The organism is Candidatus Omnitrophota bacterium (genome assembly GCA_040755155.1).
Classification (GTDB): domain Bacteria; phylum Hinthialibacterota; class Hinthialibacteria; order Hinthialibacterales; family Hinthialibacteraceae; genus JBFMBP01.
Genome location: JBFMBP010000037.1, coordinates 57672 through 115342, shown reverse-complemented (window position 1 = coordinate 115342; position 57671 = coordinate 57672). Strand labels below are relative to the sequence as shown.

Annotated in this window: 38 protein-coding genes (1 of these 38 only partly in view); 16 read left to right on the top strand and 22 right to left on the bottom strand. The window is 50.6% G+C overall.

All coding sequences use genetic code 11. The features are described 5' to 3' along the window. Positions 1 to 20 precede the first annotated feature (20 nt). From AB1656_04690 to fba, 6 genes are all read right to left on the bottom strand, one after another. Positions 21 to 215: a type II toxin-antitoxin system HicA family toxin gene (locus AB1656_04690; protein MEW6234663.1), complete on the bottom strand. Its 195-nt coding sequence runs from the start codon at positions 213 to 215 to the stop codon at positions 21 to 23. Positions 216 to 244: 29 nt separating this feature from the next. Continuing rightward, a complete protein-coding gene (locus tag AB1656_04685) occupies positions 245 to 460 on the bottom strand; it encodes a type II toxin-antitoxin system HicB family antitoxin (GenBank protein ID MEW6234662.1) in 216 nt (71 codons plus the stop codon). Between the two features lie 73 nt (positions 461 to 533). Further along, a complete protein-coding gene (locus AB1656_04680; protein ID MEW6234661.1) occupies positions 534 to 752 on the bottom strand; it encodes a YgiT-type zinc finger protein in 219 nt (72 codons plus the stop codon). A gap of 208 nt (positions 753 to 960) precedes the next feature. Continuing rightward, entirely contained in the window at positions 961 to 1158 is a 198-nt protein-coding gene (locus tag AB1656_04675; protein ID MEW6234660.1) for a DUF2283 domain-containing protein, read from the bottom strand. 361 nt (positions 1159 to 1519) lie between these two features. Then, positions 1520 to 2536 (bottom strand): 4-hydroxythreonine-4-phosphate dehydrogenase PdxA, encoded by a 1017-nt coding sequence (gene pdxA / locus AB1656_04670; protein ID MEW6234659.1) that lies wholly within the window; start codon positions 2534 to 2536, stop codon positions 1520 to 1522. Positions 2537 to 3033: 497 nt separating this feature from the next. Beyond that, entirely contained in the window at positions 3034 to 4074 is a 1041-nt protein-coding gene (gene fba / locus AB1656_04665; protein MEW6234658.1) for a class II fructose-bisphosphate aldolase, read from the bottom strand. 173 nt (positions 4075 to 4247) lie between these two features. Between fba and AB1656_04660 the strand changes: the two genes are divergently transcribed. From AB1656_04660 to lysA, 3 genes are all read left to right on the top strand, one after another. After that, a complete protein-coding gene (locus tag AB1656_04660; protein MEW6234657.1) occupies positions 4248 to 4424 on the top strand; it encodes a hypothetical protein in 177 nt (58 codons plus the stop codon). A gap of 148 nt (positions 4425 to 4572) precedes the next feature. Further along, a complete protein-coding gene (locus tag AB1656_04655) occupies positions 4573 to 5829 on the top strand; it encodes a hypothetical protein (protein ID MEW6234656.1) in 1257 nt (418 codons plus the stop codon). 5 nt (positions 5830 to 5834) lie between these two features. Further along, positions 5835 to 7103 carry a diaminopimelate decarboxylase gene (gene lysA, locus AB1656_04650; GenBank protein MEW6234655.1) on the top strand — a complete coding sequence of 423 codons (1269 nt, stop codon included), beginning with the start codon at positions 5835 to 5837 and terminating at the stop codon, positions 7101 to 7103. Between the two features lie 131 nt (positions 7104 to 7234). On the opposite strand, the gene folD is transcribed toward lysA, so the two are convergent. After that, a complete protein-coding gene (gene folD / locus AB1656_04645; GenBank protein MEW6234654.1) occupies positions 7235 to 8107 on the bottom strand; it encodes a bifunctional methylenetetrahydrofolate dehydrogenase/methenyltetrahydrofolate cyclohydrolase FolD in 873 nt (290 codons plus the stop codon). Between the two features lie 286 nt (positions 8108 to 8393). On the opposite strand from folD, the gene AB1656_04640 reads away from it, so the two are divergent. Continuing rightward, positions 8394 to 9047, top strand: coding sequence for a TlpA disulfide reductase family protein (locus AB1656_04640; protein MEW6234653.1), 654 nt, complete (start codon positions 8394 to 8396; stop codon positions 9045 to 9047). Between the two features lie 52 nt (positions 9048 to 9099). Here the strand turns inward: AB1656_04640 and AB1656_04635 are convergent, their stop codons facing one another. From AB1656_04635 to AB1656_04625, 3 genes are all read right to left on the bottom strand, one after another. Beyond that, a complete protein-coding gene (locus tag AB1656_04635; GenBank protein ID MEW6234652.1) occupies positions 9100 to 11211 on the bottom strand; it encodes an O-antigen ligase family protein in 2112 nt (703 codons plus the stop codon). A gap of 90 nt (positions 11212 to 11301) precedes the next feature. Then, positions 11302 to 13041 (bottom strand): ATP-binding protein, encoded by a 1740-nt coding sequence (locus AB1656_04630; protein ID MEW6234651.1) that lies wholly within the window; start codon positions 13039 to 13041, stop codon positions 11302 to 11304. A gap of 91 nt (positions 13042 to 13132) precedes the next feature. Next, complete coding sequence (locus AB1656_04625; GenBank protein MEW6234650.1) at positions 13133 to 14035, bottom strand: YicC/YloC family endoribonuclease; 903 nt, start codon at positions 14033 to 14035, stop codon at positions 13133 to 13135. Positions 14036 to 14163: 128 nt separating this feature from the next. Here AB1656_04625 and mtnP point away from each other — a divergent pair, with 128 nt between their 5' ends. After that, complete coding sequence (gene mtnP / locus AB1656_04620; protein MEW6234649.1) at positions 14164 to 15024, top strand: S-methyl-5'-thioadenosine phosphorylase; 861 nt, start codon at positions 14164 to 14166, stop codon at positions 15022 to 15024. 18 nt (positions 15025 to 15042) lie between these two features. Here mtnP and AB1656_04615 read toward each other — a convergent pair whose 3' ends face one another. Both AB1656_04615 and AB1656_04610 read right to left on the bottom strand, forming a co-directional pair. Beyond that, the gene (locus AB1656_04615) at positions 15043 to 16512 is read right to left on the bottom strand and encodes a Fic family protein (protein ID MEW6234648.1); all 1470 of its coding nucleotides are present in this window, start codon (positions 16510 to 16512) and stop codon (positions 15043 to 15045) included. A 117-nt stretch (positions 16513 to 16629) separates the two neighbouring features. Further along, the gene (locus tag AB1656_04610) at positions 16630 to 18648 is read right to left on the bottom strand and encodes a sulfatase (GenBank protein ID MEW6234647.1); all 2019 of its coding nucleotides are present in this window, start codon (positions 18646 to 18648) and stop codon (positions 16630 to 16632) included. A gap of 307 nt (positions 18649 to 18955) precedes the next feature. Here AB1656_04610 and AB1656_04605 point away from each other — a divergent pair, with 307 nt between their 5' ends. The 4 genes from AB1656_04605 to AB1656_04590 all read left to right on the top strand — a co-directional run bounded on the left by AB1656_04605 (position 18956) and on the right by AB1656_04590 (position 24327). Beyond that, positions 18956 to 20083 carry a HAMP domain-containing sensor histidine kinase gene (locus AB1656_04605; GenBank protein ID MEW6234646.1) on the top strand — a complete coding sequence of 376 codons (1128 nt, stop codon included), beginning with the start codon at positions 18956 to 18958 and terminating at the stop codon, positions 20081 to 20083. 28 nt (positions 20084 to 20111) lie between these two features. Further along, on the top strand, positions 20112 to 22301 hold the full coding sequence (gene recQ, locus AB1656_04600) for a DNA helicase RecQ (GenBank protein ID MEW6234645.1): 2190 nt from the start codon (positions 20112 to 20114) through the stop codon (positions 22299 to 22301). A gap of 82 nt (positions 22302 to 22383) precedes the next feature. Next, complete coding sequence (locus tag AB1656_04595; GenBank protein MEW6234644.1) at positions 22384 to 23592, top strand: uroporphyrinogen decarboxylase family protein; 1209 nt, start codon at positions 22384 to 22386, stop codon at positions 23590 to 23592. A gap of 6 nt (positions 23593 to 23598) precedes the next feature. Beyond that, entirely contained in the window at positions 23599 to 24327 is a 729-nt protein-coding gene (locus tag AB1656_04590) for an RNA methyltransferase (protein MEW6234643.1), read from the top strand. A 107-nt stretch (positions 24328 to 24434) separates the two neighbouring features. On the opposite strand, the gene AB1656_04585 is transcribed toward AB1656_04590, so the two are convergent. From AB1656_04585 to AB1656_04565, 5 genes are all read right to left on the bottom strand, one after another. Then, on the bottom strand, positions 24435 to 24710 hold the full coding sequence (locus AB1656_04585) for a DUF6868 family protein (GenBank protein MEW6234642.1): 276 nt from the start codon (positions 24708 to 24710) through the stop codon (positions 24435 to 24437). 59 nt (positions 24711 to 24769) lie between these two features. Beyond that, positions 24770 to 25858: a hypothetical protein gene (locus AB1656_04580; GenBank protein ID MEW6234641.1), complete on the bottom strand. Its 1089-nt coding sequence runs from the start codon at positions 25856 to 25858 to the stop codon at positions 24770 to 24772. A gap of 126 nt (positions 25859 to 25984) precedes the next feature. Continuing rightward, entirely contained in the window at positions 25985 to 27370 is a 1386-nt protein-coding gene (locus tag AB1656_04575) for a hypothetical protein (GenBank protein ID MEW6234640.1), read from the bottom strand. A gap of 1010 nt (positions 27371 to 28380) precedes the next feature. After that, entirely contained in the window at positions 28381 to 29685 is a 1305-nt protein-coding gene (locus AB1656_04570) for a hypothetical protein (GenBank protein ID MEW6234639.1), read from the bottom strand. Beyond that, positions 29682 to 30446: a hypothetical protein gene (locus tag AB1656_04565; GenBank protein MEW6234638.1), complete on the bottom strand. Its 765-nt coding sequence runs from the start codon at positions 30444 to 30446 to the stop codon at positions 29682 to 29684. The genes AB1656_04570 and AB1656_04565 overlap by 4 nt, the downstream gene beginning before the upstream one ends. 239 nt (positions 30447 to 30685) lie before the next feature. Between AB1656_04565 and AB1656_04560 the strand changes: the two genes are divergently transcribed. The 5 genes from AB1656_04560 (at position 30686) to AB1656_04540 (ending at position 37488) form a co-directional block, all read left to right on the top strand. Further along, entirely contained in the window at positions 30686 to 33709 is a 3024-nt protein-coding gene (locus tag AB1656_04560) for an FG-GAP-like repeat-containing protein (protein ID MEW6234637.1), read from the top strand. A 432-nt stretch (positions 33710 to 34141) separates the two neighbouring features. Then, positions 34142 to 35611, top strand: a complete 1470-nt coding sequence (locus AB1656_04555) for a DUF4434 domain-containing protein (GenBank protein MEW6234636.1) — start codon at positions 34142 to 34144, stop codon at positions 35609 to 35611. Positions 35612 to 36123: 512 nt separating this feature from the next. Then, positions 36124 to 36504, top strand: coding sequence for a hypothetical protein (locus AB1656_04550; GenBank protein MEW6234635.1), 381 nt, complete (start codon positions 36124 to 36126; stop codon positions 36502 to 36504). Continuing rightward, positions 36486 to 36893: a hypothetical protein gene (locus AB1656_04545; GenBank protein ID MEW6234634.1), complete on the top strand. Its 408-nt coding sequence runs from the start codon at positions 36486 to 36488 to the stop codon at positions 36891 to 36893. The genes AB1656_04550 and AB1656_04545 overlap by 19 nt, the downstream gene beginning before the upstream one ends. A gap of 244 nt (positions 36894 to 37137) precedes the next feature. Continuing rightward, positions 37138 to 37488, top strand: coding sequence for a DUF1232 domain-containing protein (locus tag AB1656_04540; GenBank protein ID MEW6234633.1), 351 nt, complete (start codon positions 37138 to 37140; stop codon positions 37486 to 37488). 29 nt (positions 37489 to 37517) lie between these two features. Here the strand turns inward: AB1656_04540 and AB1656_04535 are convergent, their stop codons facing one another. Both AB1656_04535 and AB1656_04530 read right to left on the bottom strand, forming a co-directional pair. Continuing rightward, positions 37518 to 38189, bottom strand: a complete 672-nt coding sequence (locus AB1656_04535) for a hypothetical protein (protein MEW6234632.1) — start codon at positions 38187 to 38189, stop codon at positions 37518 to 37520. A 231-nt stretch (positions 38190 to 38420) separates the two neighbouring features. Beyond that, positions 38421 to 38708, bottom strand: a complete 288-nt coding sequence (locus tag AB1656_04530) for a hypothetical protein (protein ID MEW6234631.1) — start codon at positions 38706 to 38708, stop codon at positions 38421 to 38423. A gap of 427 nt (positions 38709 to 39135) precedes the next feature. Here AB1656_04530 and AB1656_04525 point away from each other — a divergent pair, with 427 nt between their 5' ends. Then, complete coding sequence (locus AB1656_04525; protein ID MEW6234630.1) at positions 39136 to 40581, top strand: hypothetical protein; 1446 nt, start codon at positions 39136 to 39138, stop codon at positions 40579 to 40581. Between the two features lie 322 nt (positions 40582 to 40903). Then, positions 40904 to 41851, top strand: coding sequence for an NAD-dependent epimerase/dehydratase family protein (locus tag AB1656_04520; protein ID MEW6234629.1), 948 nt, complete (start codon positions 40904 to 40906; stop codon positions 41849 to 41851). A 39-nt stretch (positions 41852 to 41890) separates the two neighbouring features. Here the strand turns inward: AB1656_04520 and ectB are convergent, their stop codons facing one another. The 3 genes in view from ectB to AB1656_04505 are tightly spaced (at most 46 nt apart) and all read right to left on the bottom strand, a layout consistent with a single transcriptional unit that may run on beyond the window. Beyond that, a complete protein-coding gene (ectB, locus tag AB1656_04515) occupies positions 41891 to 43174 on the bottom strand; it encodes a diaminobutyrate--2-oxoglutarate transaminase (protein ID MEW6234628.1) in 1284 nt (427 codons plus the stop codon). Positions 43175 to 43220: 46 nt separating this feature from the next. After that, complete coding sequence (locus AB1656_04510; GenBank protein ID MEW6234627.1) at positions 43221 to 46763, bottom strand: amino acid adenylation domain-containing protein; 3543 nt, start codon at positions 46761 to 46763, stop codon at positions 43221 to 43223. Beyond that, positions 46760 to 57671 carry the 3' portion of an amino acid adenylation domain-containing protein gene (locus AB1656_04505; protein ID MEW6234626.1) on the bottom strand. 1469 nt of this gene lie beyond the right edge of the window, so 10912 of the gene's 12381 nt are visible here — the last part of the coding sequence; its start codon lies beyond the right edge, outside the window; it ends in the stop codon at positions 46760 to 46762. The genes AB1656_04510 and AB1656_04505 overlap by 4 nt, the downstream gene beginning before the upstream one ends.

The window sequence follows — 57671 nt, the reverse complement described above, 5'->3', positions numbered from 1 at the left end:
CGAGTGGTTTCCTTTTTTACTCACTTCAAAATATCAATGAGCTGATCGGGTGATATTTCGATTTCCCGTAAAATTTCTCGCAATAAAGACCGTGGGATATCGCGTCCGGGGTGATTCGGAACCGATGTAGTTCGGCCATCCGGATGCCGATAGAAAACGTGACTTCCTTTTTGACGTGTGGGAACAAAATCCAATTCGCGCAATGCGCGATCCATTGTTCTGAGTTTGAGTATGGGCAACCGGCTCAAAAGGCGACTTCAATTTGTTGAAGGCCTACAAACTGGGGAATGTATTCGTCGCTTAATTCCTCCAGGCAGAGTTCGAGCACTTCTTTCAGGTTATGATTCAGCTCGTCCAATGTCGCTCCCTCGGTATGGGCGCCTGGAATGCCCGGCACGATTCCAATATATAATTTCGTTTCCTCGTCCCATTCTACATAGGCGGTAAAAGTACGTTTCATTGTTAATTTTCTCCATGCGTTAAAATCTCATTTATACGAAATAATATCAATCTCGCAGGATGGGTTTGTAAAATCATGAAACATATTCAAATACGTCCATCGTCATGGATTTTACCGGCTGCGCGTTTCCATGAATCAATTGGCGGATGTTTTCCGTGGTATCGCTGCTAAAAACAGGTTCGCCGCATCGGAGACAGATTCGAGCCGGGATATTTTCCACCAACGCCGGATGTTCTCCGATCATGAAAATTTCCTGCGCCGTCCCATCGCGGCATTCCGTCGATCCGCAAATATGGCATTGGAATATGATTATTTTTATGAGCCTCTTGCAAAACTATATTATTCCTCCCCCAAGCTTGGGGGAGGTTAGGAGGGTGTTGAGATAAGTCTAACAAAATCAACCCCCCTCTAACTCCCCCCAAGCTTGGGAGGAGAATTGAAAAGAAAATTATACCATTTTTGCAAGAACCTCTTATTTCAATAGAAACTTGCGCATTGCGCTATTCGCTAATAGCGAACTGAAATTCTTTGGTGTTTTGAACGACTTTCGACGCCCTTAAAATCTCAAGGCTGACAATTTCGTTATCATATCCCAAATCGGCGATGACGCCCGGACGCAATTCATCGCTTTCCTTTACCGGGACTTCTCGAAAGTAGATAGTCAGAGAGTCGGTTTCGCGATCATAAGTGACTTTCATGGTTATAAACCTTTTAATAGTATTCAATTCGGGATGTTTTATATACGGTAATAACCGTAATTTCCCGATCAGTCTCTTTGATAACGGCGCGAAGCAACATCTCCTATTGTAATAGTGTATCATAATATCGCCGCATAAGAATCATACGTTGTAAATCTCCTTCAACGCGATATTCCGGATGCTGGAGCGTCTTTTCTACTTCCGCCCTCTCGATGTCGCGATAGGCGATTTTTTGAAGGGCATGCGATGTCCAACGAATCTTTTACAATGCTTTTCCTTGCTTCAAATGAGATTATTGAAAAAAACAGAATTTATATTGAAAGAAATATTGTTTTTGATATTCAATGAATGGAATTATTTCTCATCCCGCCAGTTTAACCGCCGCGTCGATGGCGTCCAATAGCGAGCGTTCGGAAGCTTTGCCGGTTCCCGCCAGATCGAAGGCGGTGCCGTGATCGACGGAGGTTCGGATGATGGGCAAACCCAGCGTTACGTTCACGCCCGCGACGGTTTTCCATTCCTGGGTATGGGGATCGAAGGCGAAGTTAGACATTTTGAAGGGAATGTGCCCCTGGTCGTGGTACATGGCGACGACGCCGTCGAATTTGCCGCCCGCCAGCTGGGGATAGATGGAATCGGGCGGATAGGGGCCGTAGGCCGTTATCCCTTCCGCCGAGCATTGCGCGATGGCGGGGCGAATGGCGTCGATCTCTTCGCGTCCGAACAGGCCGCCTTCGCCCGCATGAGGATTGAGGGAGCAGACGGCGATGATGGGACGCTTGCCGTCGATGCGCGTCAGAGCTGCGTCGAACAGACGTATAACGCAGGCGACGCGCTCTTGGGTAATAAAAGAAGAAACGTCTTTTATGGCGACATGGCATGTAACGTGCGTAACGCGGAAGCGTCCCGATATTAACATAAGGCTGAAATCCTTGACGCCGGTTTCATCGGCTAGAATTTCCGTATGGCCGGCGTAATGATGTCCCGCCTGATTCAACGCTTCTTTATGCAAGGGAGCGGTAACGATGGCGTCGATTTGTTTCTCTTTCGCCCATTGGATGGCGCGCACCAGCCAGGCGTAAGCGCAATCGCCGCAAACGGCGTCCACTTGAGCCAAGGGAATCGCGTCGCACAGACGCTCCTCGTCGTTGAAAAGGGCGACTCCTGGCCAGGAGTCGGGAAGATTGCCGTTGCTCCACGTTTGATAGGGAAATGAGGTTTGGGCGAATTGAAAGGCGCGTTCGAGGACGCGCTTCGAACCCACAATCACCGGTTGGCAATGCAACAAAGTTTCGGAATGGCTCAAAGCTTTGGCGATGATTTCCGGTCCTACGCCGGCGGGATCGCCCATCGTTACGGCGAGGCGAGGCTTGATCATGAACATTTACCTATGGGAAAAATTTACAGACTGCATGTTAAGCGTGATAGTCATTTTTCCATAGATTCGCCTTTTTTGCAATTCCCCCCAAAAAATATAAACCAGGGCGGCAATGCTAAGGCATTTCGCATTTCCTTTCCATGTTTCTCTTCTGAAATTCCTCATGAATTGCAGGGTGGATAAAGCGAGGCTCACCCCGCCAATGTCTATGAGAAACATCAGTTTCTGCCTGATATAGGCTGCGAACTACTGGTGGGCGGTTCATCAGGAGATTCGCCCTCCCAGGATTCTCATACCAATCAAAAAGGGAGGGCGAAGATCCTGCTGAGCCGTATTGATGCCATGGTTCGCCAGGAGGTTCGCTTTCCCATCCTTTCCACAGCCATTGCCTCAAACTATAAGATATTTCATATTACCTATTGAACGCGAAATAAGAAAAAAAACGCAACAGGCCGCGCAGCAATAGGCGCGGCCTGTTTGTTGGAAAAAAAGGATAATTATTTCTTGTATTGGGCGGCCATATCGACCAAGGTAACCATTTTGATTTTGTCAGCGTAGCCAGCCTGGCCGAAAGCGATCATGCGGGCTTTGCAGACTTCCTGCATGGCTGCGCGCGCAGGTCCGAGGTATCCGCGCGGATCGAACTCGGCGTTGTTCTCCGCGAAGACTTTGCGGATGGCGCCGGTCATGGCAAGACGGTTGTCGGTGTCAACGTTGATCTTGCGGACGCCGTGCTTGATGCCGCGTTGGATTTCTTCCACCGGCACGCCGTAGGCTTTCTTGATGCCGCCGCCGTATTGGTTGATAAGGTCCACCAATGCTTCGGGAACGGAAGAGGAGCCGTGCATGACAAGATGGGTGTTGGGGAGTTTTTTGTGGATTTCCTCGATGCGGCTGATGGCTAGAATGTCGCCGGTGGGTTTACGGGTGAACTTGTAGGCGCCGTGGCTGGTGCCGATGGCGACGGCCAACGCGTCGACGCCGGTTTGGGCGACGAAATCGACGGCTTGGTCGGGATCGGTGAGCAGGCTCCCTTTGTCCAGTTTGCCTTCAAATCCATGACCGTCTTCTTTATCGCCTTTGCCGGTTTCCAGACTGCCCAAGCAGCCCAACTCGCCCTCGACGCTGACGCCTTTGGCGTGGGCCAGATCGACGACTTTCTTTGTGGTTTCGCAATTGTATTCGAATGTGGCTGGCGTCTTGCCGTCTTCTTTCAGCGAACCGTCCATCATGACGCTGGTGAAGCCGTATTCGATGGCGGATTGGCAGGTGGCGGGGCTGTTGCCGTGGTCTTGGTGCATGACGATAGGAATATTGGGATGCAGTTCCGCCGCTGCGATCATGAGATGACGAAGATAATTATCGTTAGTATACTTGCGGGCGCCCCGGCTGGCCTGAATGATGACCGGGGAATTGGTTTCCACCGCCGCCGCCATAATCGCTTGGATTTGCTCCATGTTGTTGACATTGAAAGCGGCGACGCCATAACCGTTTTCGGCGGCATGGTCTAGCATTACTCTCATAGGAATCAGAGGCATCGATATCTTGCTCCTTTGTCTAAAATTATTGTTATGAAAACAAACCCCGGTTCCTGTATAGGAGTAAGTCTCATTGGCTTGTTTTCATGGATTCAAGATTGAAAAATGTCCGTATTTGCGAAAAGAAACGTAAAAAAACGATTTCATTATTGAATCGATAATAAGAAAACAATATGATAGAAGCGGTCGCCGAGATTTGGGAGAGGGCGGCGAAACGGGCGCTAGGCGCCGCGATGAATCGCCCGGCAATCTCTACGATTAGTTATAAGTTTAACGATATGTTGAAAACTTGGGAATCCCTGCAACTGGATCAAAGGCGGATTCGCGGCGAACCGGCGAAAAACGCTTAGCCGGCGGAGGGGAAACGAGAAAAATGCGGTTTTGGCGGAGAAAATTGCAAACTACTTTGAAACCAAACGGTTATGAACCTTGCATGTTCGACGGGAATCCGTTATAAACAAAACATAATAGGGCGATAACGGACAATTGCTGGAGATCATGGATCAGAACGTCTGCGCAGAAATCATCGGGAAGCATGGAAAAGAGTGCTACTCTTTTTCCAATGAGCCGGTTTACGTCAGCGAAGAAGGCTATAAGCTCCTCATGCAGGATATGATCCGCGAGGCGCAGCGGCTGGCGGGTCTCTTATCGGTATACATGGACGAGATTACTTTCGGCCATTCGATCTCGCAAATCAAACTAATCGTCGTTTACGACGCTGAAACCTGCGACGAATACAATCTCAAATTCGACCAAGTGCTTAAAACCATCGGAACGCGAAACCTGGTGGACGAAGATTTTGTTTCCGTGGATCAGAAGCTGCTGGAAAACCTTCCCAAATTCGATTGTTTGCTTCAGCCTCAGTGGGTGATGGGCAAAAAATTGAATATTCAGTATCCCTCCACAGGTGAAATCCGCTTCTTCAATATTTCTCGCGTGCTCGATTTGCTCTGCAGTAGTTTTCTTCAGGATTTCTTTCTATGGGAGACGGAGAAAAACATCAATACCCGCGAGGCGTTGTGGAAGTTGAAACGCTTGCGGCGGTTGATCGACGTCGTGAAAGTGATTCTGAGAAAAGAGCAAACGCCCCGTTGGGACGTTTATATGGAGACCGTCTATAACATGTGCGACCGTTGGTTCGACATGGGCATCGAGCGCTACCGGATGCTGATGTGGACGGTGCGGGAAGGATTGTGCATTCTTTTCGATCTAATTTCTGAGCTCAATCTCTATTTCGACCGGGCGCGAGTCGTCAATTTAAAGTTGGACGAAAGCATCAACCAACCGCATGCGCTTATCGTTTCCGACCGGATCGCGACGCTTTTCGTCGATGAATGGTCTTCGGATAAGGCTTTGGATAAGATGATCTGGTGCAAGGAGAAGCTGGGACAATTCATTACCGTGCTGCCCGCTTCGTTTTCCTTGCAACTCTACGAATATACGAAAGGCCACAATGCTTTCAGCCGGTATATCAAATCCTGCTTTCTCACCGAGGGCATCGGCGGGAATATGGAGCGTTCCTACATATCCCTGGAGCGGGCCAAAATCCTCAATCATTACCTCAATTTCAATATTCAATTAGGCTTGTCGCTCGACGATGACGCCATCTTCCATTGCAATCTGCGCGACGGCTCCACCCTGGCCAAAGCGGCCAACATGATGAACATCCAGAAAAATAAGGTTCGCTTGAAACGCGTTCAACGGATTATTCGCGGCGAGGAAGAACCGGCTGGAGATCTCCTAGTAGAAGGTTAAATCGAATGACATCGGCTTACGAAACCCATTCCCGGTTTTTTCAATACCGGGGAAACGAACTATTTGTAGAAAACGTACTATTGCGTGAGATCGCCCAATCTTACGGAACGCCTACCTACGTTTATTCTCAAAACGCAATTCTGGATGCCTTCAACGGCTACCGGCGCGGTTTGGACGGTCTTCCCCATCTTGTCGCTTTCGCCGTGAAAGCCAATGGAAATCAGGCGATCCTGCATACGTTGGCCCAGGCGGGATCGGGAGCGGATTTGACCTCAGGCGGCGAATTGGCGTTGGCTCTGCGCTCCGGAATCCCCGCCGATCGCATGATCTATTCCGGCGTGGGAAAGACGGATGAGGAAATCCGAGAAGCGTTACGGGCGGGCATCCTGATGTTCAACGTGGAATCCGAACCGGAGCTGGAGACGATCGATCGCCTGGCGCAGGAAGTTCAAAAACGCGCACCGGTTTCTTTTCGAGTCAATCCCGACATCGACGCCAAGACGCATCCCAAAATCACTACCGGCTTGCGTGAACATAAATTCGGGATTTTTTGGGAATCCGCCGTCGAACTTTATCGAAAAGCCGCCAAGATGAAGGGCATTGAAATTATGGGTATCTCATCCCATATCGGCTCTTCCCTGCAAGACGCAACGCCGCTCTTGCAAGCGCTCGACCGGCTGCTGGAGTTGAAGAATGCCTTGCGCGGCGCGGGAATCGAGATATCGCGTCTCGATTTGGGGGGCGGATTGGGCATTCAATATCAAAGCGAAAATCCCGATCTTCCCGAAGAATACGCCGCCAAAGTCCGCGAAAAGATCCGCTCGTCCGGCGCGACGCTGATCCTGGAGCCGGGACGCTCCATCGTCGGCAACGCGGGAGTCATCGTATGCCGCGTGTTGTACGTCAAGCGGACGGCGGACCGGACGTTTATTATCGTCGACGCTGCCATGAACGATTTGGCGCGGCCTGCAATATATGGAGCTTATCATGAAATCGTTCCCGTTCGGCTTTCCGGAGAGGAACAGGAATTGGTGGATGTTGCGGGACCGATTTGCGAGTCGAGCGACGTGTTCGGCAAACAGCGCCCCTTACCCCCTTGCCAGCCCGGCGATTTATTGGCGATCTGCTCGGCGGGCGCTTACGGTTTTGCTATGGCATCGCGGTATAACGGAAGAGTAATGCCCGCCGAAGCGATGGCGGAGGGCGAACGTCATTGGCTGATCCGTCGGCGTGAAACCTACGAGGACCTGTTTCGGCATCAAATGGGGTTTTGAAAAGAATAAGAAATCGTAGGATGGATCGCGCCGTTTGATCCATCAATTACTCCGTTTCATGAATATCGATAGGTCAAAAAACGCGACCCATCCTACTTTTCATTTACTGACCACTGGTCACCGACTACTAATCACTGTTTTTCTTCCAACTGCATTCGCGCCGCTTTTAATGTGTTTTTCATCAGCATGGCGATGGTCATCGGTCCCGGTCCGCCGGGAGAGGGGCTTAAATATCCCGCTATTTCCTCCGCTTCGTCCCGGTCGACATCGCCGATTTGGACGATTTTCCCGTTCCGTTCCTCGAAACTAATGCCGACGTCGATCACCGCTGCGCCGGGTTTGATCCATTCTTTGCGGATCATCCGCGCCTGGCCGGTGGCGGCGACGAGGATATCCGCCGTACGGCATACGGCGGGCAAGTCTTGCGTGCGCGAATGGCAGACAGTGACGGTGGCGTGCTCCTTCAGCAGCAATTGAATCATCGGTTTGCCGACGATATGGCTGCGTCCCACGACGACCGCCTGTTTGCCTTTTATAGAGATATCGGCGCGCTTCAAAATCTCGATCACTCCCAGCGGCGTGCAGGGAACCAGGCAATCGCAGCCCAAAGAGAGACGTCCCACGTTGACGGGGTGGAGGCCATCCACGTCTTTGATTGGCAGGATGCGCTCTTGGATGGCAAGGACATCGATATGGGGAGGCAGCGGCAGTTGCGCCAGGATGCCGTGGATGGCGGGATCGGCGTTCAATTTATCGATCAAAGCGATCAACTCTTCCTGCGATAGTTCGTTGGGAAGATCGTACTGGATCGATTTCATTCCCGTCTCGATGCAGGCTTTGCCTTTGTTGCGTACGTAGACTTTGGAGGCGGGATTGTCGCCGACGAGAATCACAGCCAGCGCCGGTTGAATCGAGGTTTCTTCGATAAAAGCCTGGACTTCCATTTTGATTTCATTGCGGATGGTTTGAGCGAGATATTTTCCATCCAGAATTTGTGCGGCCATAACTCGTTTTCCTTGCCTTTATCGGCGGATAGCCCGCCGGATTTTCGATTGGAATGCGAAAGGGAACAGCGCCGTTTTCCGTTACTCCGCCATCTTCGCAACGTTTTTATTACGCTATGGAGAATATTTTTACTGTAGCATAGAAGAGATGAGCATCAACTCTCAAACGACGGCATTTATTGAGATATAATGAGCCGCCGTTATTCCCCCTTAACAATAATATTGCTTGATAGTTGTTTTTTTCTTCCAAATCATGGACAAAGCGCAGAGGATAAAAGGAAATAAAATGATGGCGAAAACATTTCGTTTGCTGACGATGATGGGTTTGTTGACGGCGGTTTTTTGGACGATGAACTGCGGCAATCAGCCGGAAACCATCGTTTCCAAGCCGACGGAGAGCCAATCCGCAGCCGTTGCTCCAGCGAATACTGAAGCCGTTGTTTCGACTCCAACTCCAGAACCGTTGGCGCTCGCTCCGGCGGGAATCGAGGCGGAAAAAAGCGTCGCTTCCGGCTTGGACAATATCGCGCTGGAGGATTTGAAGCGCTTCATTCAACGGCGCGCCAGTAAACCTTTGTTTTTACTAGTTTGGACCTCTGGCAGTTCTCCCTGTTTGGAATTGGCGGCATTGATCGCCGAACTCCATCAGAAATACCGCGACGAGCGTATCGATTTCCTGGCTTTGTCCATCGACGCCGTGAGCGAGACCGTCGGCAACGTTCCCACGGCGATCCGCGAACATAAGATTACGCTTCCCGTCAAAATTTTGACCGAGAAAGATGCAGATAAGATCGTCGCTTCTCTGGATTTGAGTTGGAATGGCGAGGTTCCTATGGTTTTTCTCTACGACGGCCAAGGAAAAATCGCCGAGAAATATTCCGCGCCGCAACCGAAAGAGACGTACGATAAAGCCATCCAGTCCCTTTTGAAGAAGAAATAACGATTTGTGGATGTTGCTTGGGGATTTCGGTAGAGCAGTATGGATTCGGAGATTACTCAAGGGTAGAAAAGACCTTGCCTTTACCACCCCGCATATCAACGTTCGATAGTGACGGCGCTGAGGCGGGATCGATTTCCGGCGACGCCGCTTCAATATTCGCTTGGTACGATTGGATACTTTTTAGAAAATTCTCCGTCTCTTTCCTTTCAAGAGGATTTTCGAAGGGTCTCTTTTCCTCCGCCTTCAGAGCGCGTTGGAAGGCTTCCTTCGCTTGATCGACGGCGCCAAGCGTTTTCAAGTAGCTGCGGCCCAGGATGGCGTAATATTCCGGCGCTGTGGGATCATCTTTGATGGCGGCTTGAATCCAGCTGATAGCCTCTTTGCCGCAATTTTCTACTAAACTATTTAGAACATCGGGGGGAATCGCTTTTTTATAATCGATAAAGTAATCGGCGCGTTTTAAAGCGGTGATGCTTAAGTTCATGGGTGTAGACGTGAAATTATGTTGAAGCCGGTCGAGTTGGAGATACGCCTCTCGCGCCTGTTGATAATCGAAAAATTTATAATAGCAAAGCGCCATCCACAGATACGGTTCGAAACGGTCGGGCGCCAGGCGGGCGGATTGATGCAATTTTATCAATGCTTCTTCCATCTTTTCACGGTTGAATTTCATGGTTTCATCTTGACTAGTTTTTTTAATCAAGTCGTGGCCGGAGCGCATCAGACAATCGCCCGCGTAATTCTCGATAGCTTCATGAAAGAGCAATACGACGGCAAAAGGAATTGCCAATAACCATATCCGCCGAATCCAACGGCTGCTTCCCGTCGATTCTCGCCGGTTTAAATAAGCGGCGCGCCCTATTGCCGCTCCAATAAACGACCAAAACAGAAAAACAGTGGGCGTTTGGCGCAGGGTAACGGTGGAGAGGTTATGCAGCATTAATCCAATGATTCCGCATCCCAAACCAATCAGAACAAGATTCTCCCGCGTCCGGTATTTCATTATGGTCCGCCAATGGAAGCGCGCGGCGGCGATTAATAAGAGGGAATAAAGCAAAAAGCCGATGAGGCCTGTTTCCGATAGAATCTCCAAATATTCGTTGTGAGCGTGTTCCAAATAATGTTTGCGGAAAGGAAGAAAAATAGAGAGTTCTTTATCGCGAAATTCATAGAAATAAAGCGTAAACGTTCCCAGCCCGAAACCTCGCCAAGGCCGCTCCAACCACATAAGGAACGCCGCTTTATAGAAATAGAGCCGAGTCGCCACTGACGATCCCTCCGTCAGACTGGATAAACGAAAGAACGCCGCCGCGATTTCGTTCCAAAGAAAAAAGAGAGCGCCTGCGCCCGCCGCGGTCATGGCGGCGAGACCGGCCAGCGCGCCGCGCAAAGTGATTCGTGGATTGAATAATACCGGTTCTCGCACCCAGTTGAGGTACGTCAACAGCGAAAAGAGCAGCAAAGCTGTGAAAAACGCCGCCATCCACCCGCCCCGGCTGTAGGATAAGACGAGCGCTAATCCCTGGATGACGGCGACGGCGGCGAAGAAGCGCCGGAGAATGCCCTTGTTAACGATCGCCAACGTAATGGTTGCAGGAAACAGGGCGACGAGATAACCGGCGAGAAAATCGGGATTGCCCAACGTAGCGCAGACGCGCCGCGCCGATTGATCCTCCCATGCGAAGGAAGACCAGTTGAAAAAAGGTTCGATCCCAATGGCCTGCAAACAGGCATAAAGGCTTATGATCAGGGATACGAAGATCGTAATGTAGAGATAGGCAAGAAAACGGCGGGTATGAACGGCGAAGTCAATCGTTGCCATCGTCAATAGCAGATAACTGAACCAACGAGTAAACTCATGAATCGACCGGGGATGACCAGATAATCCATAAGCGGAATAGAAAAGATAAAGCGCAAGCCCCAAAAGAAGCAGCGGGAACGAGGAAGGATAGGAATAGATCAAGCCTTCCTGATGGTTGCGGCGCCAAACGAACGGTAGGAGCGCGGTCATATAAATCACGCCGAATTGCAGGTAGGTCTCTTTGATAATGATGGTATTGGTGTTGAATCCGGTAAAAATCAGAGGAACGAGTAAAACCGGCGCCAGAAAAATCACTAGGATAAAGATATCGATTTGGCGCCGCCAGGAAAATGTATTCTTCATTTCGTTCGATGAATCACGCTCCCTTGGCGTCTCAATAGATGAATTATCCATTTGAACATTCATGGCTTTTCGAGTATCCGCACTTGTCCTTCACGATTTGCGTTTATAGGAAGAATCCCCCCGCTTCAAGGGCAGATAGATCGTAAAAACGCTGCCTTTTCCTGGTTCGCTGTGGACATCGATCCGTCCTTTATGGCCTTCGACGATGTGTTTGACGACGGCCAGCCCCAGTCCGCTGCCGCCGGTTTCCCGCACACGAGGATCGTCTACGCGATAAAATTCCTGAAAGATTTTCTTTTGTTGATCGCGCGCAATTCCAATGCCGCGATCGGCGATCTCGATGGCGGCTTCTCCGTTGATGCGGCGGGCGCTGACGGCGATTTCCTTGCCTTCTCCCGAATATTTGATGGCGTTGAAAATCAGATTGTAGATCGCCTGCCGCAGCGCTTCGGGATCGCAGGGGATTTCGGGAAGATCCTGTTCGATCTCAAGCCGTAGACTCATGCCGTGGCGTTCGATGTGATAGCGCATTCCATCCGCCGCCTCGTAGACGACCTCCTCCAAGGAGGCTTCCTTGATGGCGTAATCCTTTTTGTTGAATTCGATCTGGGAAAAATCGAGGATGTTGTTGATTAAATGCGTGAGCCGCTCGCTCTCCTTCGTGATGGAATGGAGGTATTCTTTTTGTTTCCCGCTGTCGCGAATGCGTCCCATCTCCAGCGTTTCCGCGTAGAGGCGGATCAATCCCAACGGCGTTCGCAATTCGTGGGATACGCGTGACACGAAATTGGAGCGCATATCGGATAGCGCCAATTCTTTCAGGATATTGCGCAGCGCTCCGATGACGCCTGCGATCATGATGAGATTGGCGGTTGCGATGAGGCTGTAGTAGATCGTCTTTTCGTAACGGGCGACGCCCATAATGTTGTCTTCGAGGTAGCGGGAGAAATGGATTCGGTACCAGGGAAAATCGTCGCTGAACAAACGGGGGATGTATTTGCTCACGTTGACTTTGCTGAAATCCGCATTATTGATGCTTCCCACGGGTTCTTGAGTAACTTTATCGAGTATCGTGATGGGATATTGCAGCTCGTTGGGATAATCCCATAATTCTTTGAGAATATCATTGAAGAACGTTTGGTTGAGGTAATCGAAATTGAAAGTGAAGCCGGCGGCGAGTACGCCGTTGGAATGGTTGGCGTCCAGCGCGGAATTCGTCGCGGCGCGCTGGGGATTGAGCACTATGAAAAACGCCAATTCCCTTTGAATGTCGCGGGGATAAAGATCTTCGGGATAGGCGAGGGGATGGAAAGGATAACCCTCCTCGGAAGGGGGAATCCCATAATCGTTGAAGACTTCGATGCTTTTTTCGATTTCCGTGTCGATTTCGCTTTTCAATCGCGCCGTAAAAGTCGAATGCGGAGCTTCGCTTTGCGTCCATCGAGACCCGGCGCCGGTGGGATTGTCGCTTCGTTCGAAAAAATAGATTACGCCATCGCCGCCGTAGATGAAAATCAAGGAGACGTACAGTAGTTTTTCGTTGAACTGCATAACGCCGTTTTTCGAGGGAGGAATCGCGGGAGATAAACGCTCCAGCTGATCTTGGATGATGGATTTGAAGGGGGTGAGGATTTTTTGTTCCAGGCGTTGGTTGGTGCGGTTGCGCACGCTGGTGATGATCGTATTGACGGCGCTTTGAGCGTTCATTTCATAACGGCTTTCCACGCCTTGGACCATGACCAATCCTAAATACGTCAATAATCCAGACGGCAACAATAGCGCAAGGGGGGCCGTGATTAAGAACTTGCGGCGCGGCGTAATCAGATCCATAAATTTTCCCTGCCAGCATGGATTTCGTATGTTGGCTGGCGTTCCTTCCATAGGGCGGATGGATCGCGCGCTTGCGAAGCGCGGATTGGATTTATTCTATATTTTGAACTTGTTCGCGCAGCTGTTCGATAGCGCTTTTGATCTCCAACGTTGGCCGGATGATCTCCATCGATGCGCTTTTGGAACCGATGGTGTTGCTCTCCCGGAACATTTCCTGGCAGAGAAAATCGAGGCGGCGACCCACAGCTTTGTAGGGTTGATCCGCCCGTCCCTCGTTCAGGAGGTCTTTAAATTGTTGGATATGGCTTTGCAGGCGCGCGGTCTCTTCTTGAATATCGGACCGGTCAGTATAAAAGGCGACTTCCTGCAACACCCGGCTGGGATCGAGATTGAGTGAAAGCGACTGGTTCCATTCTCCGATGCGAGCCAGCATTTTTTCGCGGAATTCGTCCATTACCGTATTCCGATGCTCCTGGATTTCTCGATTCCATTGTTCGATGCGCAGGAGAATGGATTCCAATTCCGTTTTCATCCGTTCTCCTTCGCTGCGCTTCATTTCCAATAACTCGCTGATGGCGCGCTCCACTAGGTTTTCGATTAATTTCCAATCCTCCGATTCCGATCGCTCCGGCTCTACAGCTTCGAAGACGCCGTCGAGCCTGAAAAACATATCCAAGGATGGGCGAAACTCCAGTTTCAACGCCTTGGCGATGGTTTCCGCCGCTTGGCAATACGCCCGCGCCGCGTCAATGTTGGCTTCGATGGCCGTTTGCGAAAATAGGGAGCCGCTGGCGCGCAGAAAGACTTCGATGCGCCCGCGGCAAAGGCTTTTTTGCAAGCGTTCCCGCAAAGGAACTTCCATCATCGCCAAGGATCGGGACGAGTGATAATGAACATCGTAGCCACGATGGTTCAACGCTTTAATTTCCAACATCACGGCGGCTTCGCCGATCTGTTCCCGGACGCTGCAATACCCTGTCATGCTTCGAATCATAGTCCGCTCCGATGCGTTCGTTTTTTCGCCAAGACGGCGCTTGACGCGCCGTTTTCTTACGCTTATGGTAGCCTATTTCCAGTCGATTTCTCAGAGACGCATTCTGATTTCCTTTTGGAGGCGAAACCATGACGCAAGCGCGAATTGGCATTATCGGCGGCTCCGGCGTTTACAACTTGGAGGGAGTGGAGTATCACGACGAAGTCGATCTTTGGACGCCTTACGGCTCTCCGTCCGACCATATCCGGCTGGGACGATATCAGGGAAGGGAATTGGCTTTTTTGCCCCGCCACGGACGCGCTCATAAATACAATCCCTCCAATGTTCCTTACCAGGCCAACATCTACGCCATGAAGAAACTAGGCGTGGAGTGGATTGTCGCCGTCAACGCCGCCGGCAGTTTGAAATTGGAGATGAAGCCGCTGGACTTCGTTGTTCCCGATCAATTGATCGACCGCACCCGCCGGCGCGTTTCCACTTTCTTCGATCCCGTCGCCGTCCATGTCGGATTCGCCGATCCCTTCTGCGCCGTCCTGCGAAAATTGCTTATTGAAGCCATCCGCGCCGTCGGCGTGATGGTCCACGAAAAAGGAACTTACGTCTGTATGGAAGGCCCCGCCTTTTCCACCCGCGCCGAATCCAACCTATACCGCCAGTGGGGCGCCGATCTCATCGGCATGACCGCCCTGCCCGAAGCGAAATTGGCCCGCGAAGCGGAAATCTGCTACGCCATCGTCGCCGCCGTTACCGATTACGATTGCTGGCATGAGGAGGATGTCGATATCGATATGGTTCTCCAAAACCTGACGAAAAACGCCGAAAACTTGAAGCGCCTGATTCTACATGTCATCCCAAGGATTCCGCTCGCCAGAGACGAAAAAACCTGCGAAGCCGTCAACGCCCTGAAAACGGCGGTGCTCACGCGGCGCGAGGATTTCCCCAAAGAACGGCGCGAGGCGTTCGAGTTTTTGCTGCAGAAGTATTTGTGAGGAAGGTTTTTTTGCGCTTTACAATTGCCGTCTCCATTGATCGAGACCAGTTACGATTGTCTGATCCAACCATTCGCGATATCTTTTGCGAATATCGGATTCGTTTTCATTATAGGAAAATTGAAATATATCTTCGGCGATTGGATAAGGACCGTCTATTGTTGCGGACTTGGCGTCGTCTTCATCTTTATCTCTATATTCAATGAAAGCCGATCCGGCGATGACGCCTAAAAAATTTACTCCTAATGAATGGAAACTGATTACGATTTCCGATCGCCTCTCCTCAATGATCTTCAATCGCACCCATTTGGCGTAGGTGCGAGTATCGGCGAAGTAATTCAGTTTATTGGCCATTTCGATGATTTGTTTGCGAAACCAATGGCGGTTAATCTCATCGCTTTTTTCGACGGAAGCATAATAATCCGAGGCAATTTTATTAAATTTGTTTTTTAGTTCATTGCATACTGATGTAAGTTTTTCATATGTCTCTCTTTCTAAATCCATAGATATAAGAAATGCGTTTTCGCGTTCTTTTTCTTTAACTTTTATCCGGCTTAAAATCTGATGAACCGCAGCATCGATTACAAAATGCGTTTTGGATTCTTGAGTCAATACAGTTTCGGAAAGGCTTAACGCTTTTATGAAGGATTTTTTTTGGATTTTTGTAAATAAAGCGATTAATGGGTGAAGATCGCCTTGATCGGCGCGTTCGCATGAATCTATATATTCCGATCTCAAATCCCGATGAACCACCAAAGGAAACCATTTCGCTTTGATAAAAATCATAGATGTCAAACAGCGGGCGACGCGCCCGTTTCCATCTTGAAAGGGATGGATTTGCGTAAAGCGATGATGCAGCCATGCCGCTTGTATTTCAGGAGAGATGGTTAATTCTTGATGCGTTAAGTGCATGGACAGCAATCTATCCATTTCCGATGCGACTTGTTCGGGCGGACAATATTCATGAATCGCGCCATCGGGTCTTTTGGGATTGTTGGGCAACTTCTTCCAATCGCCTTTTATTAACGGCGTTTCTAAATTATGACCGAGTTGGTCGATAGCGGAAATGGAGCGTTGATTTCTTGTAAGCAGGGCGTGGATTTCTTTGATGAAAGCTGTTGATAATGCTCTTCGATTAGCGACATGATCGAAAAGAAAATCCAAAGTTTCATGCTGATCTGTAATGATCGATACAACGAGATCGATGGGTTTATCCGTGCTTCCATGCGGTATCAAACTGGAATGAATGCCTTTTTCAATTAATACTTGCGTAATCCCTCTATCTATCGAATAGAGATTTTCAATGATTCCCGTTTCGATAGCCCATTCTCTTTTTAACTGTTGGTTAAACCTGGCTACGGACTGACTTTTTTTAAGTTTTTCCGATTGTTCTATCCATATAGCGCTTATTCCGCTAAGTCCATTGCTTTCGGTTCTCACAAGGTCGTTGGGCAAATCTTCTATAGGTTTCCATTTAATTGCATCCATCGAAATTAACCTATCCATCATTTTCCAATCAAAAAAAATATGCAAATTTCCGTTCCTATGAATATGTTAGCGTACTTACGCTGACCGGATTCGCCGTATTAATTATGCGTCGTTTTCTCATTTCGTATATCCCAGCGCTTCCAGCGCTTCCAATTGCGCCGGATTCCAATCCCGCGCGTCGGTCTCTCCCGCTTTCTTGGCGATCCAAGAATCCAATAGGGTTCGGCAATAGGCGGCGGTCTGCGCTGGTTCTTTTTCCGTATTCGCGCCTGTCAGCAGGTTGCGCTCCTCTAGGGGATCGCGGCTTAAGTCGAACAATTCATCCAGCGCGTCGGCTTCGATTTCGCTAGGGAAGGTTATTGTGATCTTCTGTTGTTGCTTCCCGTTTAAAAGGGATTCGTAAAGCCATTCGCTTTGAATGGTATGCGGCGGTCCTTCGCCTGCGTCGGCCAATCCCCGGCTGGCAGCGTTTTCGAAATCTTCGATGATCCAGAAGGGGAAGCGCAATCGCGGAGAGGATGGAAATCGCAGCGACGGCGCGAAGGCTTCAATCTGATCCACGGCGAAGACGGCGCTTTTCTGCTTATGGGGAATCGAGGCATCGACGCCCACGCCCTCCAGCACCATCCAATTCACCGGCCAGCCCTGCGCCTGTCCGTAACTGCGAGCGATGCGATGCAAGTCCGGCGTCATCTGCGTCCGCCATCCATCGGGCGCATTCAGAAATGCTTTGCTCTCCATCGCTTCTTTATGTACGGGATCGCTGCCCGCCGTCTCCGCATGAATCACGGTCGTGGGAAGCGTAGCCAATGCTTGAAAATCCCGGCTGGCGTATAGCGCTTCCGTCCGGTAACGCACATGCGCCATCAAACGTATGGCGGGATCGCCTTGCACACGCAGCATAACGATGGTGGGGCCTTTCAGGGGAATCTCCGTAAAGACGCCCAGCGGAACTTCCGGACGCCGATGGGCGCTATGGTAGAGAAATTTGTTCTTCATGGCCCGCAATCCATAAATTTTATTTCCCTCCGTTACGGGATCGGCTTCCGTTTCCATATAGGCGAGTTTGGATTGAAACTCCGCCTTTTGTTTAGAGCAAAGCGGAAGCAGCGAGATTCCCTCCACTCCAGCGGCGGGCGCAATATTCGCCAGTTCCAGCAGAGTAGGGAACAGATCGATGCTCTGTACGGGCGCCGCCGTACGTTCGCCGGAATTCAACCGCTTGGGATAACGCATAATCAGCGGAACATGCGCGGCGGGTTGATAGAGATCGTCTCCGTGAAAAAACCTGCCCCCCTCGCCTAAATTTTCTCCATGGTCGGCGATGGCGGCGACTACCGTGCGTTCTGATAATCCCGATTGTTTCAATTTATCCAACAGGCGCCCGATATGATGATCCATATAAGCCGTTTCCCCTAAATAAAGCGCCCGCAGGCGCCGCCGGTCCCGTTCGCTCAGTCCTTCGCCCTTCGCCGCATTCAACCGAGTGATCTCCTCTACGGATCCTTTGAGCGATCCTGCGTATGACGGATCGAACATCGACGAATACGGGGGAGGAGCATCATAAGGCGTATGGGGGTCGTATAAATGAACCCATATAAAAAACGGTATTTTCGGATGATGGCTGAGGTAGAGAATGACCTGGTCGATAGTCTCCTCCGCTCGCCGCTCCACAGGCGCCGCTCCTCCATTCGGCGATATTCCACCCATCTCGTACCGTTCGAATCCCTGGTTCAAACCGAATTCGGGGGCCAAGACGAAACTGCTAATAAAGGCGGCGGTTTCATAGCCCGCCGCATGAAAGACTTCCCCTATTGTCTTTTCATGCAAGGGAACTCTGGCTGTGCGAAAGCGTACGCCGGTAGTTTTTGGGTTGCGTCCCGTCATGATGGCGGTGTGCGATGTCAGGGTGGCGGGAATCTGGCATACGGCGTCTTCGAACAGTACTCCTTCTTGCGCCAACCGGTCCAGGTTAGGCGTACGCCCATCCATGCTTCCATAACATCCCAGCGCATCCGCCCGTAAAGTGTCGAGCGTCAACAGCAGGATGTTTGGGCGGTTTCCATTATTGAAACATCCGCACAATGGCAGAAGAAAAAAGGCGGGTATTCGCCAATCGAGAAGTTTTCGCATCATGAATTGCTCTTTCCCTTTGAGTCAGTTAATCCAGTTAAATAATAATGGCTTGCTTACTGACTCTCGCATAGGATTTATAGATAAATAATACCAAGAGCGGCAGCGAATGAAAACCAAGCTATCAGAAGCCCTTTTTCAAGGCAAGCGTCTACTAGATAGCGGTTATCATCCTGAAGTATGACGAAGGAAAAGCAATCGGTTGAAAATCTTTGTAAATCACAGATAATTAAATAGCGATTGATTATGAATCATCAAAAATACCGGAAAATCGCCTGATTATATTGAATTGGGAAAGGTATTGCCGTTGATGAAAACCTACTTTGCGCCGCCGGAAAGAGCGAACATTCAGGAAATAAAGCGGGAAATGGAAATCATTAGCCGCAGCCCGATTTTCAACGGCTTGTTGACAACCGCCAGCGGATTGTTCGCCGTATTGAACGAACATCGGCAAGTGCTAGCGGTCAATGAAGCCTATTTGGAATATTTAGGAACCGATAAAGTGGAAGAAATATTAGGATTGCGGCCGGGAGAGACGTTGAATTGCGTCTATTCCCAAGAAATGGATGGGGGGTGCGGGACCAGCAAATATTGTTCGTCTTGCGGAGCGGCTATTTCCATCGTTTCCGCCTTGGCGGGCGATCGGCCATTGGAAAGAAAATGCGCTCTGACGGCGAAGAAAGATTCCAAAGAATACCATCTTTGCTTGCGCGTACGATCGCATCTTTTTACGTTTGACGGCGAAAAATTTATTTTTATATTTCTGCAAGACATCACCGTGAGCGAACGGTTGGCTTCTCTCGAAAGAGTATTCTTCCACGATGTCAATAATCTTCTGACCAATTTAAGTTTTTCCGTCAGTTTATTGGAGATGGATGCGCCGCAAAATACCGCAAAACTCTTGGAAATCGTCAAACAAACAACCCATAGACTAGCCAGTGAATTTACGATTCAAAGAACGTTAAGCAAGGAAAAATATGACGATTATCGAGCCTATTTTCAAGAATTTTCCATTAGGGACGCCATAGACGAACTGCAAAAGAGTCTTTCGAACCATCCGGCTATGAAAGGGAAAACATTGACTATTTCGCAAGCAATCCCTGTGGAAAAAATCCGAACCGATTTATCCCTGTTTTTACGAATCCTTAGCAATATGGCCATAAATGCGTTGGAAGCATCGGACGAAGGCGAGGAAGTAAAATTGTATTTCGAAATGAAGAACAACGAATTGTCTTTTTGCGTATGGAATAAAAAGTATATGCCAGAAGACGTTTCGCTAAGAATTTTTCAAAGACATTTCAGCACCAAAAATGAAGCGGGAAGAGGCCTAGGAACCTATTCCATGAAATTGTTCGGCGAAGAGATACTGGGAGGAAAAGTAAGTTTCGCAACCTCGCCTGCGGAGGGAACCGTCTTTCGATTCAGCTTGTCTGTTTAATGGACGTCGATCGGCTGCAGGGGATGAATTGGAAGCGATTGGGGTATTGATGTTGGATGGACGCATTAAAGATATATTGAAAAAATACTGGGGCTATGACGATTTCCGTCCCTTGCAGAAAGAAGCGATGGAAAGCGTCCTCCAAGGCCGCGATTCCCTTGTGGTATTGCCTACCGGAGGCGGCAAGTCGCTCTGTTTTCAGGCGCCGGCGATGAGTATGCCTGGCGCGGCGGTTGTGGTTTCTCCCCTGATTTCCCTTATGAAAGACCAGGTCGACGCTCTCGCGGAATGCGGCGTTCCCGCCGCCCGCATCGATAGCGGCTTGTCCTATTGGGAACGGGACGACGTCTTTTCGCGCCTGGACTCCAAGACGCTCAAAATCCTCTATCTCTCTCCCGAACGCCTTTTCTCCAACGGATTCCTCGATTATCTCAAAAAAATCGATCTCTCATTCGTCGCCATCGACGAAGCCCATTGCGTCAGCATGTGGGGCCACGACTTCCGCCCCGAATACCGCCAGTTGAGCGTACTCAAGGAAGTCTTTCCCGATAAAGCCGTTCACGCTTATACGGCCACCGCCGCTTCGATCGTCCGTAAGGACATCGTGGAACAATTGCATCTTACCAATCCCGAAATTCTCGTTGGCTCCTTCGACCGACCGAATCTTGTTTATAAAGTGGCGCGCAGCAACGATATCTACAAGCAAATCGGCAAGGTTATCGAGCGCCATCGCGGCGAATCGGGCATTATCTACTGCATCCGCCGCGCCGATGCGGAAGAGATGAGCGATGAGATGAAAGAGCGCGGCGTCAATATCCTTCCCTATCATGCAGGCTTGGACGACGCCGTGCGCAAGCAAAACCAAGATGCTTTCATTCAAGAAAAAATCGACGTTATCGCCGCCACCGTCGCCTTCGGCATGGGAATTGATAAATCCAACGTCCGCTTCGTCGTCCATGCCGGAATGCCCAAATCGTTGGAGCATTACCAGCAAGAAAGCGGACGCGCCGGACGCGACGGCCTGGAAGCGGAATGCTGCCTTTTTTACTCCAACTCAGATTACAGCGTCTGGTGCAAACTGCTCGAAAAAATGCCTGCGGAACCCAAAAAGATCGCTATCGACAAACTGAACGAAATTTACGACTACTGTACGGGAGTCGTTTGCCGACGCAAAACAATCCTCGATTACTTTGGCGAGGATTTGGACAAGGAGAATTGCGCCGCTTGCGATGTCTGCCTTGGCGAACTTGACGTTCTCGAGGATTCTTTGGTGACGGCGCAGAAAATTCTCTCTTGCGTCAAGCGCCTCGGCGAACGCTTCGGCGGCGATTATACGGCCTCCGTGCTCATCGGCTCCAACGAAAAACGCATCGAGGAATTTGGCCATAACCAGTTGACGACCTATAGCCTCCTCTCCCAATACCCAAAGCGCATCGTCCGCGATTGGATAGAACAGCTCGCCGCTCAAGGCTGTTTGCGCAAAACCGGCGAATTCAACGTCCTTAATCTTACAGAAAAAGGCTGGCGCGTCATCCGTGGCCAAGATGCGCCTCGTCTCCTGCAACCGTCGAAAAAAGCCGCCGCATCCTCCAAAGCCGTCCGCGATTCCTGGGCGGGAGTCGATCGGGGACTGTTTGAAGCGCTGCGCGTAAAAAGGCGCGAACTCGCCAATAACCGCAACATTTCCGCCTTCGTCGTCTTCAGCGACGCCGCCTTGCGCGACATGGCAAGACGCAGGCCGTCCACTCAAAAGGCATTTCTCCAAGTGGAAGGAGTAGGAGAAAAGAAGAAGCAACTCTACGGCGATATCTTTGTATCGGTCATCAAACAATATTGCGCCGAGCGTTCCCTCAAGTTGGACGTAATGCCCCCCTCTACTTCGAAAACATTGCACCGAGACGAAGAATCCGCCCCGAAACCGTCCGCCGCCAAGCGGAAAGCCTTCAAAATGTTTTCCCAAGGCGCTTCCGTCGCGGAGACGGCGGCGACGGTGGAGCGCGCCTTATCGACGGCGTATCAATATTTAGAGGAATATATTGGCGAGAAGAGAATCGTAGATCCGTCGCCTTGGGTGGATAAAGAGAAAGCGCAAAGAATAGAAGCCGCCGCCAGCAAAGCAGAAGACGAAAGGCTCAAGCCTATTTACGATGCTCTGAACGGAGAAATCCCCTACGAGGAAATCCGAATCGTCATGGCTTGCTTGCGCAATCGGGTTTGAAGAGTAATGCTCGTATACAAACTTTCCTGCCAAAGACATAATATAATAATTATTGCTTATCTGCGCCTAGAAGGGAAAAGAAATGAAATCGCGCGAACGAGTCCTCGCCGCTATCGAACGCCGCCCGTTGGATAAAATGCCCATCGACTGCGGCGGAATGCGTTCTACCGGCATTATGGCCATCGCCTACGCCCGGCTAAAAAGACATTTGGGTCTTGCGACAGGCCGCATCCGCGTCTACGACGTTCTTCAGCAACTTGCGGAGATCGAGCCGGAAATTCTTGAATTGTTTCAGGTAGATATCGTCGATATCGTAAACACGTCGCTATGCCCCGACGAACGCGCCTGGCGGCATTTTACTCTTCCCGATGGCGCGCCCGCCGAAACGCCGCCGCAAATCCCCATCGACTCCGACGGCTGCGGCGGCTATGTCATCAAAAATCCCCAAGGCAAGGTCGTCAACCGGATGCCTTCCGGCTGCCTTTATTTCGAAACCGTACAGCCGCCTCTCGGCGCTCCCCGCGATCCTGTGGAGTCGTACAATCTCCCGATGTATACCGATGAGGAATTGGCCTGGATGAGGCGCCGCGCCCAGTTTCTTTATCAAAACACGGATTACGCGCTCATGGGCGGCTTTGGCGGCAATATTTTGGAATACGGCCAAACGCTGCGCGGATGGGGCAATTTTATGATGGACCTGGCGGACGGCGATGGCTTCGCCGAGACGCTTATCCAACGCTTCGTTGAACAACATCTCGTCAACTTGGAGCGCTACCTTGACGCCGTCGGGGAATTCATCCAGTTGATTCAGATGGGCGACGATTTGGGAACGCAATCGGCGCCGCAAGTCAGCATGGAAACCTATCGCCGATCGATCCACCCCGCACACAAAACCGTTTATTCCGCCGTCAAAAAACGCTGCCCCCATATCAAATTATTCTTCCATTGCTGCGGCTCCTGCGAGTGCTATATCGAGGATTTAATTAAGGAAGGCGTCGAGGTTCTTAATCCCGTTCAATTTACGGCGGCGCATATGGACTGCGCCCATCTGAAAATGAAATACGGCGAGCGCATTACGTTTTGGGGCGGCGGCTGCGACACGCAAGGCGTTCTGCCCAACGCGACGCCGGAAGAAATCCGCGAGCATGTGCGCCAACAAATCCGCCTCTTCGCGCCGGGCGGCGGCTACGTCTTCAATCCCGTACACAACATCCAGGCCAACATACCGCCGGAAAACATCCTGGCGGTCTACGAAGCGGCCAAGGAATTCCGCGATTATCCGATCCCGTAGATGGAAATGAGAGGAATCCCGTTTGTCGTAGTATTAACACGGACGCAGCATCCGGAAAACGCCGGATTCGCCGCTCGTTCCATGAAAGCGTTTGGATTCGATGCTTTGCGGTTCGCGGCGCCGTCGTTTGTTTTGGATGAAAGGTCTCCCGCGTACAAAACGGCCAGCGGGGCGCGGGAGATATTGGACGGCGCGCAAGTCTATTCGACTTTAGTGGAGGCTTTAGCGGATTGTCATACTATTGTCGGCTTCTCACGGCGGCGGCACGATTTTAAGCGCCCGCAGTTGGATGTGCCTTCCTGGATGGAAGAAATGAAGTCAGCGCCGCCTGCCGGAAAAATGGCTCTGGTTTTCGGGCCGGAAGATTTTGGACTATCCAACGAAGAAAAGCGCCTGTGCGAGAAGGTTGTCGAAATTCCGCTGCATAGCGAGAGGCTGAGTTTGAATCTTTCGCACGCCGTGACGGTGGTTTTATACGAACTATCTATGGTCTTTACCAGGATATCCAAACAGGCTGACGATGAGACGGAAACGCCCGCGCACCAGGCTGATGTCAATCGGATCGTCGATGGGATGGCGGCGCTTTTGCAGGAAACGAATTTTTTCAAAGCGGGACGGCGCGGGCGGCGCATCGAAATCATACGCTGTCTTGTTCAACGCTTAAAACTTACATCCGCCGAGTATGAAACGGCGATGGGAATTATACAGGCGCTGAGGCGGCGGGGACAAGAATAAAGTATCAAATAACGCAGGGCGGGTTGCGTTTAGGTTTTAGCCCGCCCTGCGGAATTGAATGCGCAGAGGGAAATAAATGATCTGCGGACGTGGAAGCCCGCTCTCCCTTATTTCTTCGCTAAGATCATTCGAATGGCAATGTAAGGAAATAAGAATACGCCGAAGATCGACAATTTGGCAATGGTTATCCCGGCATACATTGTCCAATAGAAATGCTCTCTCGTAATCTCAAAGAATTTCGAATGCCATTGATAGACGAAATCGCCGCCGCATAAAATCAATAGAAACCAAAGAAACAAAAACAAAATTCCCAGAAAAAAACAGCGGATGAGAATCTTGGCGATGGCGTCCAATCCATTTCGCAAATCCAAGGAGTCGTTCATAATTATTGCCTCCCTTGATTATGATTATGCCATTGCAAAAGCGGAAGATATTCCATTAATTAGTATAGTTCCCAATCCATCACTCCCGTAATGGGGCCGAACAGTTTCAGGTTGTCGAAATAAACCGTTCCATGGCCGCCGGAGGGCCCTTCCACGAAGACGATGAGCTTACCCATGTTCGTAAGATCGACGGAAGTAATGTTGTTGAATTGCCAAGAGAAAGTTTGCCAGGCATCCCCCGTACTTTTAATGAAGCCGCCGCTGGGTTCTTGTTCCGCTCCTGTGGCGTCTTTCAATTTCAGCAGAATGCCGCCCGCCGCGCCGTAGATGTCGATGGATATGCCATCCGCTTCGCTCCAGTCGATGACGTCCAACGTATCGACCCATAACACGTTCCAAGGGCTGGTATTGTAATCGACTTTCAGAACGGCGCCGCCCGATCCCGCTGGATCGTCCACTACCGCCGTCGCAAAGGGGCCGGGCATAAGAGAATGGCCGGAAGGAGAGGAGTCGGGTGCGTTGGGATCGTCGGCGAGAGACAGATCGTTGTCGAAGTTATCTACGACGGCGATAACGTCGGCGGCGTCGCCCGATCCGGCGATCAGTTCGATGGAGTCAATGTAGATTGTCTTGTCCGTACTGCGGACGCCCGCATCGACGAGCAATTGAATTTCGGAAATATTTTCGATATCGAGATTCAAACCGGCGGCGACGCCCAAATAGGGAAATTCATAAAGTTCGTAATCGTCGCTTCCCGAGGTTCTCATATTGGCCAAATCGCCTGTTCCTACGCCATTGGCATCGGTGAACTTAACGATAATGTTGCCCGCCGGACCGGCGACGGCCATGCGGATGGAATCGGCGTTGAGAAATTGCTTTCCCGCGTTTTGGTTCTTTTGCAGATTGGCGATGACGAAGTTAGGCCATAGGTCTTTTTGTTTCCAGGAAACTTTAAGCGCTCCTCCGCCGGAAAACGTTTTCGTCTTTTCCAACTCCAGTTGGAAGTCGGAGACGGGAGGCGGATTCCAATAAACGTCGGTTCCGGAGCCATTGGCGGGAGAGCGGTCGTTTTCGAAATTGTCCAGGACGCGGTCGGCGAACAGATTGGAGGGCGCAAGCAGTAAAAGAACGATAATCAGTATTCGCATGGGATTGCTCCTTAAAGAGAATATTAATAAAAATTTTATAAGATATTTGCGCAAAACTCAATGTCGGAAGAGCGATTTCAGATTGTCGAAGTATATTGTTTTTCCACTGCAGGACGGCGTTTAGGGTTAATAAAACGTCCATGGCGATATAGGCGACGGTTCTTTGATGGGAGTCAAATGAACATCCGAAAATCGGCCTAGAATCGCTTTGTTTTCTTCCGGCTCAATAAAGGGAAAACTATACATGGGATCGATGTTTTTGCTCGTTCCCGATGCCGTGGCTGCAACGCCTACGTAAATAGGATCGTTCATTTCAATAACAATCGAATCGATATCAACATCATTTCCGGATGAATCGGGATAAAAACAAGTAAATGCGTTTCCCTTTCTTTTCAGTCCAATATTTTTGTTGTGTTCGTTTACTGAGGCATGTTTGACATTCGATAAGCTATCCATCGAACTCGCGTCGCCTTTCTTTCCTCGAGATTGAAGCAGCAAGGCTCGATTTTGAAAATTTATCAACGCATAGGCATGAGCGGAATCGGGAGTAATATCTTGTCGCGCCATGATGCCCAATTTCGCCCATGGATGCAGACTGGAATTCAAGTTATCGAATCTTTTCCAATTGTATTCGATGCGGGCATTATGGATAACCATTCGAAAATCGCCTTCTATTTTCCTGTAAAGGAATGTAAATTGATCCTGGTTGGATGATATGCCTTTTCCCGTACCGACAATCGCCCAGTCCTCGCCGTATTGGCCCGCTATACTCTTCCTTTCATCCATTCCGACAATTCTATGTTCTGAGAATGGGAGTGGTTTTGGGGGAATAAAAAGCAAGTCGGAACGAAGCGTATCCTTAAAATCAGTTTCATTGGAGTAGACGCATTCCAATGCGCAGTCGCTGGATGGCGTTTCCAATGCTTCTAATGTATAGGAAAGCGCAGCTTTTTCAGAAATATTGTTTCCCGTCCAAATAATTCTGCCATTGCTTTCGAGTACGAATGTCCCGTTCGTTACTTCGATGTTTTTCACATTCCATTCGGAAGGGAATTGTTCTTCGACTCGAAAGTTGCTATTTTCCCCATGGCGTACATAAAGATAGAGAGAAACATCTTTGGAATCGCCTTGAGATAGAGATGAACTGGATATTTCTCGAAACGCGTAAAGAATCGGCTTTTGTTGTTGGAGGAGCCACTCGAACAATTCCTTTGCAGCGAACGCGGATTTATATTCATTGGAATGGGGAATGCCGATAAGTTCCGTAAATCGAAAATGCGCTGATCGTTCTTGCAGCGCCTCGATTACGCGTTCTATGTGCCAGGGATTATCTTGAAACGAATAAAATTGCCAAATGGGAATATTTACGAGAGGATCGACGTCGAATCCGAAGCCATTGCTTGTTATGCCGGCCGCCGCCATAGGTACGACAGCGGCGAATAATTCAGCTATTTCGGCATCTCTGCTCGGGTAAATCAGGCAAGCAGCGGATCCCGCACTTTGCCCGCTCACATAGATTCGAGTCCGATCCACTGGATAGTTGGAAAGGATTTCATCCATTGTCTGACGAAAACGCAGAAAGTCTTTCGCGTACCCCCCTGTGGCGAGATCGCTATGAATAAGATCGGCAAATGCGCTATATTCAATACGCAATGAAAATTGAATGAAATCGTTTTCCGCTAAAAGGGCTTTCCCGAGCGAGGCGCCGCCATAGCCAGAAGCGACAATCAATACAGGCCATTTTTTATTGGTCGAGAAAAAGTTCGTAGGTAAATAAGTATCATAAAAATAAGGATTTCCGCCTTGCTCTTGAATTGGCGAGATGGTTGTCATACCCTTTATGGATTCATTGTTGATTGATCCATAAAAAGTTACTGTCTCTCCCATTGTAGCGGGAGTACGAACAGTATACGTTAATGTTTTCAGGTCGGAAGGACTCTCAAGAATCCAGGTAATTATGCCATCCTGTGATACATTTGCCGTGGGGCGAATTATGACCCAATTTTTAGGTGGAATCTCAGCTACGGTAATTGGAAACACGTCGCTGACTATTTTTATTTGTATTAAGAAAGTTTGATTGACGCGATAGAAAATATCCGGCAAAATGCGTTCGGCAGTGAATTGCGCCGATGCGGAAGGAAGAAAACAAAGGCTTCTCAGCGCAAAAAATACGAGAGATGAAAGAATGATTTGTGGTTTTACGAGTCTGAATGAAAAGTTCATGATGAATCCTCCTTATTTAATTATTTTGCAGAAGAATTCAATATTCCCATATTCGGTTCAGTACGTCCTCCACAGAATAACGACAGTCCGATCGCCGATATCCAAAATCCAAGCAGAAAGATCGACTCTGACGGTTAGAATCCGTTAAAAAATCCCTTTGTTGTTCAGCCCGATGAAAGCGCAATGATTCCGTTAAATAATATATTTCCCATAAACGAGGCAAAATAATAATAGAGAAATCGGTAAATCGCTACGGCAAATGATACTTTTAATAAACAAAATGCGGCCGATTTTTCCGATCACGATTCAGCGATGACAGGAGTTTCTTGTTTGGAAGCGTGCGCCGCTCTCCATTTTTCATCCAGTTCTTTAATGAGGGAATTCAGGCTTTCGTCTTCCTGGGGCAGGAGTTCGCTGGCGCGGACGTAGGCGCTGAGGGCGCCTTCGAGTTCGCCTTTGCCGTTGAGATGGTCGGCGTATTTGCGGTAGAACGCAGGATTATCGGGCGAACCTTTGATATCGAGGATGAAATTCAATTCGTCGGCGGGATTGATATCGACGGCGTTTTCGCCGCTATTTTCATATAATTTGATGAGGAAGGGATTGGTTTCGATGGGAATGACGAAGGCGCAGGCGGCGGCGTTCAAAACCGGTCTGATTTCGGGCAGTTCGACGGCGCCCGCCGCCGATCTTTGGATCGATTGAAAGACTTCATAAATGATATCATCGCTGGCGTGACCGATGATATCCATCGTTATCGCTTGAGAGAGCCGATTCCATTGAATCTCTTGCGATTCTTCCTCTTGCGGTTGTTCCCGTTCGCCCGGCAGGACGATCAGTTTTTGCTTGGGGGTTTTTTTTACGATGTCGGGATAATGAAGAATGCGAAAGAAGCGGAAGCCGAACGGCTTTACGATACGCTCAAACGCCTCCATTGCCCGTAGGCTGACGGAAAAAGCGAAATCGGGACCATGGGAGTAAAAGAAGCCGGCGAGTTCCCCCCATTCGTTCATCGTAAGAGAACGGTTCAAGATTTTTTCATAGGTAAAACCGTTAGGAGGATTTTTGTCTACGCATTCTTTGACGCCGTTGACGATTTCCAGAGCATGAGTAACCGATGCGACGATGATCGCGCGGATGGCGGAGGATTGGCCAGGTTCGAGTTTATCGCCAATGGTAGCGACGATATCGGCGATGGCCCAGAGAAGCAGTTTTCTCTCTCGCTTGATTTTCGTCGTTTTAGCGAAGCGGGAAAGAATTATCAGGTAGATATCGGGCTGAGTATAGGGCGCTAGAGCATGAATCGTCGCTGCGTAAAATTGATTGTCCTCGAGTGGTTTTCCCGAAAGCGAGGCGTTGGCTTGAAGGCGATGCTGTACTTCGCTCATAATCCGGGTCGTAGTCACAGGATCGAACATAAGCGCGCGGAAAGACGGTTCTTCAAGTAGGAGATTGTGGAAAACGGGAATATTCTGATGATCGATTTCCTCATTTTTCCTTTCTTTCATGATTTCTTGAAATTCTTTGTTTTTTAAAATTTCCTCCAAATCGATTAATGAATCGTGAGCGCGGGCTCGCTCTTTGCGTTTGGATTTATCTTTCATTGGTTCTCTTCTTTCTTCGGTTGCAGCATTCTGCGGAAAGCGCCGCTGCCAGGTTTCTTTTTCTTCGCATTGGGGGATGGACCGCTCAATGATTCGCTTTTTGGATGAACTAGCGGAATCGCTTCCGTTCCCGCCGATACTTGTCCATCGGCGGCGCGGCTTTCCGAGCCGGGCGCCATGGGATTCCCTTCGCCGAAGGCGCCAACGCCGGAATTCATGCCCGGCATAGGTCCAGTTCTTTCCCCGACAGGAACCGTTCGGGAGGGGACGCCGGTAATCGTCCAACGGAATGAAGTGGATAGGTTACCGTAGAGAAAGGAGAAAATGAAGTCCCGATTGGTTACTCCCGGTCGAAAAACGAAGGAGAGATGGGGGACGACGTTCGGCTCTTCGGTGATGGCGACCGGCTGGCGGATGACGGATTTGCCGTCTTTCGAAATAACGAAGAGCCAGACGCCGGTGTTTTGCGGAACGAGGCCAAGGTCGTATCGTCCGGGATCGAACGATTGCTGCCCGATCTTGATTTGAACATTGGATTCGACGGTTCCCATGGTTGGCGTGAAGTTTATCATGGAGAATTTCAGGGCGTCAGTAGCGGAAGCCGTTGCGGAACCCCAGTGCACGGCGCGATAGCGCAAGGCGATGCGCGAACCGTCCCCTTGCTCCAACATGGTGGTGATGGCGGGAACGTCGGCGTTGCGCGGATCGTAATTCGCCGACAGAGCGGCCCAAAGCGTGAGTAGGGCGAATAAAAGCTTCATCGCGCCAATCTCCCTTGTTTCATTGTTTGTTGTAATCGCAGAAAGAGAATTTTATTATTGTATCACGATTTTATCGTCCATTCATTAGGATGTCTCGGCGGCGATAAAGAAGAAAAAAATTCGTTGGAGGAGAATGCAAGATTGAGATATACTCTTTCTCGAATTCCCAGAGCGAAGAATAGAATATTGGTTCCGCGCGAAGCAGTATGGGATATGTTCGGCGGAGGGCGGAAGGTCAAATGCCAACCGTCATTTATGGTTGGCGAGATGCAGCGATGTTGTGGAGAAGAACGTTTCTATTCCTCATTTTCCTATTCTTGTCGCATCCCGCTCGCTTGGATGCGCAAATCGAAATCCCTCCGGGTTACGTACTCGATCCCAACGGACCGTATTTTCTATCTGTCCGTGCGATTACTATACCGGATATCGATAAAGCGTCCGATTTTGCCGTCGCCGATTTGGATGGAAACGGCGGCAAGGAAATCGTCGTCAGCTCGAGGGATAAAGGAATTATCAAGGTTCTTAAGGACTTCAATCTCGACGATTCGAATCCAACTCATTTTGGATTATCGGCGCCCTCTCCGGAACAATTGCGCATTATGGATATGGACGGTGACGGCCTATTAGATATCGCCGTATCGACGCGCGTCGATTTAGTGCGCCAATCCGTTCATATTTTCTATCGGACGGCGGGAGAATTGGAGCCGCAATCCTTCATTCCATCCGTCGTTTTTTCAATGGAATCCGCGACGCCGCCCAATCCTGCCTTCGACTTGGGAGATATCGATGGGGACGGAGATATCGATATCCTATTCAACCGTTACGATTATAGTATCGGCGGCAGCCGGTTGTTTTTCTTGCGGAACGAGGGGAACCGCCAATATACGCCCATTGAGCTGATGTTCAATTCCAATTACGCAGGCAAAGTTTATTTGGAGGATTTCAATCTCGATGGAATGCTCGATCTGGCGTTGCTTTCTTCTTCCGCCAGTCCTAAAAAGGGAACGTTTTTTTATCAAGGGAACGGCGTTGGATTCGATTACCAAAGTTATTTTTCATCGTCATCGCCCTATTTGCTGGCGACCATCGAATCGGCGGTTGGAGGTTTGGACTCGGTTGTAGTCCTTGATAATAATAATACATCCTATTATAGCTCCAATCCCGTTACGCTTTATTATTGCACCCAGAAATCCCCCTTTCTTTTTGTTTCCGTCGACGACCGGGAAGGCGTTTATTCGTGGGCGATGAAATATGTCTCGGGACTTACGGGAAACGGAAATGGAATTTTTGTTTCATTTATAGAACAAACGATTATGGGAGTGAAATTGTTCAGAATCGGCGATAAAGGTTTTGTGCAGGAATATCCGCCCTTTTTTCCCATTAATATCATTCCTAGTTCATTGCAATGGGAAGATATCAATCAAGACGGGCTGAACGATCTTCTGGCTTTGGAAACGTCTCAACTTCCCAATATGGGGAATAAGATCGCCATATTATTGCAAGAACCGCGATTTATCCCCGCTACCCCGACTCCGACGCCGACCATGACGCCGACCTTCACGCCATCGCCAACGGCGACGATTACGCCAACCTGGACGCCTGCTCCGACGTTTACACCCACAGCAACATCGACGCATACCTGGACGCCTTCGCCGACGTTTACACCCACAGCAACATCGACGCATACCTGGACGCCTTCGCCGACATTCACGCCAACAGTAACATCGACCTATACGCCGACGTCATCGCCGACGTTTACACCAACAGTAACATCGACCTATACACTGACGCCTACGCCGACATTCTCGCCTGCGGCGACATGGACATATACGGCAACGCCAACGGCGACGGCAACGTATTCGCCCACGCCGACATTTACTTCTACAGCGACATTCACGCCGACGCCGACAAAAACTCCTGCCCCGACTAACACCTTTTCGCCTACGCCATCGGATACGCCTAGTCCCGCCTCTACGAATACGCCTCGGCTTGCGCCGACATATACTTTCACGCCATCTGCAACCCGCACGCGAACGCCTACTACTAAAGCGACTGATACGCCGACTCCTTCTTTCACTCCTACTAATACATTGACTCCAACGCCGACGCCAACGTTTACCGCAACACCGTCTCTTACTCCAACTTTGTCGCCGACAGCGACGTTTACTCCCCCTCCCGCGGCGACGTCAACCGCCGTTCCTACGCCGCCGCCCTCGGCGGACCGGTTCACAAGAAGGGACGTTACCGAAGCGGGGATCGATTTGCAGGACCTGGCCTTCGCAGATGCGGATGGAGACGGGCGAGAAGAATTGTTCCTGATTTCGGGCGAGGGCAACGAACTCGTCATGCTGAAAATCCAGGACGAAAATGAAATGCAAGTAAAGGATCGTCTCGGCGGATTGGCGCGGCCGCGCACCATCTTGCCGCTTCTGCGAGAAGCGAGGGCGAGATTGGCGGTTTCCTTGGACATCGACTTTCAATTGACGTTAGTGGATTATTCCGCGGCGGATGGGTTCATGGAGGCGGCGCGGTTGGATTTGTGGGACGTGATCCTGCGCTCGTTCCTCGTCGATTATACGGGTGATGGGATTCCTGACATCGTAACGCTGGGCGAGTTCGATGGGAACCTGAGCATCTTTCCAGGCAAAGAAGACGGGACGTATGAAGACGGCGTCATTCTTGGCGTGGGAAGAAATACCGTCGATACGGCGATCTTCGATATGGATAAAGACGGGCGGATGGAAGTATTGATCCTTACCAAGGGATCGTCGACGATCAATCTTTACCAAGTTTTGCCGGGCGGATTTCTTTTTCCCGTTTATAACAAAAAGGCGGGTAAGGACCCCGTCTCTTGCGCCGTCGGAGATATGGATGGCGATGGATTCTCAGACGCCGTTATCGCCAATAGCGGGGATAATACGCTAACGCTCTTCCTCAGCGGCGGCGCCTATGGCTTGAATCAACGCCAAAGCCTGGCCACGGGGGAAAAGCCGGTATTCGTATTGATGAAAGATATGGATGGGGACGGACGGGACGATATTTTAACTGTGGAGGAAAAGGCCAATACGGTTTCCATTTATTATGCGAAATCCTTGGATGCGCCTGTATCGATGGAGACCGTCGCCCAACCCGTGACTATAGACGCCGGGGATTTAAATGGCGACGGGCGTCCCGAATTCGCCGTGATTGGAAGCGAGCGAGATAGAGCGGCCGTTTACTTGTCCGATGGCGGCGCGGCGGTTGGGGATTGGTCTTTGTATTGAACGAGGGCGCTTCAAAGCAGGTTGAATGAATAACTCATGTTACGCACGATGAAAAAAGAGGAATGATTTACGCGTTGTATTGAATCACGAAAACACGAAATAAAAATGAAAAAGCACGAAAAGAATTGAAAGTCAACCCGCCGTTGTAGCGGCGGGTTAGTGTCGTTTGCCCCTTTAAAGGGGCATTTGGTAATAGCCCTATAATTCAAAAGTGAGAAAAAGGAAAGAAATCCAATAAATATTATTATTGTGAATATTTAAAGCGGCGCGTACCTGTGAATAACTTTTTGAAAGTATACAATCTCGCCCCGGTGCGGGATAACTCCAGCCCTTCAATGCTGGGAGGGAAAACGCATGGTAACTCCATAGAATCCAAATTATCCGTAAAATCCGTGATTAAAAATTTCGTGGATTGTTGAAGGGAGAAGAAGCATGTTTAGTGGATCGATCCTTCCTCGCCTTTTTTTGTTATGTTGCTCCATCACATCATTATTAGCGATCCCATCAGCGTCTTATTGCGCAGAGACAGAAAACAAGACGCCATCCGTCTACTCTGCCTCGCCGGAAGTCAGGCTTACGGTTATTCCGCCATCCCCCATTACGGATCAAATCGTCCTGGATGTCCGCGGAGGATTCGATAACGCCGCAGAGGAATCCACGGCGTGGCAAGCGGAACTCTACTTTGACAAGATCGATTCCGATCGCCTTCTGCAAAAGGCGGAGGGAACCGTTGCGCCGAAATCTTGCGCAGGAGTCTATTTTCGCTGTCCCGCCGCCGGACGGGCGGGACGTCATGATTTGATACTGACTCTCAAGATGAACGGCGGCGTACAATGCGCTTCGACGACTATCGAAATTTTGCCTTCCCCTATTCGCTCTGTGAGAAAAATCGACGGCGCCTGGTCGGGAATCGTTCATTGGAGCGAACAGGAAGGCAAACGTTGGAATCCGGAAATCCGAAAGATGAAAGACGGGGATTGGCGGGAACTGATGCGCGCCATGAACGAGATCGAGATGAATATCGTTGTGATCGAAGAGACCCTCCGCCACCAGGAATATCATGGGAAGCACCAAATCGAAAAGAATGGATATAAAGGTTTGGCGTTTTATCCCTCGCAACTTTATCCCGGACGCATGGAGATGGCGGCCAAGGATCCGATCGATGCGATTTTGTCGGAAGCCGACATGCGAGGCATGTTCGTCTTTTTAGGCGTTGGAATGTACGCCTGGTTCGATTTCACGCCCGCTTCGCTGGAATGGCATAAGCGGACGGCGGAGGAATTATGGCAAAGATACGGCCATCATTCTTCTTTCTACGGATGGTATATTTCCGAAGAAGCGGCGGGTTCGCTTGCGCCTTTTTCTTCGAACAAGCCGGAAGACGTTCAGCGCTATCGCGAAGAGATCGTTCAGTTTTTTAAAGGATTCCGTGAATATGTGCAACGATTCGCGCCTGAAAAACCCATCATGCTGGCGCCGAATTGCCATTCCATGAAAAGCGGAGAAAAAACTTGGTGCGAGTTGTTGAAATACTGCGATATTGTTTGTCCCTTCGGCTTCCACCGTATGCCGGAGAATGACGTTTCGGGCGAAGAAGCGGCGCAATGGCTGCAAACGCTTTGCGACGAAGCGGGAGCGCATTTGTGGATGGATATGGAAGTATTTCTCTTCGGGCCGGAGAACGATTTGTATCCTCGTCCCATCGATGGACTCGTAAGCGACCTGGTCCGTTTCCCGAATTTCGAAAAAATCCTTTGTTTTCAATATCCTGGATTGATGAATGCGCAGTGGGCGTCTCTGAAGCCGGGCGGGCCGGATACGGTGAAATTATACGAGGATTATAAAAAATATTTGGATGAGCAATGGCTGCCTCAACATCAGCTCACTGAGACAAAGCCATAATACTAAATACGAACTAAGTTACTCGACATCGTTTTTTTTGCAAGCGGGTAAAGCAGGCGTCTCGCCTGCCTTGTTGTTGCAGGCGAGACGCCTGCTTTACCCCACTACATTCCACATTTAAATCCCGTACTATGTCGGGTAGGATTTGTTATTATTTATAACTCATGTTACGCGCAATGGGAAGTTACAAGAATATCTTATCATCGTCATTTGAATCGCGAAAACACGAAATGAAAAAGAAAAACACGAAAGTGGAATCCCCTCCATGAACCCGCCGTTGAAACGGCTATTACCGTTTGCCCCTTTCAAGGGGCATTTGATAATAGCCTTTCAAGGCTGGGGGAGAAAAACGCATGTTAACTCCATAGAATCCGACTCGTCCGTGAAATCTGCGATTCGAAATTTTCGTGGTATTCGCGCCCTTTCGTGTTTTCCTGATTCGGAAACGTAAAAAATGAAACCTCCTTCCGCCCTTGATTAATGGGGCGCCTAGGGCAAGGTTGTTTTTGCCCTTGAGTAATCCCCTCGACTTGTGGGTAAAGATCAGGCCCCAAGCGGCGGGTCAAGGCGATCATCCCTGGCCCGATCTCATTTCCCTCTACCGATTCGCGGACAATGATCGGATTTCCATTCGCGACTTGCGAACAATTCGGGCGCAAATGGTTTGCGACATCCTGCCTCCTCAATCCGATGTGATGGTGGCGCACGATGTCAGCGTTCTGGATTTCTCCCATCAAAACGCCAAGACGGATCGGCGATGGGATCGAGGTCCATCTGGTTGTCATTCGGGAAACGAATCCGCCTCCAGGGAAGGAAGCGTTTTGTTGGGTTTTGTTCACGACCTTGCCGGTCGAGACATGGGAACAATTGACGTATGTCGGACGCCTGTATGAATTGCGTTGGAAAATCGAAGATTTTTAAAAAACTTCTTAAGAGCGGCTACCGGGTCGAAAAACAACGATTCTCCAACGCCGCCAAAACCGCGAAATTACTCGTGGTGCTCACGGCGGCCGCCATGATGCTTCATCATCTCATGGCCGATCTGAATCTGCCTTCCGGGGGATATCTCGACGAGGAAAGCTATCAGAATCTCAAACGGGCTTCTCACGACCTTCACAATCCCGAAATCGATCTTCGGTGGCGGTTACTTGCCTTGATCGCCAAATTCGGCGGCTGGCTTGGGCGGAAAAACGATCCCATCGGGCCTACTATCCTAATAAGAGGATTGGTTCAGGTCTTGACGATTTTTAACGCCGCTTCTCTTTATGGACCATTAATCTAGGAAGCCTTTGATCCTCCCGACATTCTTCGTAAAATTTTTGCGCATAATTGATAGCCTTGAAAATCTGGGCTATTTTCAAATGCCCCTTTAAAAGGGGTAAACGAGAATAGCCGTTTCAGCGGCGAGGCGGCAGGGCTTTTCTTCCTGCAATCGCCGAGAACCTTTCCTCGGTAGGGGGGCTCATCATTCATCTCTCATTTCGATTGCGGGTTGATTACAGCGATTTTCACGGTTAGATATAACCATGAATAGCAGAAATCCTTTCCTTTTCTCGCGCTTCATGGAGACGATAGGCCATTTTTCTCCGGCGGCGATTCTTACATTTATTTATCATCTTCCAAATTTTATCCGGCTATTTTCCCGTTTGTTGAACGATCCGCGAGTGCCGCTTCATCTGAAATTGTTTTGCTATTTCGCCATCGCCTATTTTTTTCTGCCTTTCGATCTTATTAAAGATTTTCCTTCTCTTCTTTTTGGCCGGGTAGACGACGTAGTTCTGTTGATCTGGTCTTTCCGCAAATTGGTGATGGATACGCCGCCGGAAATCGTCCAAGAACACGTTGACGCCCTCAGCGCAAGAAGGCCGCGCGCATGAGGGCGTTAAACGATAATAATTTATTCGATTTATTGAGGCGACGCGGGGGCCAGATAGCCTTTGGCGCGGATATTGATGGGGTTGCGGCCGCTGCTGGTGTTGATGTAATAGGTATAATCGAATTGCAGATTCACTTCGATATCGTCGATCATGCCAAAAATCCCCTTGCAAATCGGGCGTCCCGCTTCCTGAGATGGTCCGCCGCTGCCGGATATCACCTCGTCCACCTGGATCATTTTTCCACGGGAAAATTTGGGAGTGAATACTCTTTTGGCTTTCCTTCCGGTCGAACCTCCCGACCCCGCGCCGCCGCCGCGCGCCGCCGCAGGAACCAGCGTATAAGGCATTGTCAAAAAGTATTCTTTACCCTCGTGTTTCCAAGATATGCCGGTGTTGACGGGGATATTGCCCGCAATGGTCGAAAAAACGATCTTATAAGTCATTTTCGCCCGCACGGGATCGTCTCCGATCATTCCAGTCAATAACGTATTAATGGGAAAAGAACCCATTGTATTGGGAACGATGGAATGTTCGAATTGCAATTCCACGGGTATATCGCCGATCGTTCCTTTGGCCTGATTGTTGATTGGCAGATTGCCCTGAAGCGAACTGAAGATTACAGCGTAATCGATATCCAGGCTTATCGGAACTTGGCCTTCTCTCTTGACTCGCTTGCGCAATAAATCGATGGCGCTGCCCATGTATCGAACCTCCATTCGTTGCGTAAAACAGTATGAGGCGCATCCACTGATTTCACACTCGGATGCGATTTCAGTCAATCGGCGCGGCGGTTGAAAACGAAAAACCGCTTAGGTGCGCAAAGTTTTTGCAAATATTTCTTATTTCTGATTGACAGGCGTCGATCCTATTGTCATTATACTTCCGTACGATGAAAAACGGACGGAGCATCGTATCGAAAAAGCGGCTTGCTTCTATGCCGCCTTTTCTCTTGTTCGAAACGGGGTTGAGGGAATCGTACGGTGCGGCTCCAAGGGGGAGCGATACCGGCGCGAAAGGATAGCGATGCGCCGGCCGGCGAATCCCGAATCGAAGAGAACTCCCAACGCGATGGCGCTGGTTTTAGATTTGTTTATCCAATAGATTCTGTTTATGGATTGCGATGGCAAATCGAATCCCAGCATCGCGTTGTTGTCAGTCCTCCCGCGATAGGGATCGCTCGGCGGCGGTCCTGTTGTTTCCGGCCGATAGGCTTCATCCATTCGAGTCTTGCTTATTGGGGATGCGTTCTTTCCCCATCATGCCTCTTGTCAGCGCTTATGCGCCAGTAGCGCCGTTTTCATGATTGGGACGGACGCGGCGGCGCATCGGCGTCCTCATCAAGGATCGATTCTTGGGTTGAGGGATAATCCGCGTGGAACGCGGACAACGCCAAGAATTCCACCTGAGAAATAATTCAGGGACGAATTATCGCCAGGACCATATCATCTCAGGCGATGCGGAATAGTTTTCTTTCGGAACGAACGGCGAAAACCGTTGGTTTGTACTTTGCGTTCCGTTGAACTGTTTCCGAATCGCCGTCCCTGGCCCAAGGCAATCGCCATTACGCCGTTATTTTATGAATTGGCGGTTGAGGGATCGGACGGAACATTTTAAATAAATCGCCTCTTATCTAAAGGAGATGCAAAGATGTCAAACCTTCAAAACACTACGCACCCGCCTCGGGGGTCTTCAATCGCATCCCCCCAAGGGCCGGAAAACCGGTCGTCCGCTAGTTTAGTGGTCGCCGGTTTGGTTACGATCGTCGGTTCCTGGGTTGGCATGGCCGCCTATGTGGACTACCGCTTGGATGGAATGGAGAAAAACCTCGCCGCCGAAACCCAAAAAGCTATCGCGGCGGAGGCCAGGCCTATCGCAAGTTCCCTGGAAAACAATAAAAGCAGTCTTGACCGCAGTTTGACTAGCTTACAAGAAAAAGTACTTGCCAATCTGAACGAGAAATCATCCGTACTTGCTAAAGGCATTCTGGATTTGAACCAAAAAGAAGACGAATATTTCGCCAAAACAACTCAATCTCTCGCCGAAAACAGCGATGGCTTATCGGCTTCCCTCCGCGACTCCTTCAAGAATTCTCAAAACGAACTTACCGCGCTTCTCGCTCAAAACCAGGAGAACGCTTCCAAACAATTCACGGACGCTATCGATAATCTCAAAGGCAATTTAAACGAATCGCAGACGGTAATACTCTCGAAAATCGAGACTTCCACCATTTCGCTTAAGGATTTAGTAGAATTATCGAACAAAAACCAAACCGACAATCTTGCCGCACTCGCCTCTCTTGCCAATCTGGTTAAAGACTCTCAACATAACATCGCAAGCGCGCAAACCTCGCTAGATCAATTGAATAACCTCATGCCCGGTTGGCGTAAAACGAATGAGGAGCAATTAGCCGCCTTGGGCGATAAAACCGGCGTCCTGGAACAGGGCGTCAAGGAGACTCTCGCCGCGCTTCAGGATAAATTCGCCGACCTTAAGCAGACTGTCGGCGCCGCCAACGAATCCATGATGAAAACACTCTTCCTCACCAGCGAGGGCGTGGAAGGAACCAAGAGCGAATTGAAATCGGACGTAGCGGGCGTAAAGGACGAGACCTGCAAAGGTTTGAAGCAGTTGAACGAATCAATGGTAAATCTCTCCACCGTATTGGAGAACATCAAGAAGGAATCCGCGAAATCCGCCGCCGTTCCTCTTAAGGATAGCAAGGAATTCAAAACTCTCGCTTCCGGCCTTGATTCCCTCGCCGAACGCTTGAGCGGCGCCCGTTCGGAGATGACGCGCCAATTCGAGGCCGCACGGGATCGCGCCCGCGCTTATCTCGCTGGGACCAGCGATCCCGATCAAGTCAAACAGCTGGAGGAGGTTTTCCAGCAATTCAGCGGCATGGCCGAGCAGGTGGATCAGCAGCTGGATTCCATGAACGAAAGCCTCAAATCCCTCACCGGCGCCATCGCCATTCTCAAGACGGACGAAAAAGGATCGGGGGTATCATCCATTAGCGATACGTCCGCTCAGCCCAAAGCGCCGCCGTCCGGCCAGGAAATCGGCATGAACCCGGAAAACCGAGCATCCCAGTAATTTCTATGAAAATCCTTTCAAAGAAGGCCGGCCCCGCCGGCCTTCTTTATTTCTATCCCAAGCGGTTCTTACAAAATAGATAAAGCTTGTTTTTTTTAATTCTTTACTAAAACACCTCGTAAATCGTAGTAAATCGTAGGGTGGGTCGAGCGAAGCGAGCCCTACCAAAATTACTATTGGTTACTAACCACTAATCGCTGTTTTAGATTCCATGCTTCTTGACGTTCGTACTATATGCGACCAAGATTCTTTTTTACGCCGAAGGGCGGTATTTGACGGCGCGTAAGCCGATAGGACAACGAATAGGATCGGTTGCAAAACATTGAATATACTTATTACCGGATCGAGCGGACAGATTGGAACTAATCTGGGATTGCGGTTGTTGAATGAAGGGCATAACGTGTTGGGCGTCGATTTTCGTCCCAACGATTGGACGCAAAAAATTCCAACCCGTCTTGTAGACCTCACAAGCGATTGCGTTGGGCGCATGTTGGAACTCATCAAAGGCTTTCAGATCGAGTTGATTGTCCATCTCGCCGCTTACGCCAAGGTCTTCGAACTAGTGCGCGAACCCTCGCGCGCCTTGGAAAACGTAACTATGACCTTTCACGCCGCCGAGAGCGCCCGGCTGGCGGAAATCCCGATTATCTTCGGCAGTTCGCGCGAGGTTTACGGCGACATCCACCGCCAAAAAACCAACGAATCCTGCGCCGATTTCGTCGTCGCCGAAAGCCCCTATTCCGCCAGTAAAATCGCGGGCGAGGCGTTTATCTATTCCTATTCCCAATGCTACGGCTTGCCCTACATCGTCTTTCGTTTTAGTAACGTCTATGGGCGCTACGACAACGATTTGGAGCGCATGGAGCGGGTGACGCCGCTTTTTATCAAACGCATCTCGCAGGAATTGCCCATCGTCATCCACGGCAAAGAGAAAATCCTCGATTTCACCTATATCGACGATTGCGTGGATGGTATTTGTTTGGGGATTAAAAAACTTCTGAGCAAGGAAGTCGTAAATCAAACGATTAACCTAGCTTATGGCGATGGTAGTAGTTTGGAAGACCTGGCTCGGTTTATCGGAAAAGCCGTCGGCGTCGATCCTAAAATCTCCTTCACTCCCACCCAACCCGGTGAAGTAACCCGTTATATCGCCGACATCTCAAAAGCGGAAAAACTTCTCGGCTACCACCCGCATACGACTCTCAGCGAGGGCATCCCCAAGTCTGTCGCCTGGAGCCGTCAATTCGAAGAAGAAAAACGCCGTACTTGAAAACTTCTGTTGTTGCTTCGCCGTCTAAAAACATCGCGTTCATAGGAAATCGCCGATGGCGGCCACCGATATCTTCGACAAAACGGATTGCAGGCTTTTATCAATAATATCCAATCCAAGCGTCAAGTAATTTTCCTTGATAGTCAATGGCGGCAGGAATTTGATAACGTTATGCTTCACGCCGCATAATTCCACGATCAAGCCTTGATTGAAAGCCTCGCTGGCGGCGGCCTGGCTGATTTCGGGATTGGGAATCTCCATGCCGTAGATCATACCCACTCCACGAATCTGGATATCCAATTGGGGGTATTTCGTTTTGATTTGGTTCAATCGATCCGCCATAATTTGGGATTTATGGGCGATAGTTTGGGAAAAGTCGTTGGTTTCCCAGTAACGCAGCGCTTCCGAGGCGGCCACAAATGCAAGGTTATTTCCCCGGAAGGTGCCAGTATGCTCACCCGGCTTCCACTGATCCAATTCAGGCTTGAGCAATAGAATCGAGAGGGGAAGGCCGCAGCCGCCGATGGCTTTGGACATGGCAACCATATCCGGCTGGATTCCGGCGCGTTCGAAACTGAAGAAGGTTCCGGCGCGGCCATTACCGACCTGAACGTCATCCACGATCATGAGCATATCGAATTCGCGGCAAAGCCATTGCAATTGTTGCAGCCATCGATCGCTGGCCGAACGTACTCCGCCTTCGGCTTGCGTCGTTTCTATGACAACCGCCGCTGGCCGGTCAAGGCCGCTGCTTTCATCTTCCAAATATTTGCGCAGATATTCGATCGTATCGATATCTGGTCCGAAATAACCGTCATAGGGCATAAAGACCGCGTTGGAACGTTGGATATAGGCTTCGCGGCGGTAGAAGGAATTGCTAGTAACCGATAAGGCTCCGGCGCTGAGGCCGTGATAACTATTCGTGAAGGCGATGACGTTAGAGCGGTTTTTCACGGCGCGGGATAGTTTCAAAGCCGCTTCGATGGCGTTGGCGCCGGAGGGGGCGACGAATTGGATTTTGAAATCCAGGCCGCGCGGCTGCAGGATGATGGATTCGAAGCGTTCCAGAAAAGTTTTCTTAGCCGCCGTCATCATATCCAGGCTATGAATGACGCCGTCGTTTTGCAGGTATTCGATCAGCGCCTTCTTCATCTCGTCGGGATTATGGCCGTAGTTCATGGTTCCCGCCCCGCAGAAAAAATCGAGATAAGCTCGTCCCGCAGCGTCGTAGAGGAACGAATCTTTGGCTCTCTCGAAGACAACGGGAAAGGAACGGCAGTAGGAGCGTACTTCGGATTCTCTACGCTGAAAAATATTCGTCATATTGTGTTTCCCTTTGAGGTTATTGTAAAATTGATAAAATCCGCCTTTAAATTCTCCCCCCAAGCTTGGGGGGAGTTAGAGGGGGGTTGATTTTGTTAGACTTAACGCAACCCCCTCCTGAACCTACCCCAAGCTTGGGGGAGGAATAATTGAATTTTGCATGAGGTTTTTTTGCAAGACGATTAGCGGTTAAGGTTTTGTCTATGATTTCTCGGATCAGTTTAGCGTTCTTTTCCAAATAGGGCTTGTAGAGCATGTGGTTATGATCTCCGGCCCCTTGATAGGTTTTGAATTCGCCTCGAGCGGCTTCGCTCCAACCTTTCTTGTTCGATATGAGGCGGCCGCGTTCGTCGCGGTATTCGTCGGTGGAGTTATCGCAGAGGATGACGTGGATATTGGCGTCAACAATGAAATCGTCGATAAGATTCTCGAAGCAGGCGTAAGAATGGCGGATCATGCGCTCCGCTTTTTCCCGCAAAACGCTATTGGTTAAATAAGGCCGGTTGCTTTCATGGTTGAGAAATTCGTCGGCGACTTTTTGCACTTCCTCATCATCGAAATGAAAACGCTCCGTCTTTCTGCCCGAATCGATCATGATGATATCGGATACGCGCTTGCCCCGGTTTTCGATCTCTTTGGCGGCGTGAAAAGCTAGATTGCCGCCGCTGGAGTAGCCCAGGAAGAGATACGGCCCTTCCGGATCGACGGACATGACTAAATCGGCGTAGTCCTTAATGCGGGAAGCGGCTTCGATGAAATTGAATCCATAAAAACAGCAAGGCTTCAAACTCTCTGCGGCTTGGATGTAACTGGCGGCGTCTCCCGTCCCCGGCGGGAAAGCGAAGAGATTGGGGCCGTCCGTTTTTCCGCTTAATAGAACCATCGCTTCGTCAATGCCTTCCCAGCCGAATTTGGCGCAATCGAGGATGCGTAGCGCCAGTTCGCGGATAGTGGGGGCTTTGAAGATGACGGTAAAGGGAATGACGACCTTCATTCTTTTTTCGATGAGCGAGACCACTTTAGCCACTTTCAAACTATGGCCGCCGGAATCGAAGAAATCGTCAAGGACGCCGATGCCCTGGCGGTCCAGCGCTTCTTCCCAGATTGCGGCGAGTTGTTTTTCCGTTTCCGATTGCGGCGGCGCGTAGGATTGGCTCTTCGTCAGGGGCTGCCTTGCCGGTTCGGGCAGGGCGCGGCGGTCCACCTTGCCGCTGGCGTTGAGAGGCAGCTTATCCAAAGGAATGAGATGGGCGGGGATCATGTAATCGGGCAATTCGCCTTTAAGAAACTCGCGCAGAGAGTTGACATCCAACTTGTCGCCCGTCGCATAAGCGATCAATTCATTGCTTTCGTCTCCCAAATTCTTCGCTAAGACAAAGGCCTCCTTCACGCCGTTGAAATGCAAAATGCAAGCGGCGATATCGCCCGGCTCGATGCGATAGCCGCGCACTTTCACTTGGTCGTCCATGCGTTCCAGAAATTCGACGGCGCCGTCCGGCAGCCAGCGGGCAAAATCGCCGGTGCGGTAGAGGCGTTCGCCGGTTGCGAAAGGGTGAGGGATGAATTTGCGCGCTGTCAAAGCCGGATCGTTCCAATAGCCCCGCGCCAATCCATCGCCTCCCGTACATAGTTCGCCGGGAACACCGATGGGAACCGGCTGCAGATTTTCGTTGAGAATATAGACGGAAGAATTGGCGATGGGCGCGCCGATGGGAACATCGCGCTCGTAGCATTTTTCCACATTAAAGAAGGTTGTGAAGGTCGTATTTTCCGTGGGGCCGTAAACATGCTTCAGCGTCAGGGAAGGGAAGGCCTTGCGGATTTTGTTGAAGTGATGGACGGAGGCTTTTTCGCCGCCGGTGAGCAGCGTTTTCAAATCCTGGAATATTTCAACATTTTCGCTTACCAGCATATTGAATAAGCTGGTAGTCAAAAAGATCGTGGTGATCTTATGCTTTTGGATCAAATGTCCCAATTCGACAGCGTTCAATAAATCCTCTTCTTCCAGAAAGCATACAGCCCCGCCATTCAATAACGCCTCCCAAATTTCAAACGTCGAGGCGTCGAAGGCGAGCGCGCCCGTTTGCAAAATTCGGTCGGATTCGCCGAGATCGATGTAATTCGTATTCAAAACCAGCCGCAGGATGGAACGATGTTCGATCATTGCTCCCTTGGGCAGGCCGGTAGTGCCGGACGTGTAGATGAGATAGGCGAGATGGTTGCCGCAGCCTCGTTCTTCTACGGGATCGGCGGAAAGATTGTCCAATGCCCGCAAGTCGAATTGATGCTTGCTTCTCGGCGGTAGGGGCGGATGTGTTTTAGTATTCTTTTTATCGATCGTAAGAATGGCGTCGTAGCCGTATTCGGATAGTTCGCTCTTAGCCTGACCCAGCATTTGGGAAAATTCGATGGCGGCGATTTCGGGGAAATCGTGGCGTAGGTCTTGCAGAAACGTTCGCGATAGGAATAGTTCTTCGGAACGGTCGATCTTCGTCGAATACCTTTCGCTGGCGTGTTCGCGGGCGAATTGCTGGAGAGAACGGACGAAATCCGCTTTCAAATCCTCGTCCCATAGATTGCCCAGAAAGATGCGGCCTTCATCGTTCATGAGCGCGATGGCTTTGCGCAACGCATCCCGCAGGTAGTTATAGCCGCTGAAGCATTGAATCACGCTATTGAAGATGACGGCGTCGAAATTCTTTTCTTCCAGACGGTCGATTTCATGAGCGGCCAATGGCGCGAGGCGAATATTTTTCCATCCCCGTTTTTGGATTTCCCGTTCCGTCCAATGGAGAATATCGCGGGATAATTCCGTCCCGCAATAGAATCCCGCCAGCGGCGCCAGGCGGAAGAGGCTGATGCCTGAGGCGCAGCCGATTTCCAACACACGCGAACGCTGGTTCAGATAGGGCGCCATTTTTTGCCGGATGTTATCTCCGTATTCGTCCATGACTTCGCGGCTAAGCCATTCGCCGGTGTAACTGCTGCGCCAGCCGCCGCCGGAAATGTCGTCGAAGACGTCGCGCCGGATGAATTCCCACATCTCTTCCTTCATCATCTCGCCCGTCTCTTCGGGTTCGGCGTAGATATCGCGGCTGTCCAGGCAGAAGATCGCCTGTAATTTCGGGCATTCCCATTGCAGTTTGTTGAGCGTGCGGATATAGCGTTTTTCCGAAAGGAGAACGCGGACGCAGGCGTCGTTCAACATATATTGGATGCGCGGAAAAGGGAGATCGTAATTGATGGGGAGATAGGCGCAGCCTGCTTTGAGAATGCCGACGAGAGCGACGGCCATTTCCAATGAGCGGTCGAGCATTACGCCGACTAACGATTCGGATTCCAATCTCTGCGTTAATAAGAAACGAGCTAAGCGGTTGGAGCGCTCGTCTAGTTCTCGATAAGTTAAGCTTTCATCCCCGTGAATGACGGCGACGGCGCCGGGCGTCTTGGCCGCTTGCTTGGAGAAAATGGCGTGGACGGTTTGGTTTTTGGGGTAATCTGTTCGATTCCGATTGAATTTCTTAACGAGATCGAGAAGATCGCCGCCTTTGTCTTTCTCTTGGAATAGGGAGAATTCGCCAAGTTTCATGATACGTTATCCCCCGCGGAATGGGATGGCGCGATCATTGCAGCGAAGCGATCCAAAATAGAAAGATAGTTGCGTATGGTTTCTGGTTTGAACAAATCCGAATCGTATTCCAAGGCCAAATGCAAGCGATCCCGTTCTTCATAAACGAATAGAGTCAAATCGAATTTTGAAGTTTCGAATGATAGATCGAATGGTTGCAAGCGGTTTGCGCCGAAATTATTTTCCTGTTGAAATGAATCCGGCAGACCGAGATCGATGCGGATATCGGATGCGTTTTGAAAACCGTAGATCACATTGAGCAAGGGTTGGCGGTTGGCGATGCGGCCGGGATTGAGTTTTTCGATCATGAGATCGAAGGGATAATCCTGACGCTCGAACGCTTCGTAAGTATTCTCGATGGCTTGATCTAATAATTCGTCGAATTCCATTTCGCTAGAGAAGCGCATCCGGATGGGGAGAATATTGACGAAGAAGCCGATGAGGTTTTCCGTATCGGGATGATTGCGGTTAGCGATGGCGATTCCAACGCAGAACTCTTCTTGTTTGGAAATTTGGAAGAGGAACAGATTGAATAGCGAAAACACGACATTCGACAGCGTCGAGTTTTTCTTCAACGCCAGCGCTTGCAATCCTTGCGTTATGGCATTGTCCAACGCGAGGATTTCGGTCTGGCCGCGGAAATCCCGCTCCTCTTCCGGCGCGAAATCGTAAGGCAGGCGCAGGCGCTGCGGAGCGCCGGACAATTTATCTAGCCAATAATGTTCTAACGCGGTGAAATCTTGAGCGTTTTGCCAGGCGGCGAAATCTTTATAATGAATGCGCAGCGGCGGGAGGGGATTGGTTTCATCGCGTTGGAAGGCGGCGTATAGAGTGAGCAATTCCTGAAATAAAACCGTCAGCGACCAACCGTCGCCGATGATATGGTGCATAACAAGAAGAAAGACGAAACGGTTTTCGCCGATCTTCATTATGGCGGCGCGCAGAAGCGGCGGCTGCGCCAAGTCGAAGGGAAGAACAGCCTCGCGCTCGGCGATGGCGCGAGCTTGGCTTTCGGCGTTGGTTTCAGCGCATAGATTGTATTCTTGAATTTTAAATTCTATGGCGGGATGAATTTTTTGCTGCGGTTCGCCTTCAATTTCCACGAATGCCGTCCGCAACGCTTCATGGCGTTCGATCAGGACGGAGAAGGCTCGATTCAAGGCGGCGGCGTTCATCTCGCCTTCGAACAAAAAGGCTTTGGGCATATTGTAGGACGCGTTGGAGGCGGCTCCCATACGATGAAGAATCCATAAGCGCTTTTGGGCGTGCGATAGGTCGTAGTATTCTTGCGGCGGCGCCGATGCGATGGGGGCGTAGACGGCGGTTTGCGCCGTTTGGATGCGAGGCGCCAACTGGGCGATAGTGGAAAGTTGAAATAGTACTGGCAGCGGAATTTTGACGCCCAACACTTTCTGAATCCGCGCCGCCATCTGCATGGCTTTTAAACTATGTCCGCCTAGTTTGAAGAAGTTATCATGTACGCCGACGGTTTCCACTTGCAGGATATCGCGCCATATCCGCGCCAGCCGTTCTTCCCAGCGATTGCGCGGGGCGGCGTCGATGGCGGTTCTCTCGCTGCCATCCTCAATGGGAAGCGGCAGCGCCTTCTTGTCGATTTTGCCGCTGGGCGTTAGCGGGATGCTATCCACCTGGATGAAATAAGATGGAATCATGGGATCGGGCAGCGTTTTTTGCAAATGCTCCCGCAGCTCGTCGGCGTTCAGTTTTTCGCTGCTGACATAATAGGCAATCAATTCAGTACCGCGCCGTTCGATTTCCCGGCTGATTACCGCCGCTCGGCGCATGGCTTCATGCTGAGCCAGGCGGCGTTCGATTTCGCCCAACTCGATGCGATGTCCGCGGATTTTGACTTGATCGTCGTTGCGCCCCAAGTAATCGATTTGGCCGTCCGCCAGCCAGCCGCCTAGATCGCCAGTTTTATACAGGCGTTCGTTGGGCCGGAAGGGATTGGGCAGAAAGCGCTCGGCATCGAGGACGGGGCGGTTATGATAGCCGCGCGCCACGCCCGCGCCGCCGATGTATATCTCGCCGGGAACGCCGATGGGAACGGGGCGATGATGGCGGTCGAGGATGTAGATTTGCGTATTGTCGATGGGTTGGCCGATGAGGATGCGTTCTTCTTGCGGCGCGATTTTTTTGACGATGCAGCCTACTGTCGTTTCCGTAGGGCCATATTCGTTATAAATCGCCATGCGCGGATTGAGGCGATGAAGATAATGCGCTTGATCGGCGAACAAAGCCTCGCCGCCGACGATGGCGAGACTTACATTGGTGGCCGTCAGGCCGAGTTCTTTGAGCAAAGAGATATGGGAAGGTGTTAATTTTACGCAATCGATATTTGTATCGGGATCGAAATTATCGCGCAGAATATCGTTGACCTCGGCGTCTTGGGAAAATACGTAGAGCGATTTCCCGCGAATCAAGGGCAGGAACAACGCGGTAATCGTCAAATCGATAGACAGGGCGGTGAAAAGACCGAAATGGCCGCCATTCTCATCGGGAAAATAGTAATGATTAGCCCAGTTCAAATAATGGATCAAATTGCGATGTTCCAACAGACAGCCTTTCGGCTGGCCGGTAGAGCCGGAGGTGTAGATAACATAAGCGAGATGCTGCGGCGAAGGGGCCGGTGATGGATCGCTTACGTTTTCATTGCGAATGGAACGGATATCGATGAAAGGCGCTTCCACGAGCGCGGCAATTTTCTCGCGATGCTTCTCCTCGGATAAAATGGCGGCGCAGCGGCTGTCTTGCAGAATATAGGCGATGCGTTCCGGCGGCAGGCCGGGATCGATGGGCGCATAAGCGGCGCCCGATTTCAAGACGCCCAGAATTCCCGCCAGCGCCCATGGCGAGCGATCCACAAGCAGACCGATGCGGTCATTGGGCTGAACGCCTTGCGCGTGACGCAGATGATGCGCGATGCGATTGGCTTTTTCGTTCAACTGGCGATAGGTCCATTGCGCTTCGCCGTAGATGACGGCGGCGGCGTCCGGCGTTTTCGCCGCTTGTTCTTGGAATAAATCGATAACCGTCTGACGGCATGGACTCACCATCTCAACGCCTTGGAAATCGTAAAGAACTTGGCGGCGTTCCGATTGGGATAGGATATCAATAGTCTCCACGGCGGCATTGGGATTCTTCAGCGCATGGCGCGTCAGCGTGAGAAAATGCTCCGCCATGCGTTCGATTTGTTCTGCGGGAAATACGGCGGAGTTATATTGAAATTTAACTTGAATCGTTTCGCCGGGAACGATAATGAGATTGAAATCGTAATGCGTACGGTCGTAGGCTTCGATCTCTTCCACAACAAAATCGCCGCTGAACGATTCGGCGTTTTCGATGGCTTCTTTTTCCATAGGGTAGTTGACGAACGTCAACAGATGATCGAAGAGGTCATGGCCTTCCGAGCTAAACGATTGGATATCCGCCAAAGGCAGATAATGATGCATTTCGCATTCCACGGAATCGCGCTGCCGGGCGCAGATGGCGTCCGCAAAGGATTGGCCGGAGGAGAATCGAACACGGACGGGAATGGCGTTGATGAACAAGCCTATCGTTTCTTCTACGCCGGGCAAATCCGGCGGGCGTCCGGATACGATGGCGCCGAAAATGACGTCATCCACATCGTTGTAACGCGAGAGCAGCATGGCCCAGAGAATTTGCATCGCTGCGTTCAAAGCAGCGCCTTGACGGGTTGCCAAATCCTGCAGTTGGGCGCTTTCGGTTTTATCGATATAGAAAATGTATTCTCCCGGCGCGCATTCTTTCCCGCCGCCGTTTCGCCGAGGGATGGACGTTCGTTGTTCGCATCCGGCGAGAGCGTTGGCCCAATACTGGCGGGCGCTTTCCTGGCTTCGTTCTTCCAGCCAACGGATATAGCGGGAATAGGGCGGAGCTGGCGGCAAAGAAGGCGGCGTTCCCTGAATCAATCCGCGATAGATTTGGAAAAGATCGCGATAGATGATGCCGAGGCACCAGCCGTCGAGCAGGATGTGGTGATAACTCCAAACCGCTTGAAAGCGATCATCGGACAATTGAAATATGGCAATGCGCATCAAGGATTCGCGCTGAAAATCGAAGCCCCTTTGTTTATCGATGCGTTGATAGTCTTCGATGGCTTCACGTTGCGCCTTTTTTGAAAGATGACGCAAATCTTGAAAATGGCTTTCGGGTTCGCGTTGTTGGAAAACGATTTGGATCGGACGCGGCAGACCTTCATGAATAAGCGCTGTGCGAAGAATGGGATGGCGACGGCACAATTCCTTCCAACTGCGCAGAAATAATTCCGCTTGAAGGTGTCCGCGCAATTTATAGGAAACTTGCAGAAAATAAGCGCGAGAATCGGGACGGCGAAGCGTTTCGAACAGCAAGCCTTCCTGCATAGGCGACAGGCAATAAATATCTTCTATCTCCGGCGCTTTCCAGGAATGGACGCTTAGAAATTTCTCGTATTCGGATAGAGAGAATATTCGGCTAGTAAAATCGGACGGCGTCTTCTCTCCTGCTTGTACATCGCGGCAATGCGCTGAGACGTTGAGCAATTCTTCATGAAAATAAGAAATCAATCGCTCGACGGTCTCTTCGCGAACATGCTTCGGTTGATAGAGCAGCGAAAATTCCAAGCATCCATTGACGGCAAGGCCGTTAAACTCCAATTCGTATGGCCGCTTTAAAAAAGGGTTGATGGCGGCGCCGGTATTTTCTTCTGCAAAAGCGAATACGCTTTCCGCATCGCCGTTGTCGAATTGTCCCAAATAATTGAAACTGATGCGCGCCGCTGGAGCGGAATGCAAAGCCTTTCGTTTTTCATCGGATGCAATGTAACGAAGGACGCCATAGCTGGCGCCTTTGCGCGGGATTTCGCGCAACGTTTCTTTAACGAACTTTATCTGAGCGCCGATCTCATTGCCCGGCGTTTGCAGGAAGAAGGGATATAGGCTGGTGAACCATCCCAGCGTGCGGCTGAAATCCAGTTCCGCCGCCAGCGGTTCGCGTCCGTGGCCTTCGAGAGCGATCCAGACGCCGCCGGAACCGAGCCAGCGCTGCAAAGCGCGGCCTAACGCCGTCAGCAGAATGTCGTTCGCTTCCGTGTGGTAGGCGCGATGGGCTTCCGTGAGAATTTGGCGCGTTTCCTCCAGCGTAAAATGTAAGGGAATAGCGCAAACGCCGCCGTATTCGTTGTTTTCGTTCTCGTTATCTATCGGCAAAACCAACGATTTTTTTTGAAAAGTTCGATTCCAATAATCCCGCTCGCGCCGCAGCTCATCCATGCGGGAAAAACTCTCTATGGCTTGCGCCCATTGCTGGAAAGAGTCCGTTTTATCGCCGAAATCGATTTCATCGCCTTTAAGATATTGCGTATAACCGCGTTCTAAGTCTTCCAAAAGAATGCGCCAGGATACGCCGTCGATGGCGAGGTGATGAATGACCAATAGCAAACGGTCGGCGTCGGGAAGCTGGAAGAGTACCGCTTTCAGCAGCGGACCTTTTTCCAAATCAATGCGGTGTTGAATGCCATCTGCATGTGATGCCAAATGTGAAGCGGCGTCAGAATATTCTCTATAATCCACTATGGAAAAATCTAGAGGATACGGAATCTCGGCGATGTTTTGTTCGATGTCGCCGTTTGCGAAACGGTAAGTCAATCGCAGCGCGTCATGATGTTGTTGCAGTTTATCCAAAACAGCCCTCAGGGCGTTTTCGTCGAGGCGATCCTTCGACCGCAATAGTATGGATTGGTTGAAATGATGGATATCGCCATGAATAGTTTCAAAGAACCAGCGTTGAATCGGCGTGAGAGGAACCGGGCCGCTGACGGATTCGCGCCGCGCCATGCGTTTTTCATTTCGCAGTAATGGCGCAATTTTGGCGATGGTTTGATTTTGGAAAATGTCTCGCACTTCCAGGCGCCATCCTGCTTGCCGCAAGCGGCTGATCGTTTGAATCGCCCGAATCGAATCGCCGCCCAGTTCGAAATAATTGTCGTGAATGCCAATGCTCTCGCGGCTCAGCAGCGTTTGCCATACGCGCGCAAGAATGGCTTCTCGATCGTTGCGCGGTTCTTCGCAGGCGGCGATGCTATCCCCAACCGCCGCAGGCGGCGCGGGCAGGCGGCGCTTATCCACCTTGCCGTTTACGGTAAGAGGAAGTTTTTCCAACCAAGTGAAATAAGCGGGTATCATATACTCTGGCAGAGATTGCGACAGGAAGGAACGCAGTTCCGCAGCGCTCAATTCGCCATCGCTGGAATAATAAACCGCCAGTTCTTTGGTTCCGGCAAGCGTATCGCGGGCGATGACCGCCGCTTCTTTGATGGCGCCGTGTGATAGCAAGCTATTTTCGATCTCTTCCATTTCGACGCGGAATCCCCGCACTTTCACTTGCTGGTCAATGCGTCCAAGAAAAACGATTTGTCCGTCTTCCCGCCAAACGCCGCGGTCGCCAGAGCGATAAAGACGTTCTCCTTTGAGAAAAGGATGGGGAACGAATTTCTCCGCCGTCATGGCGGATTGGTTGAGATAGCCCCAGGCCAGCCCTTCGCCGCCGATGGCGATCTCGCCTGCAACGCCGATGGGCGCCGGTTGTCCATATCGATCGAGAATATAAACCACCGTATTGGCGATGGGCGCGCCGATAGGGACGCCGCGTTCTTGATTGGTGGTTACAGGGAAATACGTCGTAAACGTGGTATTTTCCGTAGGCCCATAAACATGAACCAAGGATAGATTAGGATAGGCTTTACGCATTTGATTGAAATGGCGCGCGGAAGCGGTCTCGCCTCCCGTTAATAGAACGCGCAATCCTTGGAAGAGGCCAATATCCGCTTCCACGTATTGATTGAAAAGGCTGGTAGTCAGGAACATCACTGTTATTCGATGGCGATCCATGAACTGGCGAAACTCCACTGGTTCCAGCAGAGAATCTCCATCAGGTAAACAGATACAAGCGCCATTGAGCAGCGATCCCCAAAACTCGTAAGTCGAAGCGTCGAAAGCCAGCGATCCGGTTTGCGCGATGCGGTCGTCCGCCTGGATGCGGATGTAATTCGTTTGTAAAACCAGGCGCAGAACTGCCCGTTGATCGATCAACGAACCTTTCGGCGTTCCTGTGGAACCGGAAGTATAGATGACGTAAGCCAGGTTGGAGGGCGTTCCTTGCGGCAGGGGATTGGGCGCCGATGCTTCAGCATAGGGCCATACATCGATCAAGTCCATTTCGTAATTCTGCGAGCGTAGGCGAGCAAGATATTTCTCTTCCGTAAGAACAACGCGGCAAGCGGCGTCGCGTAAAATGAACGCCATGCGGCTGGGTGGATACGCGGGATCGATGGGAACGTAAGCCCCGCCCGCTTTAAGGATGCCTAAGAGAACCGCCGCCGTCATTTCGCATCGATCCAGCAATACGCCAATGCATTCGCCCTGCTGTAAGGCATAATCGTCAAGAAGCAAATGCGCCAAGCGGTTAGCGCGTCCGTTCAATTCGCTATAGGACAGCGTTTTTTCTCCAAAGGCAACAGCTGGGCGATGAAGCGATTTTTCCGCCTGCGCTTCGAACAACGCTGCGATGGTTTGATGGCGCGGGTAATCGCTAGGACAGGCGTTGAAGGTTTCAATAACGCTGCGCCGTTCCCATGGCGGCAGAATGTTCAAGTACTTCACCGGCTGGTCAGGCGATTGCACAGCGCTGTGGATCAATTCCAAAAAGTGCTGCGCCATGCGTTCGATGCGTTCCGGCGCGAAGAGGTCTGTATTATATTCGATGCCGATTCCGCAGCTTTCATTTTCCATTTCTGTGAAAAAGAAAGATAAATCGAATTTACTGATGGACGCGGGGATATCCAGCGGCGTGGTTTCGAGGCCGGAAATGATGCTCAACGAACGGCTGCGGTTGTGCATCGCCGCCGCCACGTCGAAAAGGGGATTGCGGCCCATATCCCGCTTCAGATACAATTCCTCCACCAAGCGGTCGAAGGGATAAATCTGATGCTCGAAGGCTTCGGCGACGGCGTCACGGACGTTTTCCAAAACGCGGATGAAACTGTTCTCCGCCGAAATTTTATTCCTTAAAGCCAGCATATTGACGAAAAACCCGACTTGATTTTCCAGATCGGCGCCCCCGCGTCCCGCCGCCGGAACGCCGATGACGATCTCCTCCTGTTCCGTATAACGGTGGAGCAAAATATTCAACAAAGAAAGAAGCGTCATGAAAGCGCTGGCGCCATGATATCTTCCGAATTCTTTCAATTGTTGGTATACAGATGAATCCAATACAAAGCGATAGGCGGCGCCCGCAAACGTCTGAACGGCGGGGTGGGGATTATCTGTAGGCAGATCGAGAAGCGGAACGTCTTCAAATTGACGATGCCAATATTCCCGATGGGCAACGGCGTCCTGGCTCGATAAAATCCGATTTTGCCAGGCGGCATAATCTTTATATTGAATGCGCAACGGCGGCAGGGGATTCGGCTTTCCCTGCGAGAAAGAAGAGTAGAGTTGCAATAACTCGCCAATTAGGATTTTCATCGACCAGCCATCGCTAACGATGTGGTGCAAGTTGAGAAAAAGCGCATGATTGTCCTCCTTGAGCCGGAAAAGGATAGCTCGGAACAGCGGCCCCTTTTCCAGATCGAAAGGCGATGACGCCTCGTTTACGATCCTTTCATTCAATAAATCCTCTAAGCTGCGACTCTGTCTTGCTGCGACTCTGTCATTTCGAGCGATAGCGAGAAATCCATCCTCACGCGGGTTGAAGATTTCTCGGTTGCTGCGCTCCCTCGAAATGACATGCCGCGATGCCGGGCGCAGTATATCGATTTTTTCTAAGCGAAAATCGATGCGCGAATGGATGCGTTGACGCGGCTCATCGTTGATGAACGCGAACGATGTTCGCAGCGATTCATGGCGGTCGATCAACGCTTGCAGCGCTGGCTCGAGAGCGGCGATATCCAGATTTCCTTTTAATTCGTAAATGGCGGGAATATTGTAAGCCGCTGGATTAGCGCCCATGCGGTCGATGGTCCACAAACGGCGCTGGGCGTGGGAAAGAGCATAATGTTCGGCTGAGGGAATCGGCTCGATGGATAGATCGATGGAGGTTTTTTGACGCTGAACGATTTCAGCCAAAGCGGCGATAGTAGGATAAAGAAAAACTTCGCGCAGCGTAATTTTAACTTGAAATTGTTGTTGAATGCGCGATGCCAATAAAACCGCTTTGAGGCTGTGTCCGCCCGCTTCGAAGAAATTGTCGTGAATTCCCGCTCTCTCCGCATTTAGCGCCTCGCGCCAGATTGCCGCAAGTTTGGCTTCCGTTTCGTTGCGGGGCGCTGCGTAATTCGTCCTTCCCTCGACTCCGGCTTCGATGGGATCAGGCAGTGCTTTTTCGTCGATCTTGCCATTAGGCGTCAAGGGAAATCGTTCCAACCGCGTGAAATAGGAAGGGATCATGTAAGCGGGCAGGGCGTTTTGCAAATGACGGCGCAGCGCCTCGCCGCCGATCTCCTCATCGCTGACGATATAGGCGGCGAGTTCCAGGCTGGGACCGCCGAAGTCTTTTGCAATGACTAAGGCTTCTTTGACGGCGTCCCATTGCAGCAGGCGATTTTCGATTTCTGCTGTTTCAATGCGGTAGCCGCGAATTTTCACTTGGCGATCGATGCGGCCCAAAAATTCGATATTTCCGTCGGGAAGCCATCGCCCCAAATCTCCCGTGCGATAAAGGCGTTCGCCGGATTGGAACGGATCCGGCGTGAATTTTTCCGCCGTAAAAGAGGGATGATTAAGGTAGCCGCGCGCAACGCCTTCGCCTCCAGTGCAAATCTCCCCTGCAACGCCGATGGGCGCGAGCTGGCCGGCGCTATCCAAGATATAAATTGTGGAGTTGGCGATAGGAGCGCCGATGGGGACGTTGTCATTGACGCTGTTATCAAAATTATAGAACGTTGTCAGCGTCGTGTTTTCCGTGGGGCCGTATAGATTGACTAATACAAGGGAAGGATAAGTTTTTTGCAGTTTGTCGAAATGGCGGAAAGACGCCTTCTCGCCGCCGGTAAGGACCTTTTTTATATCTTGGAATAGGCGGATGTCCGTATCCACGAATTGATTGAAGAGACTGGTTGTAAGAAACATGGCCGTAATGCGGCGGCGTTCGATCAGACGGCGCAGTTGCACGGCGTCCGAAAGCGTCTCTACGTCAATCGTGCAAAGTCCCGCGCCGTTTAGCAGCGCCCCCCAAATTTCCAGCGTCGAAGCGTCGAAAGCCAACGATCCGGTTTGCGTGAAGACGTCCGCGTCCGTCAGGCGCATATAATTCGTATTCAAAACCATGCGGACGATGGAGCGATGTTCGATCAGCGTTCCTTTAGGACGCCCTGTCGAACCCGAAGTGAAAATCACGCAGGCTAAACGGCGGCCGCCGTATGTGGTTTGGGGATTCGCCGCCATTCTAGCCGCTGAAGATTCGATATCGATGAAACGAATACCCGGCAAGCGCGGAGCAATGGAATCCACGATTTTCGCTTCGGAAAGAACGGTACGGCATCCCGAATCGCGCAGCATGAATTCGATACGCGGCAAGGGGTAGGAGGGATCGATGGGAACGTAGGCGCCTCCCGCTTTCAGAATGCCCAGAAAAGAAGTGGCGGCCCAGGGGGAACGCTCCAGCAATACTCCGACGCATTCCTCCGGTTGCAGCGCGCATTGTTCCAACAATACGCAAGCTAGACCATTGGCGTATTCGTTCAACTCGCGGTAGGTCCATTGCGCATCCTTGAAAAATACGGCTGGATGCTCCGGTTGTTGCGCCGCTTTCTCCTCGAAGATTTGCGCAACGGTTTTGTCGAGGGGATAA

Excerpts from the sequence above, each read along its gene's own strand:
- AB1656_04530 (MEW6234631.1), bottom strand. The coding sequence starts at position 38,708 with ATGGATGAAGCCTATCGGCCGGAAACAACAGGACCGCCGCCGAGCGAT.
- AB1656_04560 (MEW6234637.1), top strand. The coding sequence starts at position 30,686 with ATGCCAACCGTCATTTATGGTTGGCGAGATGCAGCGATGTTGTGGAGA.
- AB1656_04565 (MEW6234638.1), bottom strand. The coding sequence starts at position 30,446 with ATGAAGCTTTTATTCGCCCTACTCACGCTTTGGGCCGCTCTGTCGGCG.
- AB1656_04545 (MEW6234634.1), top strand. The coding sequence starts at position 36,486 with ATGTCGGACGCCTGTATGAATTGCGTTGGAAAATCGAAGATTTTTAAA.
- AB1656_04510 (MEW6234627.1), bottom strand. The coding sequence starts at position 46,763 with ATGAAACTTGGCGAATTCTCCCTATTCCAAGAGAAAGACAAAGGCGGC.
- AB1656_04690 (MEW6234663.1), bottom strand. The coding sequence starts at position 215 with ATGGATCGCGCATTGCGCGAATTGGATTTTGTTCCCACACGTCAAAAA.
- AB1656_04535 (MEW6234632.1), bottom strand. The coding sequence starts at position 38,189 with ATGGGCAGCGCCATCGATTTATTGCGCAAGCGAGTCAAGAGAGAAGGC.
- folD (MEW6234654.1), bottom strand. The coding sequence starts at position 8,107 with ATGGCCGCACAAATTCTGGATGGAAAATATCTCGCTCAAACCATCCGC.
- AB1656_04605 (MEW6234646.1), top strand. The coding sequence starts at position 18,956 with ATGAAAACCTACTTTGCGCCGCCGGAAAGAGCGAACATTCAGGAAATA.
- AB1656_04570 (MEW6234639.1), bottom strand. The coding sequence starts at position 29,685 with ATGAAAGATAAATCCAAACGCAAAGAGCGAGCCCGCGCTCACGATTCA.
- AB1656_04610 (MEW6234647.1), bottom strand. The coding sequence starts at position 18,648 with ATGATGCGAAAACTTCTCGATTGGCGAATACCCGCCTTTTTTCTTCTG.
- AB1656_04640 (MEW6234653.1), top strand. The coding sequence starts at position 8,394 with ATGATGGCGAAAACATTTCGTTTGCTGACGATGATGGGTTTGTTGACG.
- AB1656_04615 (MEW6234648.1), bottom strand. The coding sequence starts at position 16,512 with ATGGATGCAATTAAATGGAAACCTATAGAAGATTTGCCCAACGACCTT.
- AB1656_04580 (MEW6234641.1), bottom strand. The coding sequence starts at position 25,858 with ATGCGAATACTGATTATCGTTCTTTTACTGCTTGCGCCCTCCAATCTG.
- AB1656_04540 (MEW6234633.1), top strand. The coding sequence starts at position 37,138 with ATGAATAGCAGAAATCCTTTCCTTTTCTCGCGCTTCATGGAGACGATA.
- AB1656_04635 (MEW6234652.1), bottom strand. The coding sequence starts at position 11,211 with ATGAAGAATACATTTTCCTGGCGGCGCCAAATCGATATCTTTATCCTA.
- AB1656_04595 (MEW6234644.1), top strand. The coding sequence starts at position 22,384 with ATGAAATCGCGCGAACGAGTCCTCGCCGCTATCGAACGCCGCCCGTTG.
- fba (MEW6234658.1), bottom strand. The coding sequence starts at position 4,074 with ATGCCTCTGATTCCTATGAGAGTAATGCTAGACCATGCCGCCGAAAAC.
- ectB (MEW6234628.1), bottom strand. The coding sequence starts at position 43,174 with ATGACGAATATTTTTCAGCGTAGAGAATCCGAAGTACGCTCCTACTGC.
- AB1656_04655 (MEW6234656.1), top strand. The coding sequence starts at position 4,573 with ATGGATCAGAACGTCTGCGCAGAAATCATCGGGAAGCATGGAAAAGAG.
- AB1656_04625 (MEW6234650.1), bottom strand. The coding sequence starts at position 14,035 with ATGATTCGAAGCATGACAGGGTATTGCAGCGTCCGGGAACAGATCGGC.
- AB1656_04590 (MEW6234643.1), top strand. The coding sequence starts at position 23,599 with ATGAGAGGAATCCCGTTTGTCGTAGTATTAACACGGACGCAGCATCCG.
- AB1656_04675 (MEW6234660.1), bottom strand. The coding sequence starts at position 1,158 with ATGAAAGTCACTTATGATCGCGAAACCGACTCTCTGACTATCTACTTT.
- lysA (MEW6234655.1), top strand. The coding sequence starts at position 5,835 with ATGACATCGGCTTACGAAACCCATTCCCGGTTTTTTCAATACCGGGGA.
- pdxA (MEW6234659.1), bottom strand. The coding sequence starts at position 2,536 with ATGATCAAGCCTCGCCTCGCCGTAACGATGGGCGATCCCGCCGGCGTA.
- AB1656_04685 (MEW6234662.1), bottom strand. The coding sequence starts at position 460 with ATGAAACGTACTTTTACCGCCTATGTAGAATGGGACGAGGAAACGAAA.
- AB1656_04555 (MEW6234636.1), top strand. The coding sequence starts at position 34,142 with ATGTTTAGTGGATCGATCCTTCCTCGCCTTTTTTTGTTATGTTGCTCC.
- AB1656_04585 (MEW6234642.1), bottom strand. The coding sequence starts at position 24,710 with ATGAACGACTCCTTGGATTTGCGAAATGGATTGGACGCCATCGCCAAG.
- AB1656_04660 (MEW6234657.1), top strand. The coding sequence starts at position 4,248 with ATGATAGAAGCGGTCGCCGAGATTTGGGAGAGGGCGGCGAAACGGGCG.
- AB1656_04525 (MEW6234630.1), top strand. The coding sequence starts at position 39,136 with ATGTCAAACCTTCAAAACACTACGCACCCGCCTCGGGGGTCTTCAATC.
- mtnP (MEW6234649.1), top strand. The coding sequence starts at position 14,164 with ATGACGCAAGCGCGAATTGGCATTATCGGCGGCTCCGGCGTTTACAAC.
- AB1656_04630 (MEW6234651.1), bottom strand. The coding sequence starts at position 13,041 with ATGGATCTGATTACGCCGCGCCGCAAGTTCTTAATCACGGCCCCCCTT.